Annotated in this window: 36 protein-coding genes (1 of these 36 only partly in view); 5 read left to right on the top strand and 31 right to left on the bottom strand. The window is 53.7% G+C overall.

The features are described 5' to 3' along the window. The 3 genes from WMW72_RS19115 to WMW72_RS19125 all read right to left on the bottom strand — a co-directional run. On the bottom strand, positions 1-35 hold the 5' end (the start) of the coding sequence (locus tag WMW72_RS19115; RefSeq protein WP_341417143.1) for an NAD-dependent epimerase/dehydratase family protein. Its footprint begins 814 nt before the window's first position; only the first 35 of its 849 coding nucleotides appear in the window; it begins with the start codon at positions 33-35; the stop codon falls past the left edge of the window. Positions 36-67: 32 nt separating this feature from the next. Beyond that, positions 68-1288 (bottom strand): enolase C-terminal domain-like protein, encoded by a 1221-nt coding sequence (locus tag WMW72_RS19120; RefSeq protein WP_341417144.1) that lies wholly within the window; start codon positions 1286-1288, stop codon positions 68-70. Positions 1289-1467: 179 nt separating this feature from the next. Further along, a complete protein-coding gene (locus WMW72_RS19125) occupies positions 1468-6438 on the bottom strand; it encodes a glycosyl hydrolase family 28-related protein (protein WP_341417145.1) in 4971 nt (1656 codons plus the stop codon). Positions 6439-6685: 247 nt separating this feature from the next. Here WMW72_RS19125 and WMW72_RS19130 point away from each other — a divergent pair, with 247 nt between their 5' ends. The 3 genes from WMW72_RS19130 to WMW72_RS19140 are packed head-to-tail and all read left to right on the top strand — an operon-like array spanning position 6686 to position 12690. Continuing rightward, positions 6686-8449 carry a hypothetical protein gene (locus WMW72_RS19130; protein WP_341417147.1) on the top strand — a complete coding sequence of 588 codons (1764 nt, stop codon included), beginning with the start codon at positions 6686-6688 and terminating at the stop codon, positions 8447-8449. Further along, entirely contained in the window at positions 8433-11771 is a 3339-nt protein-coding gene (locus WMW72_RS19135) for an AAA family ATPase (protein WP_341417148.1), read from the top strand. Before WMW72_RS19130 ends, WMW72_RS19135 begins: the two co-directional genes overlap by 17 nt. Before the next feature lie 28 nt (positions 11772-11799). Beyond that, positions 11800-12690 (top strand): macro domain-containing protein, encoded by an 891-nt coding sequence (locus WMW72_RS19140; RefSeq protein WP_341417149.1) that lies wholly within the window; start codon positions 11800-11802, stop codon positions 12688-12690. A 17-nt stretch (positions 12691-12707) separates the two neighbouring features. Here WMW72_RS19140 and WMW72_RS19145 read toward each other — a convergent pair whose 3' ends face one another. From WMW72_RS19145 to WMW72_RS19200, 12 genes are all read right to left on the bottom strand, one after another. Further along, positions 12708-13679, bottom strand: a complete 972-nt coding sequence (locus tag WMW72_RS19145; RefSeq protein WP_341417179.1) for an alpha/beta hydrolase fold domain-containing protein — start codon at positions 13677-13679, stop codon at positions 12708-12710. Between the two features lie 117 nt (positions 13680-13796). Continuing rightward, positions 13797-14078: a CD3324 family protein gene (locus WMW72_RS19150; protein ID WP_341417150.1), complete on the bottom strand. Its 282-nt coding sequence runs from the start codon at positions 14076-14078 to the stop codon at positions 13797-13799. A gap of 258 nt (positions 14079-14336) precedes the next feature. Then, positions 14337-15896: a DUF3502 domain-containing protein gene (locus WMW72_RS19155; RefSeq protein ID WP_341417151.1), complete on the bottom strand. Its 1560-nt coding sequence runs from the start codon at positions 15894-15896 to the stop codon at positions 14337-14339. A 59-nt stretch (positions 15897-15955) separates the two neighbouring features. After that, positions 15956-16840, bottom strand: a complete 885-nt coding sequence (locus WMW72_RS19160; RefSeq protein ID WP_341417152.1) for a carbohydrate ABC transporter permease — start codon at positions 16838-16840, stop codon at positions 15956-15958. Between the two features lie 24 nt (positions 16841-16864). Then, on the bottom strand, positions 16865-17791 hold the full coding sequence (locus WMW72_RS19165; RefSeq protein ID WP_341417153.1) for an ABC transporter permease: 927 nt from the start codon (positions 17789-17791) through the stop codon (positions 16865-16867). A gap of 225 nt (positions 17792-18016) precedes the next feature. Then, entirely contained in the window at positions 18017-19570 is a 1554-nt protein-coding gene (locus WMW72_RS19170) for a SagB family peptide dehydrogenase (RefSeq protein WP_341417154.1), read from the bottom strand. Between the two features lie 66 nt (positions 19571-19636). After that, positions 19637-21580, bottom strand: coding sequence for a TOMM precursor leader peptide-binding protein (locus tag WMW72_RS19175; RefSeq protein WP_341417155.1), 1944 nt, complete (start codon positions 21578-21580; stop codon positions 19637-19639). Further along, on the bottom strand, positions 21577-23499 hold the full coding sequence (locus WMW72_RS19180; protein WP_341417156.1) for a putative thiazole-containing bacteriocin maturation protein: 1923 nt from the start codon (positions 23497-23499) through the stop codon (positions 21577-21579). Before WMW72_RS19180 ends, WMW72_RS19175 begins: the two co-directional genes overlap by 4 nt. Positions 23500-23672: 173 nt before the next feature. Next, positions 23673-24041: a heterocycloanthracin/sonorensin family bacteriocin gene (locus tag WMW72_RS19185; protein ID WP_341417157.1), complete on the bottom strand. Its 369-nt coding sequence runs from the start codon at positions 24039-24041 to the stop codon at positions 23673-23675. A gap of 376 nt (positions 24042-24417) precedes the next feature. Continuing rightward, positions 24418-25521 carry a hypothetical protein gene (locus tag WMW72_RS19190; RefSeq protein WP_341417158.1) on the bottom strand — a complete coding sequence of 368 codons (1104 nt, stop codon included), beginning with the start codon at positions 25519-25521 and terminating at the stop codon, positions 24418-24420. Between the two features lie 88 nt (positions 25522-25609). Next, positions 25610-27472, bottom strand: coding sequence for a glycoside hydrolase family 18 protein (locus WMW72_RS19195; protein WP_341417159.1), 1863 nt, complete (start codon positions 27470-27472; stop codon positions 25610-25612). Positions 27473-27970: 498 nt separating this feature from the next. Continuing rightward, positions 27971-29002 carry a LacI family DNA-binding transcriptional regulator gene (locus WMW72_RS19200; RefSeq protein WP_341417180.1) on the bottom strand — a complete coding sequence of 344 codons (1032 nt, stop codon included), beginning with the start codon at positions 29000-29002 and terminating at the stop codon, positions 27971-27973. Between the two features lie 307 nt (positions 29003-29309). Here WMW72_RS19200 and WMW72_RS19205 point away from each other — a divergent pair, with 307 nt between their 5' ends. Together WMW72_RS19205 and WMW72_RS19210 are read left to right on the top strand one after the other, a co-directional pair. Continuing rightward, positions 29310-30365: a 2,3-butanediol dehydrogenase gene (locus WMW72_RS19205; RefSeq protein ID WP_341417160.1), complete on the top strand. Its 1056-nt coding sequence runs from the start codon at positions 29310-29312 to the stop codon at positions 30363-30365. 516 nt (positions 30366-30881) lie between these two features. Next, positions 30882-31640: a YheC/YheD family protein gene (locus tag WMW72_RS19210; protein WP_341417181.1), complete on the top strand. Its 759-nt coding sequence runs from the start codon at positions 30882-30884 to the stop codon at positions 31638-31640. A gap of 145 nt (positions 31641-31785) precedes the next feature. On the opposite strand, the gene WMW72_RS19215 is transcribed toward WMW72_RS19210, so the two are convergent. The 16 genes from WMW72_RS19215 to WMW72_RS19290 all read right to left on the bottom strand — a co-directional run bounded on the left by WMW72_RS19215 (position 31786) and on the right by WMW72_RS19290 (position 54552). Next, a complete protein-coding gene (locus tag WMW72_RS19215; RefSeq protein WP_341417162.1) occupies positions 31786-33525 on the bottom strand; it encodes a sensor histidine kinase in 1740 nt (579 codons plus the stop codon). Then, positions 33525-34304 (bottom strand): response regulator transcription factor, encoded by a 780-nt coding sequence (locus WMW72_RS19220; RefSeq protein ID WP_341417163.1) that lies wholly within the window; start codon positions 34302-34304, stop codon positions 33525-33527. Before WMW72_RS19220 ends, WMW72_RS19215 begins: the two co-directional genes overlap by 1 nt. A 22-nt stretch (positions 34305-34326) precedes the next feature. Then, positions 34327-35451: a peptide-methionine (R)-S-oxide reductase MsrB gene (gene msrB, locus WMW72_RS19225; protein ID WP_341417164.1), complete on the bottom strand. Its 1125-nt coding sequence runs from the start codon at positions 35449-35451 to the stop codon at positions 34327-34329. A 29-nt stretch (positions 35452-35480) separates the two neighbouring features. Continuing rightward, the gene (locus tag WMW72_RS19230) at positions 35481-36029 is read right to left on the bottom strand and encodes a TlpA family protein disulfide reductase (RefSeq protein WP_341417165.1); all 549 of its coding nucleotides are present in this window, start codon (positions 36027-36029) and stop codon (positions 35481-35483) included. A gap of 24 nt (positions 36030-36053) precedes the next feature. Beyond that, positions 36054-36767: a cytochrome c biogenesis CcdA family protein gene (locus WMW72_RS19235; RefSeq protein WP_341417166.1), complete on the bottom strand. Its 714-nt coding sequence runs from the start codon at positions 36765-36767 to the stop codon at positions 36054-36056. A 66-nt stretch (positions 36768-36833) separates the two neighbouring features. Then, the gene (locus WMW72_RS19240) at positions 36834-37484 is read right to left on the bottom strand and encodes a peroxiredoxin-like family protein (protein ID WP_341417167.1); all 651 of its coding nucleotides are present in this window, start codon (positions 37482-37484) and stop codon (positions 36834-36836) included. Between the two features lie 84 nt (positions 37485-37568). Continuing rightward, entirely contained in the window at positions 37569-38834 is a 1266-nt protein-coding gene (locus WMW72_RS19245) for an MFS transporter (RefSeq protein ID WP_341417168.1), read from the bottom strand. A 344-nt stretch (positions 38835-39178) separates the two neighbouring features. Next, on the bottom strand, positions 39179-40003 hold the full coding sequence (locus WMW72_RS19250) for a carbohydrate ABC transporter permease (protein WP_341417169.1): 825 nt from the start codon (positions 40001-40003) through the stop codon (positions 39179-39181). Then, complete coding sequence (locus WMW72_RS19255) at positions 40000-40884, bottom strand: carbohydrate ABC transporter permease (protein ID WP_341417170.1); 885 nt, start codon at positions 40882-40884, stop codon at positions 40000-40002. The genes WMW72_RS19250 and WMW72_RS19255 overlap by 4 nt, the downstream gene beginning before the upstream one ends. Before the next feature lie 78 nt (positions 40885-40962). Further along, positions 40963-42252, bottom strand: coding sequence for an ABC transporter substrate-binding protein (locus WMW72_RS19260; protein ID WP_341417171.1), 1290 nt, complete (start codon positions 42250-42252; stop codon positions 40963-40965). A 161-nt stretch (positions 42253-42413) separates the two neighbouring features. After that, positions 42414-43490: a response regulator transcription factor gene (locus WMW72_RS19265; protein WP_341417172.1), complete on the bottom strand. Its 1077-nt coding sequence runs from the start codon at positions 43488-43490 to the stop codon at positions 42414-42416. Further along, complete coding sequence (locus tag WMW72_RS19270; protein ID WP_341417173.1) at positions 43487-45295, bottom strand: sensor histidine kinase; 1809 nt, start codon at positions 45293-45295, stop codon at positions 43487-43489. The genes WMW72_RS19265 and WMW72_RS19270 overlap by 4 nt, the downstream gene beginning before the upstream one ends. 273 nt (positions 45296-45568) lie before the next feature. Next, complete coding sequence (locus WMW72_RS19275) at positions 45569-50542, bottom strand: alginate lyase family protein (protein ID WP_341417175.1); 4974 nt, start codon at positions 50540-50542, stop codon at positions 45569-45571. Between the two features lie 224 nt (positions 50543-50766). Continuing rightward, positions 50767-51762 carry a zinc-dependent alcohol dehydrogenase family protein gene (locus tag WMW72_RS19280; protein ID WP_341417176.1) on the bottom strand — a complete coding sequence of 332 codons (996 nt, stop codon included), beginning with the start codon at positions 51760-51762 and terminating at the stop codon, positions 50767-50769. 154 nt (positions 51763-51916) lie between these two features. Continuing rightward, complete coding sequence (locus WMW72_RS19285; RefSeq protein ID WP_341417177.1) at positions 51917-53110, bottom strand: ROK family transcriptional regulator; 1194 nt, start codon at positions 53108-53110, stop codon at positions 51917-51919. Positions 53111-53181: 71 nt separating this feature from the next. After that, positions 53182-54552: an FAD-dependent oxidoreductase gene (locus tag WMW72_RS19290; protein WP_341417178.1), complete on the bottom strand. Its 1371-nt coding sequence runs from the start codon at positions 54550-54552 to the stop codon at positions 53182-53184. Positions 54553-54688: the final 136 nt, after the last annotated feature.

Raw genomic sequence — 54688 nt, forward strand, 5'->3', positions numbered from 1 at the left:
TTCCCGCTGGCTCCTGTTACAGCCACTGTTCTCATCTGTTATCATGCTCCTTCGTCAGAGGTAAAGGCTACGGGCGGACGATCGTTCCGTCGGCTTTGCGATCCAGTGGATACGGACGGTGATACTTGCTCTTGTCCCAGCCTGCTTCCAGCAGCAGCTCCGCCTTGTCTTCGTCGATATCGATACCGAGTCCCGGCTTCTCCGTCACATACAGGTAACCGCCCTTGCGCTCTATACAGCCGGGGAATGCCTCCTGCTCTTGCTCCGTGAAATGATTGATCTCCTGAATGCCGAAGTTCCAGATCGCCATGTCGAGATGAACGGCTGCGGCCTGGTTCACAGGGTCGTTCTCACCGCCCTCCTGCCACGCGGTCCGGACACCGAACGTCTCGCCTAGCGCCGCAAGCTTGCGGCAGGCGCTGATGCCGCCGGCCTTGGACACGCGGACCCGGATGAAATCAATCAGCCGCTCCTGGATCAGTGGCACCCACTCCTGCGGGTTCGTGAACAGCTCTCCGACCGCTTGCGGCGTCGAGCTCTGCTGACGGAGCTGACGGTACCAGCCGAGCTGGTCGGGAGGCAGCGCATCCTCCAGGAAGAATAGGTGATACGGCTCCAGACGCTTTGCCAGTTGAATAGCCGTAATCGGGTTCAAGTGTTCATGCACATCATGTGTAAATTGGACCTCCGGTCCGAACTTCACCCGCAGATGCTCGAACATCGCCGGGATCGCATGCAGATAGGTTTGTTCATCGAACACCGGACCGTTCGTCCAAGAACCTTTCGGCCGGTTCGTCAGCTCCTCCCGGAAGCCTCCTCCCCCGTACGCCCCGAGCTGGCAACGGATCACGGTGTAGCCTTCCTCCAAGTAGCGGTGCACGTTCTCCGTCAGACTCGGTAAATCCTTGCCGCCCGCATGCCCGTAGCAGGGAACGGCAGCCCGGCAGGCGCCGCCGAGCAGCTGGTAGACCGGCTTGCCGGCTTCCTTGCCCTTGATATCCCACAGCGCCATATCGATCGCTCCGATGGCCGTCTGCAGAATGCCGCCATGCCGCCAGTAGCCGCTTAGATGCATAGTCTGCCAAATATCCTCGATCCGATCGGCCTCCTTGCCCACGAGCAGCGGGGCGAATAACTGCTCAATGACCTGGACCACCGCTTCGGGATTATATAGATCCGAGGCAGAGCCGATACCGTACAGACCGTCCTGATCGGTCACAACCTTTACAATTGTCCAGCTTCCGTCTTTCCTCGTGCGTATGCAACGAATTTGCTTGATTTTCGCCATCGTGAGCCTCCTCGACTACAAGTCACCCTCTATCTTAGAGCGATCCCTGGGGCTAGACAATGAGAGGATTCTAAACTTTCCCGGACAGTTGCAGCTTATTTCTCTCCAGCGAAACAGGCGGGTCAGGATAATCCCTTCCCGCCTGCCTGCTTGTTCGTGGAAGCTGTCGATGGGGCTTGCTACTTCGTTACGCGAACTTTCATGATGCTGCTGGAGGCAGAACCGGCTTCATTCACCAGCTCGGCACGATATTCATAAGTCCCCACAGATTTGCCCGTGATGGCTGTAACCGCCGATTGGGCAGATGGAGTCCGGCTTGTGAGAGCCTGCGTATCGATCAATACGCCGTTCTCGTACAACCGGTACGTCGTTCCGTTCGTTCCCCACCACAGATTCATGCTGACCTGGAAGTTCCCGTCTCCATCCCAGTTATCATGGGAGAGTGCGGGGACGGACGGCGACGCTTGGGTGACCGTGACCGTGTGGGCCGCGCTTCGGGTCGTACCGAAGGCATTGACCAGCTCGGCGTAATACCGGTACGTCCCGTTTTTCTTCCCATGGAAGGAGGTCGTCGCCTGCTGAGCACCCGGCGAGCGGTCTGTGAGAATTTGCGTGTCGATGAGTTTATCATTCTCGTACAGTCTATAAATTCGGCCATTGTCTCCATACCACATGTTCATCGCTATGGTATAGTCACCGTCAGCCAGCCCCGTATCGTGGCCGTTGTTATCACTGAGCATCGGAGCACCTGGCTTCGCCTTACTGGCCGATGTCAGGTTGTTGACGGCAGCTGTGGCCGTTCCCTTCCTGCCGAGAGCATCGACATACTCAAAGGTAAAGCTGCCGTTGAAATAAAACGTGTAGCTGTTAGATCCGCCGTTATTGGTGATGGTGACCGGGGGAGTCGCACTCAGGGTAGCCGTGACGCTGTTCGTTGCTGGCACAACATCGCTATACGTGATCACTGGTGCTGCGGGGGGATTCAGTTGAGCCAACAGCCGCGTCTTAACCTCGCCATCGGGAAGCTGGGCGACGAAAGCCCGCGCTGCGTCGAGACGGGTCATATTCCGATTCGGCTCCTCCAAGGCTTCACGGACGGCCAGCTCGGCCGCTTGCTCCACAACATCGGCATAATTTTTGCCCAGCAAATACAAGTCCCCGTATGAGGTGGCGTCTTTGCTGGTGCCGATCCCTTGATTATATTCCATGAACCCTGTTCTTCCCGCACCGTCATTCTCATTGATCAATAACGCTAGGCCAATAGGATCTCCAGGCTGGAAGGTAGACGACGGTCCGCGCAGCTGAGCGAACGGAATCGTCAGATCGTACGTCGTCACTCCATTGCTCCGCGTAATCTGGGCCTGCGCATCGAAGGCACCCGTCACTCTGCCTGCCGGTGCTCTCCATCTCCACTTGGTGACACTGCCGTCATTGCCGAGGGCAAAGCCTAGCTCATTGACATTCTGGCTGGCGGCTCCGTCCTTCCTGGACAGATCGAGGCCCAACTGAAGGCTGTCTCCCTGCCAGATATCGCCGTTCGCGTAGCGTTGATCATGCACGTCGTCCTGCACCTTCACGTTCAGATGGAGCGCCTGATCCGTCCAGGTCACGCGTGCGTCCGCGCTCAGATCGCTCTCTCCCTTCCACTTCCCGCCCGTGCTGAAGTATTGATCCGGCCGGCTCAATCGGATCGACGGAGCCTCCAGCCGGCGGTCGTCGCTCTCGTGAGCGGCTACGGACTTCCCGACCTGAGCCTTCAGCGTGTAAGTCTGCCCGGAATCGAGGGTGATTTTGAAGGCCGCCGTATCGCTGGCGATCAACGGGAGCTTCACGGACAGCTCCGCGCCAAGGGCCAGCCCTTCGAATCGGATCGGTACGAGCCTTCCAGCGTCGTCCGCCGGTTGGACGAGTTCGATCTTCCCTGCCGCGCCCTGCGCGAAGGCCAGATTGCTCAGGGTCACTACAGACCCCAGTCTCTCCGGATGTACCGGATCATACCCCGAAGCCGATACTTTTAGCTTCAAGGGCTTAATATCCGTACCGGTCACTTTGCCGGGTGCATGATTCTCGAGCTGCAGATCTCCATTGAACAAGTTGGCGGCTTCCACGATATGGACGATCTCCGGTCCCGCATAGATGTGCGTCGTCCCCGCCTGCTGGAAGTAAGAGTCGTACAGCCATAGCTCTCCGCCCAAAGCCTGAATGCCGCGCTCCCCGACGACCGTAAAGTTCGCTTGCTGCAGATGAAGCTTGCCGGACAGCAGATCGACGGAACGCGTCGTACCGCCCCACATCGAGGTGTTGAAGAACGTCGCCTCGCCCTTGAAGCTCTCGGCCAGCGTGATGTACACTTTGTCTGAGGTGCTCATTGAGACTAGCTCGGTATTGATAAATGTCAAGCCCTGCTCACCTGCACCCTCCAGACATGCCCCCTTCTTGCTGCCATCGGTGCCATGTCCGATTACGATCGCCTCCGGCCCTTGGCCGTGCTCGGTGACGAAATGAATGCCGTACTGCGATCCGAAGACGAAGGTGTTGAAGATCGTTTGGTTCTTCACAGCTCCGATCCGGAAGGCGTCCAGATTTTCTTTCTGATAATTCCAGACAGCCTCCCAGCCGCCTCCGCCCGGAATCCCATTGGGGTACGTGCTTCTGGCGTAATAATGGGGATTGAACTGTACGTTTCTCATGATGCCGCCTTGGGCTCCGCCCCCGAGATAAATACCTTCCTTGAGTGGAGATCCGGCCACATAGTCGATATAATGTCCGCTTGTGTCATACGTCCCGAAATCTACGCCCTGATACGAGTTCACGAGTGTCGTATTGATCAGGTATACGTTATGCCCCTTGCCCTGAATCGTCCATGCATACGGCTTAATCTGGTTATACACCTGCTGGTCGTAATAGACCGACAGCCCGTTGATGCCGGCATTGGCTTCCAGCGTTATCAGAGGCGTTCCATTCGAGTTGTTCTCCCCATGGTTCGTAAAAATCACGCTGCCGCCCCCGATGGTATGATGCGGCACATCCCAGGACCCGCGCAGCTCGACGCCACTTGGCACTGTGATCGGGCTGTTGATGCGGTAAATGCCCGCCGGCATATACACCGTTCCTCCCTGAGCCGCCGCATCGGTCAGCGCCTGCCTGACAGCAGCCGCAGCGTCCGTCGTTCCCTTGCGGTCCGCCAAGTACGGCGCCTTGGTCACATCGAACAGCCGGGCAGAGGCAGGCCTAGGCCGTACAGCCCGGTCGACAGCCACGTTCGCAGGCAGTGTCTTCATCCGGTACTGTTCATCCTGATGGCTGTTAATATCCGCCGATTCGCTATGATCGGTCAGATCCAGGCTCCCTTGGTAGCCGGAATTCACGGCATTCACCTTGAGCACATCCCGGTTCAACAGCACATGATGATCCGGCTTGGCGAATTGCGTCTGTCCCAGGATCAGAGAACCAGAATCGGAAGCAATCGCGTATCCGCCGCCCGCGTAGTTCCAATTCTCGAATACACTGTTCTCGAAGGACAACACACCCGTTCCTTCGTTAACCACCGCGTTCTTCGGATTCCCTCCGACGGTGACCGTATTGAATTGGACGATCGAATTAAAGCCTTGCGTGGCATAGATCGCGACCGGAGCTTCGCCGGTATCGGCCTTGAAGCTGCTGTCCGTGATCAGCAAGCCGTAGTTGTTCACACCTTCGATCTTCAGCGCTACATGGCTATTGTCTATATGAATGTCATATAGCTGGGCATTGGCCGTCTCCAGCGAGCCGGTCCGCGTGGTGATGCGCATCCCCGTTTGATACCCGGAGATATGGATGCCGGACATATATTCCCAGTCCGATCTCCCCATCACGATGCCTTCGGCATGAGCCGTCATATACGCGGTTAGCGCAGCCTCCCCTGGTGCGCCAGCCAGTCCGGACTTCGCCCAATAGGCAGGGGAGAGATGGACGCCTTCCAGGCGACCGATATCGGTCGTATAGTCCAAGAAGATCCCTGTGTGCAAGGTCGTTCCGTACAACTCTTTAACGTAATGCAGCTCATTCCACGCGGGACCGATCTTGATTCCTTTGTAAGCGTTCACCAAAGTGACGTTTTGTACAGTGGCGTTGTCACCCGTCAATTGCTCGATGGTCCAAGGGTATGGCGTCACGTTGCTTACAGATTGCTCGGGGTACCAGATGGAGAGGTTCGTCACGCCGCTCGACTGCTCGAGCTTGAGGAAGCTCGGTGCGTTCTCCGCTCCCTGATCTGCGTACACCTCGAGCACAGTACCGGCTACGCCCGGTGCGCTCTCCGGGTTGATCCAGTCTCCGCGCAGCGTCACGCCGGTCGGCACCGTCAGGTCCCCTCTCAGTGTATAGCGGCCTGACGGGACGAAGACAACCCCTCCTCCATCATGCCGTGCAGCTTCGAGCGCGTCGCGGAAGGCAGGCGTATCATCTGCTCCATCATCCGCCCTGGCGCCAAAATCCGCTACGTTATAGTTCGCGATTACCACATCAGCCGTCGGATACTGTGTCTGGATGACGCGGGCGTCGCTCGGGATAATAAGCCGCTGCTTCTTGGTCACTTTCACCGAAGCTACATACAGATCCGGCGTATTCGGAGGCGCACCGCCTCCATCTACTCCGATGCGGAAGTCTGCCCCGTTGGTCCGGTTGGCAAACTTGGCGTCCGCTAATTTGAACGTATACGTCTTCCACTGGTTCGTATCCGTATACGTAAAGAGCGGTGCGTCCTTGAACGGAGCTGAATCGGCATCATACTGAAGCACGATGCTGCCGTTGCCTTTGTCGAAATATTCGACGGTTACCCACACATCGCTGTCCGTATTATGGTTCAGGAATGCGTCGTCCACATTCATATAGAAGTAGCTCGTTCCCGGACTCGGAGCTTGCTTATTCGTCAGCCAATAAGTCGCTCCAGCTACCGTACCGGTACGCAGACCGTCCGGATCATCTCCCGCCCGGGGACTTATACCCTGCTGGACGGGGCTCGCTCCTAGCGTAACGCTCACTTCATCTCCGGCTGCCGAAGCATTGTCCGGATACAGGGGCAACGATGCGACGAACAAGAGCATGATCATCCATTTGGCAGCCAAGGATCTAACTCGGTAAAAAAAGAAGCGGTGCTGCTCGCTTATCATAACTTCTCCTCCTTAAGATAGGCCCTTGATGATGGACCGGCTTGGTAAGTGACGGCCTTGCTTCTCATCCCTCCTTCGCATTGACTGCTGGCATGACTGCTTATGCAATAGGCCTGCCCTTCCATTTTATAGAAGACAGAAGGCTTCCCATATGAGGGAATGTTAAATAAAGCAGGGGAATGCTGGCTTGATCGGATGTTCTATAGTAATATTTATCTATATTGTGTATATATGGGAGTGATCTTCGGTGGCGATATCGATACTTTCCATAACGGATTGCTTCGCGAATCAAGAGGAAGGCTCCAGGCTGGTGCCCTCCTTTCACTTTCTGAATATCGAGGATGACTCTCCGTTCCGGCTTATGCGGATGCAGCCCCAAGAGCAGCTGACGGCTTGTCCAGACGAGGGCGTACAACACACGACAGCCGGTCATCTGAACAAATGCCGGGAAGCGCTGCGGATCGCCCGGGCGGAACACGCCGATCTGTTGATGACACCGGAATATTGTGTGCCGGTAAGTCTCATCCATGAAATCCTAACTACCCCCTCGCTTCAGCCTCATCCGAACAGCTTATGGTGCCTCGGGTGCCAAAGCTTGTCATTAGAAGCCTTCCACGACCATATGATGCACTGGGGAGATCTTGCCATCGTCGCGAGGAAACCGCTGGAAGACATGCGGCCAAGTCGCTTCGTCAACTTTTTGTTGTACATGTTTCTCTCCCAGGAAGGCAGGCTATGTCTGGTGCCCCAATTGAAGATGCAGAGAATGAATGATCCGCAATTCGTCTGTGAAGGAGCCGGGCTTTCTCTGGGCAGCAAGGTGATTCTATTCGGCGACTCGTCGGCTAACCAGTTGTTCTCGATCTTATGCGCAGACGCCTTCCATCCGGAGATAAAACCCGGCAGCCTGTTCGTCCCAAACCGGGAGCCGCGGCGCTTCATCGTCCTGCATCCCCAGCTCAATCCGGGGCCCCGACACCCTGATATCTCCGCCCTGCGCAACAACCTGTTCGACAACACCTCGGCCAGAGATATGATCTACATCACCTGCAATTGGGCAGACGGTACGGTGATCCGGACCGCCGAAGGACCTCCGCTGGCAATCACTAGCCCCTGGTCGTCCATTTACCGCCGGTTTATTAGCCTGGACGGGCAGCAGAGCTGGAACGAGCAGCTTCGCAAGACGCGAACGGATAACCTCAGACACGGGCTCGGCTTCGGGTTTCTTGCCAAGAAGAAGTACAAGGTCTGGTTCGCCGTCAAGGCGGAGCACCTCCAGCTGATCCTGCTGACCAAGCCTTATGACGGGGGGGCCGAGCTCGTCAGGCCGCGGGGAAGCGTTCAGGCGGAGAAGGCCTTTATTCCTTCAGATGACGGAAACGGCTGGCGGCAGAGCGAGCTGACTTTTCCTACGGCGCTGCCTGCCCTGCTCACAGCGGAAGCTGCGGAGGAGCTCGCTTATCCGCTTACCGCATCGGTGGAGGAGCGGGACAAGTTTTTCGGGTACTGCCTCGGCCATCTGGAGGACGGTCAATTAACGATAACGGACCAGGAGCATAGCCCTAGACTTAGCTATCACGTGGACGATCACTGCGAGTCGGCACGGCAGCGCGAAGCAGGCCTCGTCATCCGGCTCATTCACTGCTTGCGAAGCACGGAATCGCTTCCTAATCAATTAAGAAGGTTTCAAGGACAATTTCGGCTTCAACTGGCAGCACGCGCCCCGTTCAACCTGCTGCCCCGCTCAGGGCATGAAAAATCCGGTGCGCTGGTCATCTATGCTGATCAGGCTGATGGTGCGGCTATGAAGCGGATCGTGGACCGCTTGTTCAATGTCATGCCTGCGGCGCAGCTGCTGCTGGAAGATAACATGTGTGTCTTCTCGCATAGCGTTGACGGGGAAATGGTCCATTACCCGGCCGTCACGGATCACTGGACCGTACCTGTGCGCTCAAGCCATACGACCGAATTTACCGAAGGAGGCCTATCGATCGATGCCGAATTGGATTGAAGAGATTCGCAGGAGTGGACTGACCTTTGTGAACAAGCATAGATACGGCGAAACCTTGGAGCTGTACGAAACACTCCACAGCTGGCAGGGCATCAAGCTCGGCAAATATTTGATCCTCCCTACATCCCCAGAGCTGTTCAGTACGATCACAGAGAGCGCTGACAGCTTCAGCCGATTCGAGGATGAGATCATCTCCCCCTTTTATTTCCGGCTGAAGGGCGATTGGAGCTGGAATCTGTATGTGGTGTTTGTCGTGTCTGATATGACCGGTCTTCCGGCAGCAAGACTGTCTCTGATTCAACGGGGGAAAAGGTTCGGTAAAAAAACGGTGATATCCTTCGATCAATTGTCTGAGAAGCTGCCGATGGCCAAAGTCCCGGGAAGCCTCGGGGGAGCGGGAGCTGGTAATCCGCTGCAGGACTGGCAGGGCCAGCTCGCGGAAGAGGGGCTCTTATTTTGTCTGGATAACTTCCGGTCCCAGCCAGTTAAAAATTATGTGGAAACCGGGGCCCTATCCGGCAGCTTGCCGCAAGAACCGTCCGCTGCCACGATCCCGGCGCTAAGACCTGTAGGCCCCATTGGTGCGCTGGATTTCGGCAGCCGGTTCCGGCCGCATGTACTGGCTGGCGTAGCCCCGTTTCAGTTTGCCCAAGTCAACCTGCTGGCCGGTCCGAACGGGATGGGCAAGACCTCTGTTCTGGAGGCCATCGAGCTGGCCTTTACCGGATCGGTTCAACGCAATCTGCTGGCCGACCGGCAGGCCGAGGAGAGCTGGGACGGGAGCGTGTTATTTAAGTCTGAGGGTGAGGCGCCGTTCCATGGAACGCCCAATCCGGAGGAGAAGAAGCAGCGGGAGACCGCGTACTACAAGCACAAGGTAGGCCCCCGTGCAAACAGTCATCTGAACAGCGCGTTCCATCAATATAATTATTTTTCCTCCGAAGCCGTTCATCAATTTTGCTTCGGTCCAGCGGGCAAATTGGATTACCGCGCCGCTTTCGCCCGCGTCATCTTCGGCGAACAGTTGGAGCGGTATGAACAGTGCTGGAAGCAGCATCTCGAGGAATTCCAGAAGCTGAGCCGAAAACTGCAGGATGAGCATGGCGAGCTAAGCGGGGAATTGACCCAAAAATATAGCGAAGGCGTGCAGGACAGCGAGCTGTTGAAGGCTAGAGCGCATGCGCACGTACAGCAGATGGACAAGTGGATGAAGCACTGCCTGTTCACCTACCCCATCCCGGAGAAAAGCTCCGGCTTGACCGATATCCGGACGTGGCTCGATCATCTGAAGCCGCTGCTCCATGAGCTGGATGTAGCCAGCACTCCGTTGTCCGGGAACAAGCTGCCCGGCATCCAGACGTCCGATCAGTTGGACAAAGAGGAGCAGGCCGGTCAAGCAACGCTCGATATCCTCCAGGTTCAGCTCCTGGACCTGAAGAACCAACTGGGACAGCTGCCCTCAAGCTCCCACTTGGAGCATCAGGTTCAGCAGAGATGGAATTCCCTCAATAATCTGCGCACGGAACTGGAGGATCTCCAACGTATCATCCAGCGTCTTGCAGAATTAGCTCCCCTCATCAATCAGCCGGACTCGCGTCTGGCCCGACTGCAGCTCGACGAACAGATCAGGTCGTTGGAGTCCGCTGTCCACGGCTTGTCGGATGTAGATAATCTGTATGGCCAACTGACGTTCCCGCCGCTTAGCGGCATGGATATCAATCAAGTACAAGCCAGCTTGAACGATCTGGATATCAGCCGTTCTCAGACTCAAGAGGCGCTGGATCAAGCAACTGAACAGGCAGCCTTGCTCAAGGATAAAACCGGACGGCTCCAGAAGCTTCAATCCGAACTGAAAGCCACGGCCCGGATGTCCCTTCACCTGCATCCGAACCAGACTGCTTGCCCGTTATGCGGACATGACCACGAGACGACACAATTCCTCAGGCAAGCCATCGACTCCAGTCTGCAGACTGACGGCAATGAGCTGGCCGGACTGCTGACCGACATCGAGCAGTACAAGCTCAGGCTGCTCAGCATGGATGCCGACGCTGAGCAATTGCGTCTTGAGCTTACCCGGATGAACCAGCTGGCAGAGGCACGCACCTACCTCCTTAGCCGTTCCGATGTGGAGGAATCGAGGGAACTGGCCGGGGATTCCGGGCTGCAGGCTGTTCAGCACGTCGTAGTCCGTATCTGCGAGCGGATCAACCGCTATACAAGCTCGCTGCAGGATCTGCGCGGGAAAGCCCAGGCACTGGATGAACGAGGCATCACCATAGCTTCGATCACGGAGCTCCGTACGCTATTGGAGGATTCGCTACTGGCCCGGTCTATCCGACCCGATCAGACGGAGCTTCCTTGGATTCAGCTGGAATTGCTAATAAAGCAGGAATCAGAGCGTGTCACCGAGAAGACGGAAGCCGCGCGAATCGACTATGCAGCCATTCAGGAAATCGCTAAGCGAACGGACAGTAAGCGGCAGACCTTATCACAGCAGCTAGATGAGCTGACTCTGCAGGAGCAGCAGCTGACTCATCGCATGCTGGACATCGCTGAACTGAGGCAGGCCTGCTCCCGACTGGCCGAATTACATGTGCGCCTCCCCGGTGAACTCTCATGGAGCGAGTGGCGGTTATATTTCCAGAAGCTGATGCTGGCGTCCGAGGAGCTCGGTCGGGCGTTGGAGCCGCTTGTACTAGTGGAGAGGCTGGCCTATGAGATCGCCGGGTTAAGGAGGAAGCTTGAGGAGACTACCGTTAAGCGGGATCGCTGCAATCGGGCCGTGGAAGTATTATCAAGCCTTCGGAGCTTGACCGGGTATGGAGATGATTTCGTACGAAGCAACTTCGAGGCGATCAGCAGGCTCTTCGTTGCGCTCCACTCGCCGAATGAATTTGAAGGACTCGAATGGAATGAAGATAAAATCGTAGCTAGGCGCAAAGGCAGCGGAGCACGGTGCGCGATTTACCAGCTGAGCACGGGACAGCGGACCTCCGTGCTGCTGGCCATATTCTTCATTATGCATCTGGTTATGGAATCGGCTCCGCGGTTTTTGCTGCTGGACGAACCCGTCGCCAATATGGATGAGCTCAATGTGCTGGGATTGCTCGACTTCTTGAGACAGCTTACGATCACTCAAGGTACGCAAATTTTCTTCACGACGGCTAATCCGCAGATCGCCACCTTATTCCGGCGAAAATTCAGCTTCCTGGAGGATGATTTCCGAGTCTTCCACCTGCGCCGCGATGTGGAAGGTCCGCTCCGTGTTCATATCCAGCAGTTCAAGCCTCACCTGGAGAAGCCGATTGCTCTAACCTACTAACTTCGAAGGCAGGGTGATCTCTATGTATTTGAAGCTAAAAGCCTTTTGTTCCCTTCATTCGTGGCGACACTCCTTAACGGTCCGAGTGTTTCTCGGGTATTGGCTGGCCGTCTTTTCGATCATCTGGACGTTTACGGAATTCACCGGCTACTTCTTCACTATCAACAACAGCCCGGTCAAGCCAAGCGTATGGCTGGTACTCGGCCTTGGGGTCGTGATCGCGGCTTGGATGAGCCGCCCCCGGTTAACGCGTACCATCCTGCTGCCCGAGAAAGATATACAGCTGCAGGTTACTGTCGACGATATGTTCCGGTTGGATGACGCCTCCCTGATCATTCCGTCCAATTGCTGCTTTACACATGATCACATCGATGGGGACGCCATCATCACCCAATTCCGCAGCCGTTTCTTCTCTACCGCAGCCCAGCTCGATCAGGCTATTGCGGAGGCGCTACGATCGGTACCTGCGGAAGATAGGGTTCTGAATGGGCGGCAGGTTAACCAATATCCCATCGGCACGGTTGCCCAAATCCCATTACCCGGCCCCGTGGGAAGATTCGCGTACCTCGTCGCTTCCGCTGAATTGAATGAGCATGGCAGGGGGATCCCTCAGCTGGGCGATTTGAAATCAGCCCTAAACTCGTTATGGACCCATATCGGGGAGCGGGGCAATACCAGGCCATTGGCCGTACCTGTGCTCGGCAGCGGGCGTCAGCGTCTTACCCCGAATAGACTGCAGCTCATAGCGCTGATCATGCAGTCGTTTCTGAGCAGCAGCCAACACCGTAAATTTACGGGCCGTCTCACCGTCGTCATTCATCCCAGGGCTTATTTGAGCCACTCCTATAACCTGGACGAGGTCGAGACTTATATGAAGTGCTTGGTCAAATTCAACATCTCCGTGAATCATGCAGAATGAACGGTTCCGCTGCCAGATTAGAGCAGCTCCAGAGCTTTCAGTAAGGCATGCTCGCTGGACTTCGCGCCTTCTCTTGAATAATGGGCATCGGGAAACATAGGAGATAGATGATGGTATCCCGGGTAGACATGTAATTCTACCAAGACCCCGTCGAAGACCAGCTGCTTCGCGAACAATAAAGCCTCATCAACAAATAGATCAATGGTACCTACATTGATGTAAGTGGGCGGTAATCCGGCCAGTGATTGTGCACGAGCAGGCACATAATACTCGCTTACCGCCTCCTGGCCCGGCTCATGTCCCAGTACCGATGTCCAGCCAAAGTGATTGCTGGGTTTGTTCCAGATAAATTCACCCGCATACGGATGATCCGGCGCAACAGCCGTCCGGTCGTCCAGCATAGGCCTTAGAAGTCTGAGATGATGGATCTCGAATTCCTGCCGGTCGCGAATATACAGGGCCAGACCAGCCGCCAAGCCGCCGCCGGCACTGCTGCCTCCAACGGCAACTTTCCCGGTATCGATGCCTAATTCCTCTGCATGCTCGATGCACCAGTACAGTCCTGAGTAGCAATCCTGCAGCTGGCTTGGCTGCACATGCTCCGGGGCCAGACGGTAATACACGGACACACAACAAAAACCATGCTGCGCAGCGAGCGATGCATTCCCCGGACGATCCACGACCGGACTTCCCATAACCATCCCGCCGCCGTGAATGGAATAATATAACGGCATCTTCTCGTGCTTGGGCTGAATCGGCTTAATGATTTCGATTCGAATATCCGGGCCGTCAAAATAACTCGGCACAACCTTTTCTTCACATGTAACGGGAAACATCTGCGTTACATCGGTTTGCGGCAGCATTTGCGACTGTTTCTTACGTGATTCGATCAGCGTGGGCAACGTAAGATCGGTGGTAGGGATTAAATCAACAACGCTAAGAATCTCCCGATCAATCAGATGTCTGCTTCTGCTTGTTTGCTCACTCATCATCAACATTCCCCTTTCTTTCTGCAATTCCTATTTTATAGAGTGCCTCAAATATCCAAAATGAAAACAATGACTTAGAATCATTTTTGACCTAAAAAACACTGATGACTATGGTCATCAGTGCTGTTTCTTACTTTTATGTGAATAGACAATTTTCTTAATCGTTTCCGTTGAGAGAAAATAGTCCTCCGCTAGCTGCTCGATACTACGGCCACTAGTAAACTCATGCCGGATAGCGGTATTTCGCTGATCCAGCCATTGCCGGCCGCCGCTCATACTTCCCCAATTCTTATAGGAAGCTTGCTGCTTGGGAATATAAAGAGTCTCGCCTTGAACATATTTTTGGATATCTGCGATTAGCTTCGCAGGTAATACTTGGGTTGCATTCGTATACTTCAATCATGCCCGCCCCTTATTTTGATTTTTTCAAATAAGGTGCAAAGCCTGCTTATCAGAAAAGCTTATTTATTGTTAGCGTTAAAATCGTTTCGCCCCATACAAAGTAACGCTTTTCCATGACAGGCTTTGCATGAGTGGAAGCAGCAGCAGACAATCTTAAGAGATTCTCCATCGGTATGCACCCCCTTTTCCTTTACGATTATAGCATAAGTTCAAACAAGAAAAAGCAACTGACATCCATCAGTTGCTTTTCCAGGTTTACTTTTTCTTCGCGGCGATAAACGCATCAACTTGCTTTTGAACCTCGGCAATGACCTTATCGACGCCTGCCGCCTTTTGCTTCGCGATGTAGTCGCTGACCGCCTTCTCAGGGTCCTTCACCGTGCCCGCTTCAATCGCGCGGCCCAGCTCGCTCTGCACTTGATCGCGCTGAGCCAGCTCATTCTTGATGGAATCGCTGACGACGAAGAAGCCGTCCAGCGGATTCGTGAAGTTAGAGGGCTCGCTGGCGAATTCCGCTTCCTTCACCCAGAAGCCGTCTTTGTATGTCGGATTCGGCTTCATGAATTGCGGCTTCCACAGCGCCCATTGGCCGCCCCATTCCATGTAGTTGCTGGTCGTGGAGTTCATGCCGGCCGGGTAGTTGGCCGCCTTGCCATCCAGCACGTAGTTCTTGCCCTCGATTCCGTATTGGACCAGGTCATACAGCTTCTGGTCGGTCTCCAGCATATCCAGGAAGCGCAGAACCAGATCCGGATGCTTGGAGTTTTTGTTGATCGCCACGACATTCGCAAGCGCAGTGCGGTTCGGGAATTTCTTGTCCGGATACAGCTGGGACGTCGAACGCTCGAACGACGAGTCCGAGAAATTCTCCTCTGCGTTCGCCCATTCATGGGAGCTGTTAGCGAGCAAAATTTTACCGTTTCGGAACTTGGGACCCGGGTCTTCCTTATCGACCAGCACATCCTTGTTGATGATGCCGTCCGCATACCATTTGGCCGCATATTGGGCCATATCGCTATATGTCTTCGTCTGCTCGAGCGCCTTCACCTTGAAGGACTTGTCATTGATCTCCACAACCAGCTGGTTGCCGCCCTGTGCAGACAGGTCGTTCAGCTCATCGCGCAGCTCGAAGAAGCCGGTCAGCGTATTCGGCACGACGGGGAAACCCACCTTCATGTCCGGGAATGCCTGGCGAATCTGATGAGCGAATTTGTCCAAATCCTCCAGCGTTTTGATGGAATTCGGAGCAGGCTCGATGCCCGCTTTCTTCGTTAGATCGGCACGCCACTTGACGAACGGCCGCTGGCTCATCTTCATCGTCCAGGGGAGGGCAACGACTTGCCCGCCCACTGTAGCCGCCGCCAAGGTACCCTGCTCCTGATACTTCTTATACAAATTCGGTGCATGCTTGGGCAGCAGATCATTCAGTCCCAGGTACGCGCCCTTGGAGGCCATCTGACGGTAAGCCAGCCAGTCGCCGTCGAAGTTCATGTCCCAGTCGTCGCCGGATGCGGACATGACGAGCAATTTCTCTTTGTACGGGTCTCCGAACGGAATCGTATTGATCGTGAACTTCACATTCAGCCCCTTGCCCTTCACATACTCGCTGATCGCCTTCCAGACTTCATCCGTACCCGATTTCTTATCCCCGCCAAAATAAAATTTCAGGGTCACCTCGTCTTCTTTGGCAGCAGGCTTGCTCTTGTCGCCTCCTGCTTCTCCCGATGGCTTCCCATCGCTGCTGCAAGCCGTCAAGGCCATACTGGTTAGAAGCATGGCTGCCGACAGCATTGCCGTAAGCGGTTTCTTTTTCATCGAAATCTCCCCTTCATCTTCATGGAAGTGTATACTACACAGCCGGAGCTGGTATAGCCTTAGCCCTTGACGGCGCCGACCATCAAGCCTTTGACGAAATATTTCTGCAGGAACGGATATAGGAACACGATCGGTCCGATCGTGACCACCGTAACAGCCATCTTCACGCCTTCGGTAGGAAGGGTCGCCGCTACACGCTGCATCTCGGCCGAATTGGCAGAGCTCTTGAGAAACTCGACGTTACTGACGATCGTCCGCAGCATGAGCTGCAACGGCTGAAGCTTCTGATTATCGATATACATCAGCCCAAGGAACCAGTCATTCCAATAGTTCAGCGCTACGAACAAGGAGATTGTCGCCAGCACCGGCTTGGCTAGCGGTGCTATGATCTGCACCATGATCCGCCATTCGCCAGCGCCGTCTATCTTGGCGGATTCGAATAGCTCCTCGGGGATCGATTGCAGGAAGTTGCGGATCAGAAACAGGTTGAAGCCTTGGGCCAGTGGGGGCAGAATCAATGCCCAGACGGTATCCTTGAGGTGCAGGTAGTTCACGCATATGATGTACCAGGGCACCAGTCCCCCATTGAACATCAGCGTCAGCAGTGCGTAGACAGATAACGCATTCCGGTACTTCAGCGTTCTTCTCGCCATCGCGTAGCCGCCAATATAGTTGACCAGCACCGCCAGCAGCGTGCCGACGACCGTCACGAAGATACTGATCTTGTATCCGTCTATAATCCGTCCAGCTCCCAGGAATAACACCTTGTAGGCCATCAGGTTCGGATTAAGCGGCAGCAAGGTGTAGCCGTGCTTGGAAATATCCGCCTCCGTGCTTAAGGAACCGCTGATGACCATGATGAACGGGATGAGACAGAACAAGCAGAACAAGGCAACCACGAGCATCATCAGGAGCTGGGACAGCTCAAGCTTTTTCATTGTCATGAGGCTAACACCCTTTATTCAGATTTAGAACAGCGCCGAGTCTTTATCGATTCTTCGGGCGATCAGATTGCTCCCCAGCACCAGCACGAAGGCGCCGATGGATTGCAGGAACCCTGCTGCCGAAGACATCCCGATATCACCGTTCACTCTCAGGCCTCTGTATACGAACGTATCGATGACATCCGTCGTCGGATACAGCGTCGAAGCATCTCCGATAACGGCATAGAACATGCCGAAGTCGGCATTCATGATGCGCCCGATCGCCAGCAAAGTCAGAATGATCACCGTCGGCTTGAGCATCGGGAGGCTGATATAGCGGATCTGCTGCCATCGATTCGCTCCGTCGATCGAAGCCGCTTCATAATAGGAGGAATCGATCCCTGTCAGCGCGGCCAAGTAAATAACGCTTCCGTACCCGGTGATCTTCCAGCGCATGATGAGCACGAGAATAGCCGGCCACAAACCTGCCTTGTTGAAGAAATCAACCTCTTCAAATCCGAAGAACCTAATCAGTGAATTGACGGCTCCGACATCGGTCAGCAGGTTGTAAGTAAATACGCCGACCACGATCCAGGAGATAAAGTACGGCAAGAACGTGACGGATTGCGCCACCTTCTTGAAGGCCCGGTTACGGATCTCATTGAGCAGAAGCGCCAGACCAACCTCGAAGATGAGTCCGGTAAAAATAAATAACAAGTTCAGTAGAATGGTGTTCCTCAATGCCCGAATTGCATACTCGGAGTTCAACAGAAACTTAAAATTGCTGAAGATCGGATTGGCCCAATTGCTGCCGAAAATACCCTGGGTAAAATTAAAATCCTTGAAAGCAATCACGAGCCCCGCCATCGGCATGTAATTAAACACCAGCAGCAACAGCCCCACGGGTACAAACATCAGGTATACGGAGCCGTTCTTGCCCAGCTCCCCCATGAATCTCTTCGTCACACCCATTCTCTTCCTCCCCTGTCCAGTCTCTTGGTTAAGGTGTGTTTGGCTATGCTTTCATTGTACGGAATAGGCCATTTATTAACTATGAGGCAATGCTAAACTTTACCCCGCATTATTAGCCGAATCTCTCCGCGCTGCGGGCAAACGAAAAAAACCGCCTCCAAAGAGACGGTTGAACCGGTAAGTCTATGGACAGGATTGTGCCGGAAAAAGATTTCAAACAAATAACTAGCTATGCAACCCTCCCACCAACCGAGGTCGGGGAAGGCACCGGCCGATCGGGATTTGGACGAGGCTGGTTCGTCCATGCATGGACATCCTATAGAGCTGGTCGCACCATCCGGCCTGAAAGCCAAGAAGAGGACGTCCACCCATGCCGAGAGCGGACGCAGCCAGCAAAAGGCGCTGCAGGAGCATGCCGGCTTCCATCTGCTGGATGCGGTATCCTCTATACCCCAATTGGGGAATCAAGTGATCCTCGTCACCGGCTATGTGCAGACAGATCGGGACTTGAAACAAATTGACATTATTCAAGGTCATCCCCTGTTGCAGCCGGAGCCGATGATCACCGGCAAGCTCGCGCCGGAGCGCGTGGGCTGCTGCGTCATAACGATAAGAGCCGTCCGGTACGCCTTCGACGTTATAGAAACATCCGTATAACGCGACACGAAGCGGAGGTGACTTCCCCACGCCGTCCAAATCGTTACGATACATGAAGGAAGCCGTAGCTTCCTGCAGCAGGGCAGCTAGCTGCTGCGCCGTTACACGGCTCAAGACGAATTCGCTTTCGGGGGAATACCGTGCACGGCTGGTCGCCGCCAGATCGATGCTCATCCGCTTCACCGGTGGTAAGTACACCGTCTGAAGTCCGCTTTCCGCTCGACGGGCAGGCTCGAAATGGCGATACGGGGAAAGCGTATCGAGCGCCGCCGCTTCGTTCATCCGAGTCAGCTCCGGAAACTCCTTGACGGATTTCGAACGCACGTAATAATCAGGCTGAATAGCCGGAAGCTCGCGGCTCAGCTCATTCGAGGTGACCTGCATCTTGGTACGGTCGGCATCGCCTATCCAAGCGATATTGCGTTGCACGGAAAGAGGTACGACCGCATAAACGTTCTCTTCGGAGCCAGATAGCCCCAGCAGATGGCCCACGGCTCGGTCCAGAAACCGGAAATGCACGCTGGATGCATAACCGAAGCGTTTCGCAGCTTCCTGCAGCTGCCCTAGCAGCACGCCTGAATCAAGGCCTTGCAGACGATAGGCAAAGTTGTTGTATTTGAAAGCATTTTTCCAGCTCATCGCCGATACAAAGACAACGCCGAAGCATGAGGATAAATCACAGCGGTTGCCGAGAGCCCGGGTCAAGTACGAATCTTGATCGCCTTCACGCAACAGCACCAGGCGGTGATGCGCTGCATCGTAATGGTATAGACCGAGAACGCCGGTTTCCGAGCGAAGATATAGGTATAATTCGTTCGGGTACAATCCTCCGCCGGAAGGGACGAATCTGCGGTACATCCTTAGCGGTTGCGCAAGAGAATAGCTTACTTGCGTCAGCCCGTAGACGTACCAGAGAAAATGGCCGATGGCTTTCAGGCTTGGTTCAACTGGCGTTACCAGCGTTTCCAGCCTCATCGGGATATCCGAGGACAGCGGAAGAGTCGGCAGCCCGCGATACAGCTTATAGGCAAGCGGTGCATCGTCCCAATCGACCTCCCGGCCGGGCGGGCCGCTCCCGCTGTCGTCGGCATGAAGCTGGCGAATAAATGCTTCCAGACTCATTCGGCTTCCCCCAATCGCCCTAAGTGAACCCTTGGTTTTGGATGAGGCGACATCAGCCCTGCTCCATCATGGGAACGGATGCGGATGAGCATTGAGCTCCTCCGGACGCAAAGACCGTTCTGTGTACCCGAGCTCGGCTGGCACTCGAAGCGCTCTTTCCAATCCCTCTAACCGGGTAAAATGGTAGCCAAACGACATCGGCAGCATGCCGGGTATCAGCACTTTCACGCAGTGCAGCCCGTTACGTCTCAATTCCGGTGTTGTCTGATCCACCACAATCACATCCATATTCAACTGGACGAACTTCCCAATCATCGCCTTCAGGTCTTCAGTCAAATCCCGGTGCTTCGGAGTGGGCTCAAATTCTTGCGCGAACGTTCTCATCGGCCGGTTTTCCTCCAGCAAAAAGTGCAGCCGCGGCTCCGCCTCCGGCAGGCTGTACAGCATGGAATGGTCCTCCATGTCACGAACCAGCGAAGGATTGTGGAACATCCGCACATAATCTTCCCGGTTGGTCTCGAATTTGTGGTCTAGTGTAAGCATCATCCCCGATAGCTCGTGAACCGCCCCTTTCGCTGCCCGCACCGGGTCCGGGTGCGCTCCAGCCGCACAAATAAGATTCACTCCATTGGGCTTTCTATTTTTCGCCACTGCCCAAATGCTGGGAATGCCATTTTCCGTCGTCGCGTTAAACAAGAGCACGTCAAAACCGGCAACAGACCGCAGCCGGTCCACCATGAGCCTAAGGTCGGGGTCTCCGGCGGATTGTGGGTCTATACGGGGAAGCGGCAGCTGTGCGTACCACGTCAGCAAGAACGAATCGCGCTCCACGACCTCCAGCATCCCGTACATGATCGCTTCCTCCAAGCTTCCGCCTAGAGCGCAGCCGTTAGATGTCTCGTACACGAAGCCTTGCCGACAGGGAGAGCTATAATACGCGAGCCACTGCGGCACCAAAATCGGGCGTCCTTGCGCAAAAGAGTACCCCCAGACCCAATGGGTCTCGACTTCAGGATCGAACGGAGGAAAAGGAAATCCAGGCAGCTCATACTGCTCCTTCGCATACAGCCCGACCGTCACGGGATCGAGCGCTTCCCCTGCCAGCTGCCGGTAGCTGCCGAAAATGACGGACCGCTTACCACGTGGCGCCGTGCCACAATAACGCTCTAAGCCCTCCAGAATAGCCGACAGCTCGCTTTCCGCATAGCAGTTCGTCCGGCCTGCCGTCAGCTCGTCTTGCTCTAACATCGGAAGATTCACGGTCGCATCGGCCAATGGTGAAGCCAAATCCAGCATTTTTCCGTTTATAAATCCGATCCTGTAATCGAGATAGTCCCTAGCCAGAAAAGTTTTCAGCTCTTGGAGCGATCGGCTGCGGTAAATATGATCTCCGACCTTCGGGGACGGCTTGAGCGATATCTGTGCTGAATCACGCGAATCTTCGGGTAGATGTCCGCATAGAGGACACAATGGGTCCGGCAGGAAGAAATGGCTGGAGCAACTTAACGTTTTTAAGTTGACAAAAACCACATGCTCTTCCGTGCGGGAGCGGTCTCTCCGCAGCACAGTTCTTGATTCCGCCGTAATCAACTGCGCCATATGCAGCAGTCCCGTGCGCGACGCCCATGTGTCAGACAAAATTCCTCCGGTTTCCGTCAAGCGCTGTTGCAGGCCCCACATTTCCCTGCGGTCACGCCCCGCTACAAGCTGCCGGGTATCGGCACACCTGGAGCATCCGGACTGGCCTGGCCTGACGAGCGGCCCGATAACGCCTTCACCGAAAGCGACGAAACCACGAAGCCACGGAATGGAAGCAGCCTGAAGCTTTGCTTCCGCCTCACGATGAACGGCTGGATGCCAGGCATCGTTCAGCACCAAGGCCAAATCTACATCATCTGGCAACCCCTCCTTGAAATCGGTCAAACGAATGATTCGGCACTCGGAGATCAGCTCCCCACTTACCAGCTCCGCCAATACTCCTTCACCGACAACGGCAACGACCGCACTCATCCGGCTACCCCCTCTCCCAGCAGCACGCCGAAGACAGCAGCTGGACCTTCACGCAAAAACGGCTCCACGGCCAAATCGATGACGAAAACTTCCCTACCGCTTATTTTCAGCTTTCGCATTGCATCCCTGACCCCATCCAGCTTCGACTCCTCGGCTGGGACGGACAGCTCCAGCGGGGCGCCCGCACCAAGCCGCGCAGTCCTGACCTCCACGGCCTGCATCCCGCGTGATGCGGTTCCGTTCTGCGCCTTCATCAATGACGCTTGCAGTGCCCTGCGCAGCGCCGTTGTCACCGTCAAGTCGGTAGCTGCGAACCATCCATCCTCCGTACCTGCCCAAACGACAGGAAATCCGCACACTTCCTCTCCAAGTGCGATCGTCGGTATCCCCCGCATCGTAGTCAGCGACTGTAAATAAAACCTGCATGGCTCGTCGTCAATCTGACCGAGCCGAACCCGAACGACATCCGGCTTCCGGTCTGTCATACGAGCCTCCAAATGCTTCGTCAAACAAGCCTGCAGTCCACGACCCATGCCTTCTGAGACTGTCTCTCCGATACCGACGCCGATAAACTGCTCGGTGTTCACGAGAACCCCCGCAAGCCGCGACACATACGCCTCAAGTCCGGCCAGCCCTGCTTCACGTCGTGCTTCCCCGTGTGTCAATCCCGAACAAACGATGTCCGGCAGCAGACCGACCGGTCCTTCTGAGAGCGGATCGGCTGCCTGAATACGGCACTGTGACAAGGGCAGCTGGACAAGGTCCCCTTCCTCCCAGCTATGGAAAATTCCCGTCCGGTCCGAAGTCAACTTGCTGAAGTACGGAAACAGCCCATTTACTACTCCGCCTTCCCATCCTTCCTCGAGCCGAAGCTCTGCGTCATCCACCCAGTTAGCCGTAGCGTTGATTTTTCCGGCAGCAAGCGGATGCGGCAGTAAGGGGTGCCAGCTTCCTTCCAATGTCTCCAAATCAAGCAGGTAGATGGAGTTTCTCAGCTCCGGCTCGGAGGCGCCAGTTACAGTCTTAAACAGCTCGAAAACAATCACATTCGAGAGCAGCGCCCCTGCCGTTGAGGAGAACGCAAATTTCTCTGGGTCTTTAAACACTTCAGAAGCGTGGATGCGCCGCCATGCCGATTCCAAGCAGACCGCACTCTCCGGCTGCACGAGCGGGCCCGCTATGCCGGCCTGATGCAGTCGAACCGCGGGAAGCAGCGTTTTCCGTTCCGCTTGGCATGCCTTATGAAGAAGTCGCAGTTCCTCGCAATCGCCCTGCTCAGACACATAGAGGATCGTTTGGAATGGCCGCACGGCTTCCCTCCAACCTTCGGTACCCTTGTTCGGCAATATAGCTTCCCCGATTGCCACCTCGGGGTCCGTCAAGCGAGCGTGCTCCGCTAAAGCCGTAAGCCGACGCCGATCCGTCGGCTGCGAATCCGTAATTAATACGCAGAACCGAGGAAGACCCGACTCAAGCAGCGACGATACTAAAGAGGAGAAGATCTGGCCGGAGCCGACAGCGAGTACCTCAGCCTGCCGGTAACACTGAAACCGGTAAGCGCCCGATTGACCTAAGCTATCAAGAAAAGCGATTTGCCCTGCATACTTACGGACCGTTTGCTCCTGGAGAACGTGCGGGCGATCCTGACTCACATCGCGCGCAAAGCCTTTTTCCCTCAGCACTTCCGCGATTTCGTACACCCGGTCCCGGTACGGGCCGGATAGCCCATCCGTCAATTCTGCTAGTGTGTGCTCCCCGTTGAACATGGGGACGAGCTTTTCCAACCAGCGGTCCATCATCTCACCTTGCATGTGAAACGTGCCAACGTTGTTTCGGAAATAGACGCTGTCATTTTGAACCGGCAAAAAAAAGGTATCCGCCTTTACCTGAAGGCGCGCAGACGGGGTCAACTTTGACATCTCAGCCCTCCTAACCGTAAACGCTGTTTTCCAATTTGCAATCTTCGTTCTACATCATATGTACTTCTCTTTGTCCCTCATGTCAGACATCGCTTAAGGGATAGAAAAAATCGCCCCTGCAAGCACGTGCAGGAGCGATCGATTTACTGCAATAGGAATAGAGGACGGTGACGTCAGCGGCAGCGGGCGCAATTGCCTGCGCAGTTATGGCAGCGAACGCCTCCACAAACTCCTGCGCAGTTAGAGCAACGAACGCCTCCACAGAAGCCTGCGCAATTAGAGCAGCGAACGCCTCCACAGAAGCCGCCACAAAACCCACCGCAAACTCCTGCGCAAAACCCACCGCAAACTCCTGCGCAAAATCCGGCACAAACTCCTGCACAAAATCCGACGCAAAGACGCGCTGGATCCACGGGCACTTGGCCATTCGGAAACTGGCCGGCGTAATACTGAGCCTGTGCCTGCTGCTCCCAAGGCGTCATTTCGGTTGCCTGAAACTGCGAAACATTCAACTGTTGAAGCTCATTTTGAAAATTTGTCATCTGATAAACCTCCAGTAACTTTTTTTCATATCGACATGATTCCAACTTATGGTCGACACTCCGCGTTTGTTACTGAGTCAAAGGCCTATTTTTTGGGCGTATGTACCAAAAGCCGGACACGCAAAAACACCATCCCCCGTGTAACCTCTGAGGGCCAACTGCCTTATGCAAGGCATCCTGTACGGCGGATGAAAGATTACGAGTTTACAAGTTTACGAGTTTTCAATACCACACAATGGTTGTATGCATCTCTATGATCTGGCATCTTAGGTCAATCAGGGAATCCTTACTAGCTGGGCGTACCACCCAAAGCCCCGGTTCCCATGATTGGGGAGCCGGGGCTTTCATATGTTGCGAATATGTGCGTATCGGTTGACTAATCGCCAATGACCGACGAGTTCGTCAAAGCATCCACTTCGGCTTGAATGCCCCCTGCCAGACGGCGGATAGCCTCCAGGTCAACCGCGCGCTCATAAATCTGCAGAACGGGCTCCTGAACTTCCCGGACTGTGGCCAGCAAGGCGATCGCTTCCTTCATCGAACGGGAGTAGCGGGCGCGAATTTCGGCGATCTGGTCCTCAAACCTTTCGTCGGTCCCAGGGGTAATCGCCAGTTCGTAAACATCCAGGATTTCATCACCTTCACGGCTCGGAAAATGCTCATGGGGCGCCGTGCTGTCAAAGATCGCAAGGCTCTGTTGCGGAAAAATAATCATGTCCAGGCTGTTCGGATCAAAGCCGCAGTGATAGATTTCCGTATCGACCCCTCTCTGCTCCGCCGCTTTGGCAAGACGTTTAAACAGCGTCGATTTGCCGGAACCCGGACGGCCTTTGACAAAGACGCGCGTCTCCAGGTCATCCGTCAAGTTCAGCACGTAATCGACAGCCCCTTCCCAGGTAGCCGCACCCAGGAAGCGGTGAACGGCATGGGAGCGTGCCGGACGGATCGGAACAAGATGTTCTTCCGCCCACTCCTCGGCAATCCGGTCCATGACGACCAGGTCCAGATTCTGGATATAGAAAGTCTCCCATTCATCATGGATCCGCAGCGTTTTTTGGAACGTATCGTAGGCTTCCTTGTAGAGGGCACTCGTTTGCCGGTCGGCTTCCTCAATTTCACTTGCATGCTCGTTCAGCAGCTCCACAGAGACCACTTCCTGCAGATCGATCAAGCGGATTTCGGTTCCTTCGAGAACCGGATCAGAACTCCAGGCGTTTCCATCGACAACCCCGATGCCGAACTCCTTCAGGATGAGTCCTTCCAGCCAGTCTCGGTTCAGCGGATGATGAATATAGTGAAGGCTCCAGCCCTTGTGGCTCCATGCTCCCGCGAGCTCCGTGAGAAATGCCGAGACCGCCGTACCAGCCCGGCCCTGCAGAACGAAGACCGTATCCAAACCGCTCAGCACCGAATCAAACAGCGTATATAAACCGTCCGCCGTATTTCCCCTTGCAAAGTAATGCTTTTCTTGATCCGCCATACGGGACAACACTCCTTTGTCATCAGAACATGTTTACATTTCATGTTATGCATGACAGCAGGTCTGTGTGAATGCCCAGGGAAGCGGTTTAAGGCTTCGCGGTTTTCCAGTAATCGTAAGCATGAACGACATTTCCGGTGTAGGACGGCGAGTCAGCCAGCATCACCGGCAGCTTGGCGAGCTCTTTCTCCATATAAGCGGCACCTTCCTCAGCGAAGGTAACATGGTTGCCTTCCCAGCTCTGCTTCATTTCGACACTGATGAGAATCGGCTTGCCAAGCTCATCGGCATAGGCAATCGCTTTCTTGGAGATGGCTATAATTCCGTTCGACCCTCCTGCCGTATCGCGGAAGGCCATAAGGGATACAAAATCCATGGTGTCGATGAGCCACCTGCTGAGGGACTGACTCGTGCCGACAACCTTGTAGGTGTCCATCAATGTCATCCACTTGCTGCCAGACTCATCCGAGCCGGAAACCGTGTATCTGTCCAGCCATACGGCCATATCCATGCTAGCCTGCAGATTCGAATCCTTCTTAATCTCCTGGACAAAAGCGCTCAAGTTTCCTGTCCATTCCCTAATGACACGTTCCGGGTTTTCTCTCCATTCCGGCAGCACGTACGGCTCGATATCCAGATGGATGCCATGGAAACGCTCGTCTCCTTCCACTTCCTTGTTATATTTCTTAACATAGTTCACCAGGTTCATGATCTTAGGCCGGTTCTCCGTCATTGCCCAAAGGGGGTGACCGCCCATGGCGTGAACTTCGATGCCTGCCGCCCAGGCTTCCTTCATAAACGAACGATACGCATGGACCGGCTGCTGAAGGTCCAGGCGGACGTACAGCCAGTTCAGCTTCTTCTCCTTGGCAAATTCGATAATTTCATGGCCATTTTTCATGACCTGATTGGCTTCCCACACGTAGGTGCCCCGTACCTGCTTATCCCTCTTAACCGGGTCGGGGTCCGGCACTTGGCCGTCGTCCGGCTTTGGATCTGGCTTTGGATCTGGCTTTGGATCTGGCTTTGGATCTGGCTTTGGTTCGGAACCTCCCGGTTTCTCACCGTCGGGCATGTTCTCCCAGTTGCGGAAGTCGTGAATCGCAATGCCTGCAAAAGAGGTATAGGCTCCCAGCGCGCCGGACAACGATTTCAGCGATTGATTCATTTCGCTTTTACTGCTTCCGTAGAAGGACGTATAGGCCTGAGCGGGCATTTGCTTCGTATTGACGGCCACGAGTACCTGGGTGCCCAGCCGCTGGGCCGATTCCATCTCATTTCGGACAAGCTCCACGATGCCGTTTTCTGACTCCACCGTATTGCGGTAAGCCATAACGGTCACACGGTCAAATGACTTCATAAACCATTCGGTCAGCTTCTCATTGTCCTGATCTGGGACGGTATACTCATCAAACCAGAATGGGAGATCGATCCCGAGGTCCAGCTTGGAGCCGGAAGCGTGCGCCGCATCCAGAAAGGCTTTTATGTTACCGATCCAGGTCCCGATGAGTCCTTCCGGGTCGGTTTCCCACTCCGGAAGGACATAAGGTTCAATGTCCAAGTGAATGCCATCGAACCGGGCGTCTGACGCTTTAGCGTTGTTGTATGTATGTACCCAATCCGCCAGGCCAACGAGCCGGTCACGGTGTTTGGTCTGAGCCCAACCCGGGTCTCCTCCCAGCGCGTGCACGGCAATTTTATTAGCATGAGCATTTTTTATAAAAACTTCATATCGGCTTGCCGGCAAGTCTCGATTAATTTGTAAATAAATCAAATTGATTCCTTGGTTTTGGGCAAAGTCAAGCAGTTTCTTCCCGCCATCCTCGATCATTTCCGTCTGCCATACCCATGTGGCCTTGACCGGTCCGGACGGGGACGAGAACCCCACCAGCAGCCAAGCGGAAAGGCACATCAGTGCAGACAGCAAAATTCGAGAATTTTTGACAATCATAATTTCCCTCCATTCCTATAGTTCTCTAGTAGAATGTAGTAATTATAGCATTGATGTCGAAAAAAGAGATGAGCCCAAGTCCTTATTAGGCTAGGCTCCCTACAGCCGCGGCTTTCGCGACTATTATAGAAGGAACTACACACTTCTGTTAATTTATCCCTTTTATACGGATATGGATAAAATATGGAATATTTATCACCTTCTGATTAGTCGAAAAGTTACGGTTTATCTATCATTTTGGGGTGGAATTCCCCCATCAACTATGGGACGGGTCCCGGTTACGAATGAATGATCCGGGTCTGCCAAGTTAAGATTTGCCCGGAAATATGATAAGGTTGAATTACGACCTCAATCTTTCCATACCCATATGCCCCGTTCCTCAACTTCGAAATGGCTTTGATACGTTCTTTCGTCTCGGCATCCGTGTCCTTAGTTAACTTGCTTAGGAAAGTTTTTTAGGACGGGGGCGGTAAGACTGGAGTGGATGCCTCCGGGGGCCTAACGGTGAACATGTGTGCTTTGACTGACGGCCACGGTAGATTCCCGGACGATTAGCCGAGGCTCAAACTCAACGCGCTCATAATCGGTTGTGTTCTGGGAGTTTATCCGGCCAAGCACCAGCTCCGCGGCCAGACGGCCAACCTCACTGCCCATAATGGACACGGACGTAATCTGCGGCGTCGTTACAGTCGTCCACAGGTTATTATCGATACCGGCGACGGCCACATCCTCCGGCACACGTACCCCCAGTTCCTTAAAGCGGTTGACGATCCCGATTGCGACCATGTCGTTGACCGCATAGATCGCATCCGGCATATGCTTCAGATGATAAAAGTAGTTCGCTGCCTGCCGCCCCGTCTCAAAGGAAAAATCCTCGCCAAAATAGACAAGCGAAGGGTCCACGTGCCGCAAGGACTGTTCATAGGCGAAATACCGCTCCTCGATCTTGTCCTTGGGTGCGCCCGCGTAGGCGATGCGGCTGCGCCCCACATGCAGCAGATGCTCCATCACCAGCCGGCCTTCCTGACGCGCCAAGCCCACGATGTCGGCCTTCAGTTCCTTGCTCAGCCTCTTGCTGTAGTTAATCACGGATACCGGGATGCCCGCTTGATTAATGAGCCCCTCCAGCTGCTTCGGATAGGCGAGCGGCATAATCACCAGACCGTCCACGTGTAGCTTCTTCAGCTCCTGCAGCGTCTCCAGCTCCAGCCGGGCGTTGCCGAGTGTATTGATCTGAACGACCCGATACCCATGCTGCTTGGCGGCCTGCTCGACAGACCAGGCGATATCTGGAATAATCGCGTTGCGAATATCGGGAACGGCCAGAGCAATTTGACGGGTTTGGCGAATTTTCAAGCTCTGGGCAGACGTATTGGGGGTGAAGCCCATCTCCTCAATGATCTGCATAATTTTGGATTTGGTTTTCAGACTGATCCCCGCGCTATTGTTAAGAGCCCGAGAGACGGTGGCGATCCCCACACCGGCTCGTTTGGCTACGTCCTCGATGGTCACTTTTTTCTTATTCCCCACGGCAGCCTGCTTCCTTTCCAACCGGAATCGTTTCCTATTTTAACTGATCATTTTCGGTTTCTGCCTCCATTATAGCACAGCTTCATCTTCCTTCGCCTAAGTACCTACCCATCTGCTGCGATAACGAATCCTTAGCACAGCTTACAAAGCCCCGTATTGGCCATTGCCTTCCATGAACAACCCGGTTATAAGGGATAAAGGAATTGACAGCTGGATGAAAATGTGACATCATAGGTTTCGGAAACGTTTCCTATTTAGTGAGCGCAGGCTCTATTTTATTCTATATTCCTACAGGGAGATGACTCATATGCAAGCGTTGAGATGGCATGGTGTGAAGGATTTGCGGGTAGATACCGTGGAAGCACCCACCGCTCACAAGGGGCAAGTCAAAATCAGGATCGAAGCGTGCGGCATTTGCGGAAGTGATCTGCATGAGTACGTGGCCGGTCCTATTTTTATTCCGGAAGGAGCTCCTCATCCGCTGACGAAGGAACAGGCCCCGATTGTCATGGGACATGAGTTTTCCGGGCAAATCGTGGAGGTTGGCGAAGGAGTGTCCCGCCTTCAAGTCGGGGACCGCGTTGTTGTCGAGCCGGTATTCTCTTGCGGACAATGCCCGAACTGCAAGCAAGGCAAATATAACTTGTGCGAGAAAATGGGCTTCCTCGGGCTGGCCGGCGGCGGCGGCGGCTTCTCCGAATATGTCGCTGTAGACGAGCATATGGTTCATCGCATTCCCGATTCCCTTTCCTATGAACAGGGTGCGCTGGTGGAACCTTCCGCCGTGGCGCTTTACGCCGTTCGCTCCAGCCAGTTCAAGGTCGGCGACCGCGCCGTCGTCTTTGGTACAGGCCCAATCGGGCTGCTGGTGATCGAAGCTTTGAAGGCTTCCGGCGCATCCCAGATCTATGCCGTAGAGCTGTCTGAGGAACGCCGAAGCAAAGCGGAGGAGCTCGGTGCGATCGGGTTAAATCCGGCTAAGCTCAATGTCGTGGAAGAGATTCACCGGCTGACCGGCGGCGGAGCGGATGTGTCCTTTGAGGTGACCGGTGTTCCAGTCGTGCTGAACCAAGCGATCCAATCGGCGAAAACGAGCGGGCAAATTATGATTGTCAGTATCTTTGAACGGGAAGCCTCCCTTCATCCGAACCAGATCGTTTTCCAGGAGAAAAACATCACCGGCGTAATCGGATACCGCAATGTTTTCCCGGCGGTCATCAGCCTCATGCAGCAGGGATACTTCCCTGCCGAAAAGCTGGTAACGAAGCGCATTGCTCTGGCCGACGTTGTCGAGGAAGGCTTCGAGCAGCTGCTGAAGGAGAAAAACCAGATCAAGATCCTCGTTTCGCCTCAGCCTAAGTAAATTCGGATTATCCCGAATTACAGAGCCCAAGCAAGACGAAGAGGGAAGGGTAAGCTGTCCGACAGACAGCTTACCCTTCCCTTTTGAAGATGGTTAAATTTCAAAGTTGCCCTGCCTTCCTAAGTGAATTCATTTTCCATCTAGACTGGACTCCAAGAATTCTTTCTCCTCATTGAATACAGTGCAAATGAAAGTATGCAGACACGAAAGGCAAGTTATTTTTGCTTATTTTATCGCTCCGGACATTTGACAATTATTCGAGTTCCAGGCACCACAAGAGAAGCTTGTCTAAAAACGTTCTACACACGATTGAGAGCCAACGTTACAGCATCATTCGAATCGATAATCGACCTCGTTTTATTCCTTCCATTCATCTCCCATGACATCGAAGAAACACGCAGCATCCGACTTCTAAGGGGCTAATCTCATTGTTGCCAACAGCCACTCTCCTTAACTAAAGCATTGACCGACATTTATGCCCCCAATAATATGAAAGACGAGGTGGATATTATAAAAATGGTTCGACGTTCACGCACATTGGGGAGTAAATGGCAGAAGACGAAGATCTTGCTTCGAAGCAAGAAACTGAGAGCTTTCGTCCCTGAGACGAGAATAATGAACTCTGGGAATCTTCTCACGATGCTGAACAAGTATGGGATGGTGTACGTCAAGCCTGTTCATGGAACAATTGGGCAAGGTGTGATTCGTGTGGAGCGTACCGGATCAGGGACCTTTGTTTACAAGTTAGGTAAAATGCAGCGGACATTCACAACATACACCCCCATGTATCAATCGTTGAGCAAATCGAAACTGAATCGAGTCTACTTAGTTCAGAAAGGGATTCATCTTCTAAAATATCAGAAGCGGATTTTTGATATCCGCGTTATGGTTCAGAAAAATTCACACGATAAATGGGAAGTTACCGGCTATATCGGCCGCGTCGCGCATCCGAAAAAAATTGTGACAAACTTCCACAATAGCGGTAAACCTAAACCGCTTGAACAGCTGATTAGTGCCTACTTGAATCCAACGAGTACCCAATCTTTTATAAAAAAATTGAAAACACTTGGGTTGCGAATCGCTGAACAATTCCAAAGCTATCATCCTGGCTTTAAGGAAATTGGTGTCGATATTGGCGTTGATACTAAATTCAAGCCGTGGGTCATTGAAGTCAACACAGCTCCTGATCCCTTTATATTCAATGAGCTAAAAAATAAGCAAATGTTTCGAAAGGCATTGCGATTAGCACGAAATCACGGAAGATTTACGAAATAACAAAGAAAAAACGGCGGCTTTGATTTGTTATGATCAAAACCGCCGTTTGGTCTTGCCCCCGCTATTAAGATCATCCCCATAAAAACAGGTGAGACATGAGCAAGTTCATGCAGGCGTCCGCCCGAGGCGGCGGCTATTGCCCCCTCTATCTTACTTCAGGTATACGAATACGTACCTCCGTGCCCTGTCCGGGGCTGGATGTGAGAGTAATCCCGTAATCCGGTCCGTAGTACAGCTTGAGCCGCGCATCCACATTGTGAATGCCGATCCCGCCCAGCTTAGTCCTTCCCGATTCCGAATCCGGCTGCTGCCCGGCACCCGGATCACTGGCAAGACGGGCAGGGTCAAACCCGACCCCGTCATCGCTGACGGTAAATTGAATGCTCCCGTCGTCCACCCGGCCGCAGCGAATCTCCAGATGTCCCGGTCCGTCCTTTTCACGGATCCCGTGGTAGATCGCATTTTCCGCCAGCGGCTGGAGGATGATCTTGGGGATCACCTCGTCCGCCAGAGACGGGTCGAAGCTCAGCTCATAATTCAGCTTATCCCCGTAGCGCTCCTTCTGGATAAATAAATATTGGGATACGTGGGCGATCTCCTTCTCAATCGTCGTATATTCGCTGCCCCCGCTTAGCGACAGCTGGAAAAACTCAGCGAGCGCCTTGGTCGTTGAGATTACCCGGTCCGTATCCTGGAACTCGGCCATCCAGACGATCGTATCCAGCGTGTTGTACAGAAAGTGAGGATTGATCTGGCTGTGCAGGACGCTCAGCTCGTGCAGCCGCAGCGAGCGCTCCCGCGTCTCCTTGTCTTCCATCAGCTGGCGGATTTCCAGCACCATGGAGTTAAAGTGCCGGGCGAGTCCCTGCAGCTCGGTGACCCCCGTCTCCGGCACACGGATCGCCAGCCGTCCGCTCTCGACCTGCTGCATGGCCTGCTCGAGCCGCTGCACCGGACGGGTCATGCTCTTGGCAATCCAGGGCGAGGCCAGCAGAATCAGCAGCAGGACTGCCGCTCCGACCATGATGAAGGACCTTAGCAGCTGAGCGCGGATCTGCTGCAGACCGTCCAGGGAGCTGACCCCGACCAGCGTCCAGTCCGAGCCCTTGAGCGGCATCTGGTACACCAGCCGGTTCTGCTTCGGATTATAGCCTTCGGACTGCCGGCTCATGGCAATCAGCTGTTCTTTTTTGGCACTGTCGACAAAGTAAGAGACGTCCTTATGATAGACCAGCTCATTTTGGCTGTTGATGATGTATACGTACCCGCTGCTGCCCAGGTCCAGGTCGTTCAGATAATCCTCAAGCCCCTTGTACTTGATATCAAGAAGCACGACGCCGAGATTGCGGCCTTGGCTGTCCCGGATCTCCTGGCTCATCGAAATGACCCAATTGTTCTTATCCATTGAGAACTTCTGCATCCGCGCCGAGGTCAGCACCGGGTTGCTGCTGCGGACCGCCGCGGCGCACCATGGCTCCCGCATCATGTCCGAGGAGCGCGTCATGTTCAGCTTCCGCTCGTTGGACAGCATGTACCCGTCCTTGCCGATGACGATGACCGACTGAATGAACGGATCGGAGACCAATACGCTGTCGATCATCTGCAGCACATCCTTTTCCCCGGCCTGGTCCTTGGCCTCCAGTGTCCGGATCGTCTGGGGATTGCGGGCCAGCATCGTGGACAGCACCTTCAGCCTGTCGATGTACATCTCCACATAGGTACCGCCCTTGGCGATCGCCATCTGGCTCGATTCGACGGATTCGCTCATGACGACCCGGGAGATGCCTGCATAGAGCACACTTCCGGTGACGCCCAGCAGCAGAACGCTGATCGCGAAGTAAATCCAGGAGATGCGGAACTGCAGTGAGCGGAAGAACGGCCTCATCACTCTTTGATCCTTTCACGGTATTGCAGCGGGGACAAGCCGAATTTCTTCTTGAAGGAAGAGCTGAAATAATTCGGGTTGTCGAAGCCCACCTCCGCCGAGATTTCATAGACCTTCTTGTCTGACGCGAGCAGCTGCAGCTTGGCGCGCTCCAGCCGGATCGAGGCGATATAGTCCTGGAAGGGGGCATTGAACAGCTTCTTGAACAAGGTGCTCATGTAGCCCGGACTAAAGCCCATCTGCTCAGCCAGCAGCACCAGCGAGAATGCCGGGTTTGCCAGATGGGCCTCGATCACCTGCTGGACCAGCTTCTTCTCGTGATCCGGCTCGCCCGGTACTCCGGCGCCTGCCGCATGCGTCTGCATGTTTTTTAGCAGGGCCAGCAGCTCCGTCTGCTGATTCTCGTCCTTCAGCTTCTGCACCAGCTTGTTCAGCACCTCGAACACATCGCTGCGCGAGACCGGCTTGAGCACGTAATCGTCGATACCTATTTTCAGCGCGGCTACCGCGTAATCGTAATAATCATAGCCCGTAATGACGGCGATCTTGACCCCGGGCTTCAGAGCTTTGATTTGGGCTGCAAAATCCAGTCCGTTCATCCGCGGCATATTGATGTCCAGCAGGACCAGATCGGGCAGCTGCTCGCCGAAAATCCGCAGCCCTTCCTCCCCATTGGTTGCCTCATAGATCTCATGAATATGCAGCTCCGTAAACGGTACGAAACGCCTGATGCCCTTGCGGATCAAGTCCTCATCTTCCACGAGCAGCAGCTTATACATAGCGCGATAACTCCCTCTAGGCTCATTTTACCGTTTGAATCAAATCCCCATAACCCGCTTTATCCATATCCGCCAAAGGAACGAAACGGATGGAGGCGCTGTTGATGCAATATCTTTTTCCGCCCTTATCGGCAGGTCCGTCATCGAACACATGGCCCAGGTGAATGTCGCCGGCCCGGCTGCGAACCTCGGTGCGCTTCAGCCCGTAGCTGTTATCCTCTTTCTCCTTCACCACCTCAGGCACGATCGGCTTCGTGAAGCTGGGCCAGCCGCAGCCTGCATCATACTTGTCGGCGCTGGAGAACAGCGGCTCACCGGTCGCGACATCCACATAGAGACCAGGATCAAAGTTATCCCAGTAGGCATTGGAGAAGGCATGCTCCGTATCGTTCTTGACGGCGACCTGGTACTGCTCCTTGGTGAGCTTCTGCTTAAGCTCCTCCTCGCTTGGCTTCGGATACTTCGCAGGATCGATATGAACCACCTGATCCTTCAATATATTCAGATCGATGTGGCAGTACCCGTATGGATTTTTCTCCAGATAATCCTGGTGATATTCCTCGGCGAGGTAATAATTGTCAAGTGTCTTCACCTCGGTCACAACCGGTTTGTCATATTGCTTCTGCACGGCCTCTACGGCGGCCTTGATCACCGGCAGGTCCTGCTCCCGGTCATAATAGATGCCGGTCCGGTACTGAATCCCCCGGTCATTGCCCTGCTTGTTGACACTCGTCGGATCGATGACCTTGAAATAGTCGGTCAGCAGGTCAGCCAGAGAAACACGTGCCGGATCGTAGGAAACCTTCACCGTCTCAGCGAAGCCCCGATCCCCGCGCACCACATCTTCATAGGTCGGGTTCGCACCGGTTCCGTTGGCATAGCCGGAGACCACATCGCTAACCCCGTAGATACGCGACATATATGCCTCCACTCCCCAGAAGCAGCCTCCGGCCAAATAAATCGTCTGCAACTGGCTGGCGGAAAAATCTAATGCTTTATTCGGATTGGGCAGCGATGCGGTGGTAGCTTTGGGTTCGCTGCCTAGAGCGGCAAGAGCCCCTACGCTCCCGTTTATTCCATTATAGGAGGAGCATGCCGTGACGACCAGTAGAAGCAGCAGAGAGAATAACAAGCCTATTTGTTTCATATAGAGCCTCCTTGATAACCTATATTTAGTTAATGAATAGATTGAAAGGTCTGGTCGATCACTTCATTGGTATTATGCCCCGGGACTGCTTTCACGAGAATCCCGTCGGAGCCGATATAATAGGAGGATGGGTACCCTCTGACACCGAACTGCTTGGTCCACGCTCCTCCTGTATCCAGCAGGACGGGAATATTGTCAAAGCCGCGCTTGGTGAACCACTTGACGAACTCCGCTTCCGACTGCTCGCCGTTAAAATCCGGACTGACAATGGTGAGCACCTTGTAATCATGCTGCTGACCGGACAGCTGGTTCAGCTCATCGAGCCCTGCCAGGCAGATCGGGCACCAGGATGCCCAGAACTTCACATACACCTTCTGCCCCTTGAAGTCCGCCAGCGATACCGGGCTGCCCTTCAGATCCTTCAGTTGAAATTGCGGAGCGGGCTGCCCGGCATTTTTCGCCGTAGCGTTCTCTGCGGCCTTCGCCCCTTCCCTGCCGCCCTGGGTTCCCAGCAGCAAAGCTCCCAGCAGCACGACGACAACAGCGCCTCCCAGCCACGTCAGCTTGTTCATTTTCATTCAGTCGTCCTCCTTCAAACAAGATTAGAATTGAAAATAGGCCGTAATCATATTGAGCTTATTGGTGATGAGCAAGAGGCCCATCAGGATCAACACGGCGCCGGAGACGATCTTCAGTGTCTTCATATACTTATACATATGGCGGACCCGTGTCAGCAGCGCCTCGGAGAACAAGGCCATCACCAGGAACGGAATCGCCAGGCCCAGCGTATAGATCAGCATGTATGAGGCTCCCTGGGCAGCCGAGCCTCCGGTAGCCGATAAGCTGATAACGGCGGCCAGCACCGGACCGATACAGGGCGTCCAGCCGAAACTGAACGTAAAACCGAGCAGGAATGCTCCCCACAGTCCGCGTCTGTGCTGCAGGTCAACCGTCACCCGCTTCTCGCGCTCCAGCGCCTGAAGCTTGAACAGGCCGGTCTGATATAGACCGAACAGAACCACGATGCCGCCGCACACGGTCATGAACAGCGAACTGCTTACGACGCCGCCCAGCGAGCCGGCGCCGAAGCCGAGCAGGACGAACACCGTGGACAAGCCCAGCATGAAGATCAGTGTCCGGCCAACCAGCACCGGCGAGAGCTTCATCCCGCCGAATGTACGGCTTCCCGTGCAGCCTCCCTGCTCTGCGCTGCCGAGATAGGCCAAGTAGACAGGCAGCAACGGCAGAATGCACGGAGAGAAGAAAGACAGCACGCCTGCCGCGAAGACGCTGCCGGCATAGATCGATTCGGTCATGAACGGTTCACCTCCGGATAGTTCTTGGGTTCATGCATCAAGGGATGCTTATTCGTCTGATTCAAGCTATAGCTTTCTCAGCTCGTGAAGAATATCTTCGGGCTCCCACCGCTGCATGAAGTCCGGATTGACGTAAGCGGAGCGGATGACGGCACTCTCATCGATCATAAAGGTCGCCGGAACCGGCAATATCCACCGCTCCGTGGCGTGATACTCGGCCAGATCGATCCCGAAGCTCAGATAGATCTCGCGGAGAGTGTCCGGCACATCATAGAGCAGGTTGTATCTCGCGGCCAGCAGCCCATTCGTGTCGCTCAGCACCTGAAAGCTAAGCTGCTCCTTCTCCACCTGACTCAAGGAATGGTCAGGGGTTTGTGCGCTGACTGCCAGCAATTGTCCGCCCAGCGCATGAATCTCGGGCAACATCTGCTCATACGCGCGAAGCTGAAGATTGCAGTAAGGGCACCAAGCCCCGCGGTAAAAGGTCAGTACCACCGGACCCTTGGCCAGCTCCTCGTACAAGGAAATGTTCTGGCCGAGTGCGTTCTTCAGCTTGAAATCCTTCACCTTGGTGCCAACCGGCTGCCCGCTCGCCAGTCCCAACTGTTGAAGCTCCCGGATCGAGCGGAACATCTCCTCGTGCACCTCGGCTGGGGTACTTGCTATGAACGCCTGCTTCGCTTGGTTAAGCTGGTTATTGAGATTACTGATCGTCATGAACTCGTTCTCCTTCCGCATCCTCATCTATTTATAGGGGATAGTTTTACGTTATAGACTCAGTGTAGAGGAATTCGAAGTGCTTTAACATCCAAGCTCATCAGCACTTTCTCTAAAATCATCAGGTTTTTGAAATGATTTGGTCTCGATCGGTTCATCTCTCAAGCGCTGCGAGATAATGAATGTACTTAATAAGCCTCCCAATAGTACCATTCCAAGAACACCTGCCATCACAACCACCCTAACTGAGAATAGTTCAGTGGCAATGCCTATTGCACCAGTCGTAACCAGGATCAGTAGCGCCTCTATGAACCCGTTCACACTCCCCACTCGCCCCATCATCTCTACTGGTATATGGTTCTGATAAAAGGTCGTGAAGCCTGTATTGGCAAACGCAAGGAAGAAGGCAAGTATGAAAAACCCGGCAGCCGCGGTATAAAAAGAAGTCGAAAATGCGTAGATGAGATACCCCGCGCATACCCCCATGGTTCCCAAAGCGATCATCCACGAAATAGGCACTTTCTTAACGATTAGCGTATTGATGCTTGCTCCTACAATAATGCCTGCTCCAGCCACACTCACCAACATGCCGTAGGCACCCTCAGACAATCCAAGTACCACCTTGGCAAACGTGACCTCCAAAGAATCAATGGCTGAAGCCATCACGACCGCCACGCTGCTGAACCCTATACATATCACGAAAATAAAGAGGTATCGGCGATAAAAATGAAAAACAAGGGCCCAGTCTTGCTTGATAGTCTTCCAGGTGATCCTCTCCATCTTGGCATCGCGGCTGTCCTGCTCAAGGTTCGGCATGAATAGCGTAATAAGCCCGGACAAGAAGAGTGCTGCCGCATTCGTATACATAGCGGCTGTCGGCGAGCCGACCATGAACAGCATCCCGGCGATGGCCGGACCTACTAAGAAGGCCCCCGATCCGATCAACCCGTTCAAGGAATTGAAACGCTGCCTTTGCTCCACAGGGATCAATCTGGTGATATAAGTGCCGGATGCCGGTCCAAATATGGAACCCGCCATATGAATACAAAAGACTACCGAATAGGTATACCCCATAGACGAGGACAACGGAAGAAGCACAATCAATACGGACCTTAGAAGATCCAGAACAACCATAAGATTTCGTTTATTCAGCCGATCTATCCAACTTCCTGCCCATACATTCGTCATCAGAGTAGACAACGGTCTAATCATATACAGAGCCGATACAGCAAGCGCAGACTGGGTGTTCTCCCATACGATTAAATTTAGAGCAATAAAATAAATCCATCCGCTTACATTAGAAATGCCAATGCCGAATAGCAAAATAAGTGGATACTTCCATGATGCCAACCGCGATTTGAAATACACGTTCCCCAGCTCCTCTACTTTTTGGGTAAATAAAAAAACGCGCTGGACCCTCTGGTCCTGCGCGTCGATCTATCGCAGGGGAGGAAGCGCGAAGAGCGTTAACCCATCCCCTAATTTTTCACAAGGAAATGTGTTAACGCTAAGTTTGAACTTGAATTCGTTCTGGACTTCGGATCAGCATAGAGTATCCCCTATTCATCATTGATGTGGTAATCATACCCACTTTTGCTTGTAACCGTCAAGATAAAATTATTCGTTTCATGAAATTTTGCTGAACGACAAACAGCCGCGAGGCAGACGCCCCACGACTTTTGTTGACTTCATTATTAACCTTTTACCGCGCCATCCGTAATCCCTTGGATAATCCAGCGCTGGAAGATAGCGAAGATCACTACGATCGGAATCGACGACAGGATCAGCGAAGCGAGAATCAAGGACCATTCGCGGCTGTACTTGCCGAAGAACATGTTGATGGTCAGGACGAGCGTATACTTGCGGTAGTCCGTCAGCAGCAGCACCGGCAGCAGGAAGTCATTCCACAGCCACAGCAGGTTCAGGATGATGATCGTGAATGTAATCGGAAGCAGCAGCGGGAAGATGATCGTATAGAACATCTTGAACTCGCCGCAGCCGTCGATTTTGGCCGATTCGTCCAGCTCGCGCGGAATGCCCTTCACAAAGCCGTGGTACAGGAAGATTGCCATGCTGACGCCGAGTCCCGCACACACGACCCCGAGACCGAAAGGCGAGCCCTGGAGACCCAGGTCCTTGGCCATTTTGGTCAGCGTGACCATGATCGTCTGGAACGGAATAAGCATGGAAGCGACGAACAGCATGAAGATCGTCTGGCTCAGCTTGCCCGGCGTACGGGACAGCTTGTAGCCGGCCATGGAGCTGAACAGTACGATACCAGCGATGCCCGTTACGGTCACGATCACTGTATTCCAGGCGCTTCTCAGCATGTTGGCCTTCTTGAACGCCTGCACATAGTTATCGAAATTCAGACTGCCCGGCAAGCTTAGTACGGAACGGAACATCTCGTTCTGCGTCTTGAAGGAATTGATCACAGCCATATAGATTGGAAACAGGAAGTAAACCGACAGGACGGCGAGCACCAGAAGCGACAGGACGGAATAAAGTCGACGATTCACGCTTCCACCTCCCGCTTCTTCATGACCGTCACTTGAATCATGGTGATGATGAAAATAATGGCGAAGAGGATGAGCGCCTTGGCGCTGGCATAGCCGTAACGGAAATTACGCTGGTAGGCTTCCTCTAGAATATTCATGGTTATGACCTGCGTATCACGACCAGGTCCACCGCCGGTCAGCGCAAAGATCAGATCGTACACCTTGAACGAGTTGTTCAGCGTCAGGAAGATGCAGATGGTCAGCGCGTGTGCGATCAGCGGCATCGTAATGTAACGGAGCATGTGAAACGGATTGGCTCCGTCAATAATCGCGGCTTCCTTCAGATGCTGCGGAATCCCTTGGATCGCAGCCATATAGATCAGCATCAGCGTACCAACACCGCCCCAGACCGAGACGAGCATGATGGTCCAGAACGACACATTCGGGTCGCCGAGCCAGGAGATGCCTAGAAATTTCAGCGCGGCATATTCGGACAAAGCCGGCATGACCTTGGAGAACACGAACACCCACATGAACGTACTGATGATAATACTGAGCATATTCGGCATGAAGAAGATGGTCCGGAAGAACCCTTTGGCTCTTCGCTGGGATTCGATCAGCATCGCGAGCAGAAGTGCAAGCCCGTTTTGCAGCACCACAGCAAACACCACGTATTTGCCCGTGAACAAGATGGAATTCCTAAAGTTCGCATCGTCGCGAATCGCTTCGATGAAGTTGCTGATGCCGACAAAGCTGTACGATTTGTTCAAGCCGTCCCAGTTGGTGAAGCTGTAGTAAGAGCCCTGCAGCATAGGAATGACCAGGAACAGTAAATACAGGATAAAAGCCGGCAGTACGAAGAGGAGCAAGGACAAGGTAGCTCTATGAGATTGTTTCAGCATGGTTCCACTCCTTTGAACCTCACACCCTGCGTTCGTCCTCATGACGACCGCAGGGCATGACGGCGGTTGTTTTATATGTTATTTTTTACTCGCCGCTGCATTTGCATCCTTCCAGGTCTTATCCAGGTCCTTGATTACATCTTCTTTGGAGAGCTTCTTGTTGTAGTAAGCTTGCAGCGCTTTACCGGACTCGTCCTTCACGGCAGTCGGAATCGTCGATTCTTTGTAGAACAGTCCCTTATTTGCATAGGTTGCCGCTTCTTCGACCCAAGGATACGGCTTGAAGGTATGGTTTTTGGAAACTGGGTTGAACTTCAAGCTTTGGTACAGATCATTGGAAGCCTGATCGTCGAGAATGAAATTCAGCAGGTCTTGGGCGACTTCCTTGTTCTTCGCGCTCGAAGCGAGCGCCAGAGACGTGGAAACCGAGACATTGATCAGCGAAGATTTCGGATCGTCATTGATCGGTAGCGGTGCTACGCCGAATTCCATCTTGTCGTTAACCTTCAGGATGCTGTCGGCATTCCATGGGCCTTGTACCCACATCGCCGCTTTGCCGTTGGCGAAATCTGCGGAGCCGTCATCGTTGCCGATTTCAAACGCGCGGTCCGTACCGTTCGCGTTCACCAGGTCGATGATATCGAACATTTCTTTGATGTCCGCGAAGCTGCCTTCGTTCTTGTTCATCTTGTCGATGAAGTCCTTATGCGAAGTGTTGACGAGCGATCCTACCGTCAGCGGCAGGAATAGCTGCGGAATCCAGCTTTCCTTGTAGCTCAGCAGGAAAGGCTTGACCTTGTTGTCGTTCAGCTTTTGTACAACCGCTTTCATTTCCGTTAAAGTTGTAGGCGGTTTCAGACCCAGGTCATTGAAAATTTTCTTGTTGTACAGGTAGCCCCACTGAACGCTTTCCATCGGCAAGGCAACGACCTTGTTGTCAATGGAAACGATCGGCTTAATGCCCTCTTGCAGCTTCGCCGCGAAAGGCTGGCTGGACAAGTCGGCCAGGTAACCCGCTCTGTAATAATCCGGGATATCATTGACTGCATGGAGACTGAAGATATCCGGTACATCACCCGTTGCCAGCCGCGTCTTCAGGATTTGAGCGGAGTTCTCAGAGCCTGGGTATTCGGAGTTGAACGTAACCTCGATGTTCTTTTCTTTCTTCTCTTTCTCTGCGAACTGAGCGAAGTATTTATCGAACTGATCGCGGAAGCGGTCAAGGCCGCCAAGAAACAATTTCAGTTCAACCTTCTGCGGAGCCCCCGCCCCATTGTTCGAGCTGCCCTTATCCGGGGTACCCGATGAGCAAGCGATCGTCGATCCCAACATCATCAAAGCGACCGTAGTTGTAAGTGCTTTCTTCATCTTATTTTTGCCTCCCTTTGGTGGTAACGCTTACGTACTTAGTATACATGGGAGCGCTTTCGAGCACATTGGACTGGATTTGCATGGTTCACTGGACTATATTGATATCCCTCCTGGCATTGATATGGCCGCTGATATAGCTTGTGACATACTAATAAAAATTATGCATCCCCGCTTATATCTTGTCGGACCTGTCCAGGTGTCAATCCGGTAATCTTCTTAAAAATCCGGTGGAAGTAGGTCAGATCGGAGTATCCAACGGCTTCTGCCGCATTCTTAATTGAGACCATCGGGTCATGCAGCAGCTGCTTGGCCTTTTCCATTCGCAGCGTAATAATATAGTCCATCACCGTTGAGCCTATCTCCTGCTTGAAGGTTCTGGACAGATGCTCCTTGCTGACGAAAAACTGCCCGGCGATGGACTCCAGCGTAATCGGTTCGGCAAAGGACCGGTCGATATACTGCCGGATTTCCGCAATATTGATCCGGTTCTTGTTCCTTCGTCTATGGATCAATTCCTCCATCACGGATGCATACGCATCGGACAATATCTGGATCCACTGACTGATCGGCGTATGGTCCGTAACCAGCAGTGTGCTCGCGGCGTGCGGGATGAAGGACACGTAATCAGCCATCATCCGTGCCGCTTCCTCCTCCAGCAGAAACATAAACTGCTTGTACAGCGAGTTGTTGCTGCCGGATTGCAGCGGAGCTTGTTCGGTCAGCAGGTGCTCGAGCTCTGTGAATTTGCCGCGCACGGCTTCGATCTGGAGCTCGTGAACATGACGGATGATGAAGGGCCTAGCCTCGGAGAGCACCTTCAGAATGTCCTTGTCCAGCGGCTGCGCTCCATGAAGCCCGCGGGCAATACGCAGCTCCCGGACCGCTTTCTCCAGCGCGCGGTTCAGCTCATCCGGGTTGATCGGCTTCAGGATATATTCATCGACCTTGGATTGAATAGCTGACTTCGTGTAAGAAAAATCATCATACCCGCTGATCACGATCTTGCGGATGAACGGGTAATCCTCCGACAACTTCTGCAGCAGCTCGACGCCATCCATACCGCGCATCTTCATATCCGTAATGACGATGTCCGGCTGTATATGCCGGATCATCTGGAGTCCGCTGAGACCTTCCTCAGCCTCTTCGATTTGCTCGATCCCGAAGCGCTCCCAATCCGCCAGCCTGCGTATGCTATTACGGGTCCAAAATTCATCGTCGATAATGACCGCCTTCATGCTTCGATCTCCTCTCTATGCTCGGTCCAGGACGGGATAATCAGCTTGACCGTCGTTCCTTCCCCTTGACTGCTTGTGACATATAAACCGTATTCTGCGCCATATATAAGCTTGATACGCGAGTTAATATTACTCATGCCCATGCTTTCGCCCAGCTCTTGGTCCTCCCATTCATGCGTAAGCCGCTTGCGGATCTGCTCCAGCCGTTCCTCCGCAACTCCGATGCCGTTATCCTCGATGCTGATCTCGACTTCATCCAAGATCATCTGGGCGCGGATCGTTATCGACCACAAGCCCATCTTGCCCTCCAGCCCGTGAATGAAGCAGTTCTCCACAATCGGCTGCAGGGAGAATTTCGGAATCTGGCAGGACCGGCATTCTTCATCCACATCCATATGAATGCTCAGCATATCGTGAAAGCGAAGCTTCTGGATTTGCAAATAATTGCTGACATGGTCCATCTCGTCAGCGACGGTCACCAGGTCCGATTTCATGCGGATCGTATACCGGAACAAATCGCTAATGGCGCGCACATGCTCATAAATCTCGGGAACCTTGCGCTCCAGAGCGATTCCGCCGATCGCTTGCAGCGCATTGTAGAGAAAGTGCGGATTGATCTGGGCCTGCATCGCCTTGAGCTGTGCCGTCCGCTTCTCGATCTTGGTCTTATACTCCGTCTGAATCAGTTCCTTGATCGTATAAAGCATCGAGTTGAACCGCCGCTCCAGTGTCCCGATCTCATCGCTTCTTACCTGGCTGACTCCTACGTCAAAGTTTTTAAATTCGACAGCTCTCATGGACTTGGTCAGCCGGACGATCGGCCGGGTCATATAGTAGGCCGTCAGCACCGAGGCCGCGATCGCGAACAGAATAAAAATGACCGCCGTAACGAAGCTGAAATTCAACGTCGAGGACGCGCTCGAAGACACATAGCTCATCGGGATGAACTTGATCAGCCACAATTGATCGCCCGCGACCGGCTGGTAGAAGATGAAACCTTCATTCAGCTGCCGATAGCCGGACTCAGCGGGACTAGCTGCGATCTCCCCCAGCAGGACCGGATCTACCGTGTTCTGTTGGGTACCTGAGTAGGGCTCATACACCCGGTTGCCCTTGGCATCCACGATGAAGACCTGGCTGCTGGATTCCGAGTGCAGCATGTCCAGCACGCTGTTCATCGTTTTCCACCGAACATCGAGCGATACCCCGCCCAGAACCTCCCGGTCTTCAAACCGGTTCATGCTCCTGACGAGAGAGAATTGATTACGGTTAATATTACTCACGATGTTAACGCTTTCATTGCCCTTCTCAATACTTTGCCAATCGATGCTGGGCGTACGGAGCTGGGCGGTAGAACGAACCGCGTCCTTATCCACGACATACAGCAGATGCTTGGATTTCATAAATAGGGAAATTTGAGCAATCTGGGTATTGTTCGCCGTATATAAGGCTCTGAGCTTTTCATTGATATAGCTGTCCAGTACATTCTCCTGGCCGCCGATGCCTGCATTGGATGAGCTCGTGCCCGGAAATAAATTTTTATCCAGCAGCACCGAATACGTAATCGCCTGAAGCTGAGCGAATTTCTCATCGAAATATTGCCTCGCCCATTCCATTCTGGACTCATTGGACCGAATGACCTCGAGACTGAGCGATTGCTTCGTCGTCTTGGTAGCGAAGAACGTGACCAGACTGAGCGGCAGCACGGCGATCACGACCATGATCAGCATCAACTTGTAGCGCAGACTCTTGTTAAATGGCGACAGAACATGCTGGGTCAGCTTCTTGATTGTTTGTAAGGTCATCACAAATTCCGCCCTTGAATCAATATGAGTGCATGGCTATTGTAACAGATTCATTCGCGGTCATCCTAACTTAATAGCTTACCAATTGTAAGTAAGAGGCGTACAAATTGTCAATCCTCTTTCCTGACGAACATAGCTGCCGCATGGTTTGTTTATCTTCTCCACGGGATAGGCAAGCGATACCTGAAGAGCATCGGGAGGCTACATGTATGCAAAAAATGAGGCCGCCAAGTTCAGCTTGGCAGCCTCATCCGTATGGACCTTTCCGGTTCTTTACTTGTTATAAATCCGGTACATCAACACCGCGGTCTCAGCCCGCGTAGCGTTCGCTTCCGGATGGAGACGCTCAGCCGTTCCCTCGATCAGGCCCTGCTTGATCATCGTAGCAATGCTGTCCGCCGCATAGGGAGCCACGCGGTCTGCATCCTGGAACGGAGCCAGATCCCGGGAAGATCCGTCAAGGTTGATTTTCCCTGTAATCTGCATAGCTCTGGCCGTCAGGGCCATCATCTCTTGCCGTGTAATCGGAGCGCTTGGATGGAACTTGTTATCTCCTACACCGTCCGTAATCCCCAGCTTCTTAGCTACGGCAGTTGCCTCGTAGTAATAATCCGAGGGAAGTACATCGTCAAAGACTTCCTCTGCCTGACCGTTCAGTCCAAGCGTACGGATGAGCAGCATCAGGAAGTCCGCCCGGGTGATCGTTACTCCCGGCTGGAAGGCCGTATCCGACGTGCCCTGGATGATGCCCTTGGATGCCAGCACCCCGATCTGCTTCGCCGCCCAGCCATAGTCCTCCAGATCCTCGAAGGTCTTGCGTACAAACTGAATGGCATATTGGCTGAAATGATGCGTCGTGAACGTCATCGTACCGGTCGCCGCGTTGTAGCGGGAATTGGAAACTGGCGTCACCTCGCCATGATCCGCGATATACCCGACCACCAAGTGCTCGGAATCACGCAATTCCTCGGCCGTCGGCTTGTAAGGGAGACTGATGGTTACCGGAGCGCCTGCATGCTCCCACGCTGTTTCCTTGCCATTCACAATAACCTTGAATGTGTAGACAGGCCGATCACCCAGACTTGCCGCGGCTGTAGCCGGTATAGCCGCCGGGTCGACAATCCCCAGCGACAGCTGGATAACCGGAGCCGTGTCCCCCTTGGCTAACTGCAGCATATTGGACGGAATCGTAAGACTGCCCAACTGGGTGACGAGGGTTGTGCGATCCGTGCTGCGTGTGGATGAGATAAAGTCATACGGGATACGAACCGTAATAGTTCTAGCCCCTTGAACCTCCGGGATCTTCACCGCCACGGACCGGGTACCGTCCGTACGAACGGCCGCCGCGGAGAAGGCGCGGGTCATGGCGCTATCTTCGATGCTCGCGAGGACAACATCTCCGCTGCTTTCCTTCTCGATGACAGCCGTAACAACAGCTTCACGGCCGGTATCTGAAGGATTACCGGTTCCATTCGCCGGTCCGCTTCCCGAGCCGCCGTTCGTGCCGCTGTCTCCATCACTGGATGAGCCCCCGCCGTTATCAGGGTTCTCCGTTCCCGGCTTGGATGCGAGCTGGACCTTGACGGTATAGTTCCGCCAGGAGCCATCCGCGGCTTCGACTCTATACACGACAGGCGAAGCGAAATCGTTGGCCGTCACGCAGCTCACCTGCTGGACGGCACCCACCTTCACCCGCGTCCCTGTCGTCTGGAAGGAAGCCACCAGGTCCGATACATCGGTTCCCGCTGGAAGTGTGAAGACGAGATCGGTTCCGTTCCGCACGCCGTCCACCGGCGGCTGGATGCCTTGGAATTGGAACGATACCAGCTCTCTGGCCGTCAGGTCGTACAGCGGCTCACCCGTTATCCGGAAATCATCCATATTCACATACCCTGCGCTGGATGCGTCCAGCCTCAGCCTGAACAGGAAGGCTTCACGGTCGTTAGCCCTCGGATCGCTAATCGCAAAGGATATCCGGTTATTTCCGTAGGTTTCGGTAAAGGAGGTATTCGCGCTGTCGCGTTTCAACACATGAGCAACCTGCCAGCTAGCTCCGCCATCCACCGACCATTCACCATATACCGTATATGGCATCTGCGTGTTTTGAGTTCTTGCCGCGAAGGACACGGACAGGTTCTTAAAGTCCTTCGTGCTGGTCCTGAGCGTCACCGCCGAGCCATCGGCAGCATCCTTCAGCAGCCGCAGTGCGGCTGGCATCGACCTCGTATGCGCTGAATTGCCATCCTTGACGAACACATGGGCAGGAGCCTTGAGCACGCCTTGGTCCAGGAAGCCCTTATACCATTGGCCGGACTCCATCTGATTCGGATCTTCCGGGATGGGGGTGATAATGTCGTACAAATTATTGCTGCTGCTCTGAGCGAGGCCTTCCTCCACCTTCGGGTTGTTCCGATACTCGGTGAACGCCGTTTCAAAGACCGTCACCGGCAGCCGCTCCGGCAGCACACGGACCTTCACCGTATAAGCACGAACCGTACCTTCCGGAGACATAACGGAGTACGTCACCGTGTTCGTGAAATCAATCGGCGTGACACCAGAAATCTGAGGCACCCCGTTCACGGTTACGCTGGAGCCTGTCGTCTTGAACGTAGCGATCAAGCCCGTCACATCCGTATCCCGCGGTACATTCAATTCGATCAGACTGTCTTGAATCTTCCCCCTCACAGGCGTATATAAGCCTTGGAACTGGAAGTCGACGATTTCTTTGCGCGGAGCAGCCTTATTCAGATTGGGCGCTATCAGGCTGGCGCGATGTGTGTGCAACTGGTCGGCCAGCATCATATCGGCAGCACTCCATAGCGAGTCCTCTCCGAAGCGGACAGCCGCTTCACGCAGATACCGGGAAAATGCCCGCTCATCCTCGTCCTTCAGCTCATCATAGGGCCACTGTGAGAAGTCCACAATGTAAGGCGTAATAAACTGATAGGCATGACGTATGCCCCCTCCACCTGCCTGCCACATATCCAGATCCACATGATCGCCGATGATGCTGAGCATGGAGAACGGAATCAGGTTGTACAGAAAATAGTGAAACGGCCTTGTTCTTCTCAGCTCCTCGGGCATCGTACCGTCCGGTAAGATTTGCGACACGATGCGCGGCGCCGAGGTCTCCTGCAAGTAAGCCTTCACCTCATCCCGATGCCCGAGATACAGCCTGTAAGTAACAAGCTGCGCATCATACCAGGTGCCATGATTGTTCAGTGTGGCCTTCTCGGCGAGGGCCAGCTTATTGGTCTGGAGCCAGTCGGTGTAAGCGGACAGCCAGCTCTTGAAGCCCCGCGTATCCTCTGTGGTCCAGCTGCCGGAGCGGGAAATCAACTGAATGGAGTCGATAATCTCGAACAGCTTATCCGTCTCCAGCACGCCTTCCTTCCGCCCGTCCTCGGCTCCTGGAATCCCCTGAGCATAGTTCATATTCGGATTCATACGGGTAGCTTCATCCAGAAACCAGGTTCTCAGCAGATACGCAGCCCGCGCCGCATATTTCTCATCCTCCGTATAGTAATAAGCAAGTGCTAGCGTAGATACGGTCGTTCTGAGCAAGGTGAAGCTCATCTTATCGTACTTCTCGGTCATCCCTTCGGGATTCGTGACCCCGTCCCTGTTGATATAAGGAAGGCCGCTCGGTGATGTAGGATCTGGCCACCAGTAGGGGGCAGAGCTCCAATAGTCGTGCTTGTTGCCGCTTGGAGCGATTCCTGTTTTAAAGGTCACCGCATAAGGGCCGTTTGACATAGCGAGCTCGGCATCCGCCTGCAGAGTTTGCAAAGCCTCGGCATACCATGCAGCTTCGCCGGTCTTCAGCTTGCTCTTCACATTGAGCAGCTGATTAGGGTCATATAGCAGTGTACCCGGACCGGCGGTAGGCACGGCGGAGATGAACGTCCTTGCGCTTTTTTTACCATCCGCTGTCACGGTCTGGATCGCAAATGGATAAGGCCGCCCATTCGTCAGGGAAGTGAACGTAACGGATTGCTGCCCCTTCGCCACCGTCTGTACCCTATTTCCATCCGATATCTGCACATGATCGAAGGGCAGATACACGGCCGATGTGACGGGATCTGTCCAATAGACAGACGCCTGGCCGTCAGCACTGATCGTGAAGGCCGAAGTCACCGGAGCCGGCTCTGTAAGCTCAGGAACTTGCGGAATATCGTGGTACAGCTGGAACTCGCTTAGCTGGAAATTAGGCGTGGCATTGGCAAAGGTAATCGTCAGCTTCACATACCGCCCGCTAACCGCGTCAAAGCTTAGCGTCTCTGTCTTGGCAGACGTGCCCTTATTCTGGATAGCGCTTTCATAAATCTTCGTCCAGTCCGCCCCATTGCTGGAGTATTCCAGCCTGGCCTTATCCACGCCATTGCTGAGCGGCATCTGGATCACCGCTTTATTGAATGACTTCGCAGAACCGAGGTCCAGCACGACCCATGCGCCGTTGCCGGATACCGCCCGGTCCCCGGAGAGCGGCTGCCAGAACGTCTCGCTTCTGCCGTCTACCATATTGGCTGCCGTATTGCTAGCCCCTTGGGTGCTATAGCTGCTCACTGCTGCGCCTAGGGCCAGGTTAGCGTCCGGCTCGGGATTTGACGGCGAAGTGGAGCCCTCCTGGTACAAGCCGATCTCTGCTAGCTGAAAGTTATTCGTATAGATGTAGCATGGCGAAGCCCCGCCACAGGTGGGATCGTTATAAATTTTCGTGCTTCCATTGGCGGTCCACACTGGACCTTGCGATTCGACCAGTTGGCTAAACTGAAAAATAACCTTCACATATTGTCCGGTTACAGCCGGAAACGTCACCGCATCCTTCTTGGGATTGTCCTTGTTATTATCCTTGTTGCGTACCTGCCCGCTGTAGGCATCGTTCCAACTCGTACCATCGAGCGAATACTGGATCTTGTACGAGCTTAGGCTGTTGTTCAAGATAAAATCGAGCTCGACTTTGTTAAAAGCTTGGGCCGATCCCAGATTGAGCGCAAACCATGGGTTCTGCGACCGGTCAATCGCCGTGCTTTGCCAATAGGTCCCCGGTTGTCCGTCATACACATTGGCGACAACATTAACTCCCGACTGCGTGCTGTAACCGGCTACCGTCGCTCCGCTTGCCAAATTCGCGGAAGCTGCTACTGCGGCTTGACGGGTTCCGAATGCCGGCACCCACACCGAGATGAGCAGCAGAATCGCCAGCAAACCGTTTATCCTGCTGAATAGGGACTGCCTTGTCTTCATGTTGTAAACTTCCCCTTTCCTTCTATTATGTAAGGGCTTACAAAATCAAATTATAGGTGTCAGCCCTGTGGTGGACAATACGCTGCCTTTAGGTCAACTTGTGTTTCTATTGGATAGAAGTTGGCCCGCCTGCACAAAAGTAACCCATCAAAAAAACCGAAAGCATGAGTGTAAGGCTCTCATACTTTCGGTTGTCTGTTCACTTCTGATTGACTTGGTGTTAGTTATACCTTGATCTGCACCTTCAAGAGGCTTGGATCTTTGTGCCCGCGGAAAAATTCGAGCGTTTCCTCCAGCGTGATGACTTTGGAAATTAACGGCTTCACGTCGATCCGCCCTTCCTTCAACCAGTGAAATGCCGGGTAGAAGGTATGATTGGTTGCCTTGGAACCGATAATCGTCCAATCCTTGTTAAATAGATCAAACGGGCTGATCTGAATCTTCGCGTCGTTATTCGTCACGCCGAATTGCAGAAACTTCGCCGTTGCACCCATATAGGCAAGGGCTGATTCGATCACGGACGGAATTCCGGTCACATCGACCACGACATCAAATCCATCGGGATACGCCTCCGGCGTCAGATCGTGACTAAGTACGCCCTTGGTCGCCCCATAGGCCAGAGCCATATCCAGCTTATTCTGCGAGACGTCCACGACCACCAGCTCCGATGCTCCAGCCTTTGATAACGCTTGCACCAATTGCTGACCCATAGCGCCTGCGCCGAACAAGATAACCCGGTTGCCTACCTGCAGCTGCAAGCGGTTCATGCCGTGGACCACACATGCTACCGGCTCGATGAATGCCCCTTCTTCGAATGACATCGAATCCGGCAGTTTGATCACGTTGCAGATAGGAACGCGTACGAATTCTGCCATACTGCCATTCAGGCTTACCCCGACGGCCTCCCAGTTCTTGCATTGATTTCCCCGATGAGTCAAGCAGTACTCACACTGACCACAAAAAATATTAGGCTCCGCGCTGACCCGGTCGCCCACTTGAAAGCCGTTAACCCCTTCTCCCAGCTCATGAATGACGCCGGAGAACTCATGTCCAGGTATAAGAGGGTACGAGGCGATAAATTTTCCTTCGTAGATATGGATATCCGTGCCGCATATGCCTACGTTTTCAACCTTAATCGTCACTTCGCCCGGGCCGGGCTGCGGATACGGGACCTCTTGAATCGTAGCTTGAAACGGATTTTCAATGACCAATGCTTTCATGACGTTCCCTCCGTGAATAGGTCGTTGATTTTCTTGTAGTCATTATATCCTTATCACTTGATTTAATCAATTAATAGATTCAATATCACAATTAGTACACTTCGTGCGTACAAAAAAAACAGAACCGGACTGTCCGGCTCTGTTCGGTGAAGCATTATAGGTTCATCCTCAGGCTCGAGGGAGCCATTAACAATTGATCAATGGCATGGGCTGCGGCACCGATAAGCATATCATCCTTATCCGGGGAAGCGAGCTCGATCCGCAGATTCTGCCACAGCTCGATCAGCACATGCTCCCGGATCACCTCAGCTACCGTATCCCGCAACAGCTCGCCGGCACCAGACAATTCATCCCCCAGCACGATATGATCGGGATTATATACATTGACCATGTTCGCCAGTCCGAATCCTAGAAACCAAGCGACTTTCTTGACGGCCTGTACAGTCGCTGGATGCCCTTCCCTGAGCGATTCCCATACCCCGCTCAGTGCAGAATAAGGCCGGTTCAATTCCTTCAGCAGGACGGAAGTGGTGCAGTACAGCTCCAGGCAGCCCCGATGTCCGCATTCACAGACAGGTCCGTTATAATCAATGCTCATATGCCCCATTTCCCCGGCCATGCCTATGGCACCATGGTAGACCTTGCCATTCACGATGATGCCGGCGCCGATCCCTTGGCCTGCGGTGACATACATAAGCACGCCGTGACTCGGGTCCAATTGATGGTCACCGAACCACCACTGAGCCAAGCCTCCGGCCTTGGCGTCATGCTCGATGTAGACAGGGATCCCGTACTCCTGCATGAGCTCTTGCTCAATATTGATTTTGTCCCATCCTGGAAAGCTGGACATCAGTGCAATCCGGCCTTCCTGACGAAATAACGGCCCCGGCAATGCTACCCCGATCGCATATACATGGCCGGAAGCATTCATGCGGATCATCATGCTAATCAAGTCTTTGATCTTGCCGAATGCGGCTAGAGGGTCGTCATCGTTGTCTATCGCGATATGTCTATACTCATACTCCTGCCCTTCGATATCGTATAGGGCTACAAAAATCGATTTACGAGTCAGTCGTACCCCGATGATTTTATAGAGCTCGCTATTCAGCCTGATGCCGATGGATCGCCGGCCTTTTCGGCCCTCAATACTGCCTGTCTCGACAACTAACCCCCATTGAATGAATTCATTGATGATATGGGTGATTGTCGATTGGTTGAGTCCGGATTCCTGAGTCAGCTCCGCACGTGAACAAATTTGTTTTTTTCGCAGCAGCTTGATGATCAGAGAACGGTTCATGTCCTGAACATCCTCCAAATTCGTTCCCCGCTTCTTCCTGGTCGCTGACATCCTAATCACCGCTCCGCCCGTAATCTATGGATCAAATAACAATCATAAATCAATCCATGGATTTAATCAATTCATGTGCAGCAGCTCTCAGAGCTCCTTGCTGGCGAAGGATTGAGGCTGCAGACTCCTGTCTCCGGTAAATCCAGCTCAACCCTCAAGGCTGCTTCCAAGTCGCCTGCCAGATAAGCTGCAATTGATCTGACTTGCTCATAACCAGTTGCCATCAGGAAGGTTGGAGCGCGGCCATAGCTTTTCATGCCCACGATGTAAAACCCCTTCTCTAGATGACGCAGCTCTTTTTCACCATGAGGGCGAACCGTACCGCAGCTATGCACATTGGGATCGATAAGCGGCGCTAGCGCTTCTGTACTTTCTGTAACGGGGTCTATGCTTAGTCGCAGTTCCCTTAGGAAAGAGAAGTCCGGCCGGTTTCCGGTGTTTCCGATCATTTCGTCCACGCCGGTCAACTCCATCAAGATCTGATTGTGGACTCCGCCAATGGTTAGTTTCCCGTCTTTGGATGTTACCTGCCGAATATGGAATGGAGTCATGACCTGGATTTGCTGAGCATCCACCAGCCGGTGGATACGTGATCCCAGCTCGCCGCGCGCGGCAAGCTGATCGTTCTCTTCTCCGCCATAGGCTTCCTCCACTTTATGTTTGCGCATCAGCCATAGGATTTCCGTTTGCGGATGAGATTTCTTCAATTCGGCTAGATCCAATATCGTATTTAAAGCGGAATGTCCGCCGCCGACAACGGCAACACGCTTGCCGGCATACTTAGCGGCTTCTTTGCCTTGGATATCGGGAATCCCATAGGAGATCTGGCTGCTCAGAGAGCGTTCTTCCTGTGTCCACACTCCGCTAGCAGCTATCGGGTTGGAATGTCCCCAAGTTCCAGAGGCGTCGATGACGGCCTTAGCCTCGTAAATCTGAAGCTTTCCGTTAACATCCGCATAGATCTCGAAAGGAAGCTCGTCGCGACCAGCAGATTTCATTTTATCCTTATCTTGTCTGCTTATGGCTACGACACGAGCTCCGAGGATAAGCTGAGAGCGGATAGCCGGTAATTCCGAAAGGGGCCGTAAGTAGCGCTCCAAGAATTCTTGTCCCGTAGGAAGTTCATCTGGCGCAGGAGCTAACCAGCCATCAGCGGCTAATAGTCTTTCGGCAGCTTTGTCCACATTGTACTGCCATGGAGAGAATAGACGAACATGGCCCCACTTTGAAATATGATGTCCGGCCTCTTCTCCCGATTCCAGAAGCAGGAACTTCACCCCTCTCTCCGCTAGATGAGCTGCGGCTGCTAAACCTACGGGTCCAGCGCCAATAATAACAACGGGCAAGTGATTATTGACTCGTTGAACAGCCACCGTCTCTTCCTCTCCAATCGCCGTCGCACAGCAAGATCCCGCTTGAGTGAATTCAATGTGTTTAATCATACCTATAACCTCCCACTATAAATTAATAAATTCTCTTGTTTTCTCACTCTTTCTTAGACTTTCAACCATGGACTTTTTGAGAGCTGGAGAAGTCATGTAAGGATGACATTATTTTCTGGTGGAGCCGGTGGCAGGA

It is taken from the genome of Paenibacillus filicis (assembly GCF_038070315.1).
GTDB classification, from domain to species: domain Bacteria; phylum Bacillota; class Bacilli; order Paenibacillales; family NBRC-103111; genus Paenibacillus_G; species Paenibacillus_G filicis.

What these genes read in the sequence shown, in the direction of transcription:
- WMW72_RS19120 (WP_341417144.1), bottom strand. Translation starts at nt 1,288, where the DNA reads ATGGCGAAAATCAAGCAAATTCGTTGCATACGCACGAGGAAAGACGGA.
- WMW72_RS19125 (WP_341417145.1), bottom strand. Translation starts at nt 6,438, where the DNA reads ATGATAAGCGAGCAGCACCGCTTCTTTTTTTACCGAGTTAGATCCTTG.
- WMW72_RS19135 (WP_341417148.1), top strand. Translation starts at nt 8,433, where the DNA reads ATGCCGAATTGGATTGAAGAGATTCGCAGGAGTGGACTGACCTTTGTG.
- WMW72_RS19145 (WP_341417179.1), bottom strand. Translation starts at nt 13,679, where the DNA reads ATGAGTGAGCAAACAAGCAGAAGCAGACATCTGATTGATCGGGAGATT.
- WMW72_RS19155 (WP_341417151.1), bottom strand. Translation starts at nt 15,896, where the DNA reads ATGAAAAAGAAACCGCTTACGGCAATGCTGTCGGCAGCCATGCTTCTA.
- WMW72_RS19160 (WP_341417152.1), bottom strand. Translation starts at nt 16,840, where the DNA reads ATGACAATGAAAAAGCTTGAGCTGTCCCAGCTCCTGATGATGCTCGTG.
- WMW72_RS19165 (WP_341417153.1), bottom strand. Translation starts at nt 17,791, where the DNA reads ATGGGTGTGACGAAGAGATTCATGGGGGAGCTGGGCAAGAACGGCTCC.
- WMW72_RS19170 (WP_341417154.1), bottom strand. Translation starts at nt 19,570, where the DNA reads ATGAGTCTGGAAGCATTTATTCGCCAGCTTCATGCCGACGACAGCGGG.
- WMW72_RS19175 (WP_341417155.1), bottom strand. Translation starts at nt 21,580, where the DNA reads ATGAGTGCGGTCGTTGCCGTTGTCGGTGAAGGAGTATTGGCGGAGCTG.
- WMW72_RS19180 (WP_341417156.1), bottom strand. Translation starts at nt 23,499, where the DNA reads ATGTCAAAGTTGACCCCGTCTGCGCGCCTTCAGGTAAAGGCGGATACC.
- WMW72_RS19185 (WP_341417157.1), bottom strand. Translation starts at nt 24,041, where the DNA reads ATGACAAATTTTCAAAATGAGCTTCAACAGTTGAATGTTTCGCAGTTT.
- WMW72_RS19190 (WP_341417158.1), bottom strand. Translation starts at nt 25,521, where the DNA reads ATGGCGGATCAAGAAAAGCATTACTTTGCAAGGGGAAATACGGCGGAC.
- WMW72_RS19195 (WP_341417159.1), bottom strand. Translation starts at nt 27,472, where the DNA reads ATGATTGTCAAAAATTCTCGAATTTTGCTGTCTGCACTGATGTGCCTT.
- WMW72_RS19205 (WP_341417160.1), top strand. Translation starts at nt 29,310, where the DNA reads ATGCAAGCGTTGAGATGGCATGGTGTGAAGGATTTGCGGGTAGATACC.
- WMW72_RS19210 (WP_341417181.1), top strand. Translation starts at nt 30,882, where the DNA reads ATGGTTCGACGTTCACGCACATTGGGGAGTAAATGGCAGAAGACGAAG.
- WMW72_RS19215 (WP_341417162.1), bottom strand. Translation starts at nt 33,525, where the DNA reads ATGAGGCCGTTCTTCCGCTCACTGCAGTTCCGCATCTCCTGGATTTAC.
- WMW72_RS19220 (WP_341417163.1), bottom strand. Translation starts at nt 34,304, where the DNA reads ATGTATAAGCTGCTGCTCGTGGAAGATGAGGACTTGATCCGCAAGGGC.
- msrB (WP_341417164.1), bottom strand. Translation starts at nt 35,451, where the DNA reads ATGAAACAAATAGGCTTGTTATTCTCTCTGCTGCTTCTACTGGTCGTC.
- WMW72_RS19230 (WP_341417165.1), bottom strand. Translation starts at nt 36,029, where the DNA reads ATGAAAATGAACAAGCTGACGTGGCTGGGAGGCGCTGTTGTCGTCGTG.
- WMW72_RS19235 (WP_341417166.1), bottom strand. Translation starts at nt 36,767, where the DNA reads ATGACCGAATCGATCTATGCCGGCAGCGTCTTCGCGGCAGGCGTGCTG.
- WMW72_RS19240 (WP_341417167.1), bottom strand. Translation starts at nt 37,484, where the DNA reads ATGACGATCAGTAATCTCAATAACCAGCTTAACCAAGCGAAGCAGGCG.
- WMW72_RS19255 (WP_341417170.1), bottom strand. Translation starts at nt 40,884, where the DNA reads ATGCTGAAACAATCTCATAGAGCTACCTTGTCCTTGCTCCTCTTCGTA.
- WMW72_RS19260 (WP_341417171.1), bottom strand. Translation starts at nt 42,252, where the DNA reads ATGAAGAAAGCACTTACAACTACGGTCGCTTTGATGATGTTGGGATCG.
- WMW72_RS19265 (WP_341417172.1), bottom strand. Translation starts at nt 43,490, where the DNA reads ATGAAGGCGGTCATTATCGACGATGAATTTTGGACCCGTAATAGCATA.
- WMW72_RS19270 (WP_341417173.1), bottom strand. Translation starts at nt 45,295, where the DNA reads ATGACCTTACAAACAATCAAGAAGCTGACCCAGCATGTTCTGTCGCCA.
- WMW72_RS19275 (WP_341417175.1), bottom strand. Translation starts at nt 50,542, where the DNA reads ATGAAGACAAGGCAGTCCCTATTCAGCAGGATAAACGGTTTGCTGGCG.
- WMW72_RS19280 (WP_341417176.1), bottom strand. Translation starts at nt 51,762, where the DNA reads ATGAAAGCATTGGTCATTGAAAATCCGTTTCAAGCTACGATTCAAGAG.
- WMW72_RS19285 (WP_341417177.1), bottom strand. Translation starts at nt 53,110, where the DNA reads ATGTCAGCGACCAGGAAGAAGCGGGGAACGAATTTGGAGGATGTTCAG.
- WMW72_RS19290 (WP_341417178.1), bottom strand. Translation starts at nt 54,552, where the DNA reads ATGATTAAACACATTGAATTCACTCAAGCGGGATCTTGCTGTGCGACG.